This is a genomic window from Halorubrum halophilum (assembly GCF_000739595.1).
GTDB lineage: Archaea > Halobacteriota > Halobacteria > Halobacteriales > Haloferacaceae > Halorubrum > Halorubrum halophilum.
Map to the genome: position 1 here is coordinate 1 of NZ_BBJP01000034.1, position 47,747 is coordinate 47,747.

The 47,747-nt window shown below is 65.6% G+C and carries 57 protein-coding genes, 1 tRNA gene and 2 pseudogenes; 49 read left to right on the top strand and 11 right to left on the bottom strand.

Annotation, left to right across the window (positions count from 1 at the left end; genetic code table 11):
* Positions 1–343: 343 nt before the first annotated feature.
* From ACP96_RS11395 to ACP96_RS11405, 3 genes are all read right to left on the bottom strand, one after another.
* Positions 344–1,279 (bottom strand): CPBP family intramembrane glutamic endopeptidase, encoded by a 936-nt coding sequence (locus ACP96_RS11395; RefSeq protein ID WP_050033394.1) that lies wholly within the window; start codon positions 1,277–1,279, stop codon positions 344–346.
* 123 nt (positions 1,280–1,402) lie between these two features.
* Complete coding sequence (locus tag ACP96_RS11400) at positions 1,403–1,960, bottom strand: NUDIX hydrolase (protein WP_050033395.1); 558 nt, start codon at positions 1,958–1,960, stop codon at positions 1,403–1,405.
* Positions 1,961–2,053: 93 nt separating this feature from the next.
* Positions 2,054–3,484, bottom strand: a complete 1,431-nt coding sequence (locus ACP96_RS11405) for a Y-family DNA polymerase (RefSeq protein ID WP_050033396.1) — start codon at positions 3,482–3,484, stop codon at positions 2,054–2,056.
* A 148-nt stretch (positions 3,485–3,632) separates the two neighbouring features.
* Between ACP96_RS11405 and ACP96_RS11410 the strand changes: the two genes are divergently transcribed.
* The 4 genes from ACP96_RS11410 (at position 3,633) to ACP96_RS11425 (ending at position 8,283) form a co-directional block, all read left to right on the top strand.
* Positions 3,633–5,405, top strand: a complete 1,773-nt coding sequence (locus ACP96_RS11410; protein ID WP_050033397.1) for a PAS domain-containing protein — start codon at positions 3,633–3,635, stop codon at positions 5,403–5,405.
* A gap of 78 nt (positions 5,406–5,483) precedes the next feature.
* Entirely contained in the window at positions 5,484–6,800 is a 1,317-nt protein-coding gene (locus ACP96_RS11415) for an MFS transporter (RefSeq protein ID WP_050033398.1), read from the top strand.
* 436 nt (positions 6,801–7,236) lie between these two features.
* Entirely contained in the window at positions 7,237–7,515 is a 279-nt protein-coding gene (locus ACP96_RS11420; RefSeq protein ID WP_050026442.1) for a zinc ribbon domain-containing protein, read from the top strand.
* 84 nt (positions 7,516–7,599) lie between these two features.
* A complete protein-coding gene (locus ACP96_RS11425) occupies positions 7,600–8,283 on the top strand; it encodes a hypothetical protein (RefSeq protein WP_050033399.1) in 684 nt (227 codons plus the stop codon).
* A 62-nt stretch (positions 8,284–8,345) separates the two neighbouring features.
* Here ACP96_RS11425 and ACP96_RS11430 read toward each other — a convergent pair whose 3' ends face one another.
* Positions 8,346–9,203: a 3-hydroxyacyl-CoA dehydrogenase family protein gene (locus tag ACP96_RS11430; protein WP_050033400.1), complete on the bottom strand. Its 858-nt coding sequence runs from the start codon at positions 9,201–9,203 to the stop codon at positions 8,346–8,348.
* A 222-nt stretch (positions 9,204–9,425) separates the two neighbouring features.
* Between ACP96_RS11430 and ACP96_RS11435 the strand changes: the two genes are divergently transcribed.
* The 5 genes from ACP96_RS11435 (at position 9,426) to ACP96_RS11455 (ending at position 14,460) form a co-directional block, all read left to right on the top strand.
* On the top strand, positions 9,426–10,229 hold the full coding sequence (locus tag ACP96_RS11435; RefSeq protein WP_050033401.1) for a class I fructose-bisphosphate aldolase: 804 nt from the start codon (positions 9,426–9,428) through the stop codon (positions 10,227–10,229).
* A complete protein-coding gene (locus ACP96_RS11440) occupies positions 10,229–11,149 on the top strand; it encodes a class 1 fructose-bisphosphatase (protein ID WP_050033402.1) in 921 nt (306 codons plus the stop codon). The genes ACP96_RS11435 and ACP96_RS11440 overlap by 1 nt, the downstream gene beginning before the upstream one ends.
* 135 nt (positions 11,150–11,284) lie before the next feature.
* Positions 11,285–11,515, top strand: a complete 231-nt coding sequence (locus tag ACP96_RS11445; RefSeq protein WP_050033403.1) for a DUF2171 domain-containing protein — start codon at positions 11,285–11,287, stop codon at positions 11,513–11,515.
* Positions 11,516–11,815: 300 nt separating this feature from the next.
* Complete coding sequence (locus tag ACP96_RS11450) at positions 11,816–12,553, top strand: hypothetical protein (protein WP_050033404.1); 738 nt, start codon at positions 11,816–11,818, stop codon at positions 12,551–12,553.
* A 98-nt stretch (positions 12,554–12,651) separates the two neighbouring features.
* Entirely contained in the window at positions 12,652–14,460 is a 1,809-nt protein-coding gene (locus ACP96_RS11455) for an acyl-CoA carboxylase subunit beta (RefSeq protein ID WP_050033405.1), read from the top strand.
* Between the two features lie 9 nt (positions 14,461–14,469).
* Here the strand turns inward: ACP96_RS11455 and ACP96_RS11460 are convergent, their stop codons facing one another.
* Entirely contained in the window at positions 14,470–15,018 is a 549-nt protein-coding gene (locus ACP96_RS11460) for a DedA family protein (protein WP_050033406.1), read from the bottom strand.
* A gap of 162 nt (positions 15,019–15,180) precedes the next feature.
* Between ACP96_RS11460 and ACP96_RS11465 the strand changes: the two genes are divergently transcribed.
* Together ACP96_RS11465 and gfo6 are read left to right on the top strand one after the other, a co-directional pair.
* On the top strand, positions 15,181–15,708 hold the full coding sequence (locus ACP96_RS11465; protein ID WP_050033407.1) for a redoxin domain-containing protein: 528 nt from the start codon (positions 15,181–15,183) through the stop codon (positions 15,706–15,708).
* 81 nt (positions 15,709–15,789) lie between these two features.
* Entirely contained in the window at positions 15,790–16,890 is a 1,101-nt protein-coding gene (gene gfo6 / locus ACP96_RS11470; RefSeq protein WP_050033408.1) for a D-xylose 1-dehydrogenase Gfo6, read from the top strand.
* 10 nt (positions 16,891–16,900) lie between these two features.
* Here gfo6 and ACP96_RS11475 read toward each other — a convergent pair whose 3' ends face one another.
* Both ACP96_RS11475 and ACP96_RS11480 read right to left on the bottom strand, forming a co-directional pair.
* On the bottom strand, positions 16,901–17,740 hold the full coding sequence (locus tag ACP96_RS11475) for an aldo/keto reductase (RefSeq protein ID WP_050033409.1): 840 nt from the start codon (positions 17,738–17,740) through the stop codon (positions 16,901–16,903).
* A gap of 591 nt (positions 17,741–18,331) precedes the next feature.
* Positions 18,332–18,402, bottom strand: a tRNA-Gly gene (locus tag ACP96_RS11480).
* Between the two features lie 107 nt (positions 18,403–18,509).
* On the opposite strand from ACP96_RS11480, the gene ACP96_RS11485 reads away from it, so the two are divergent.
* The 30 genes from ACP96_RS11485 to secY all read left to right on the top strand — a co-directional run bounded on the left by ACP96_RS11485 (position 18,510) and on the right by secY (position 37,038).
* Positions 18,510–19,784: a PQQ-dependent sugar dehydrogenase gene (locus ACP96_RS11485; protein WP_050033410.1), complete on the top strand. Its 1,275-nt coding sequence runs from the start codon at positions 18,510–18,512 to the stop codon at positions 19,782–19,784.
* A gap of 185 nt (positions 19,785–19,969) precedes the next feature.
* Positions 19,970–20,359 (top strand): IS200/IS605 family transposase, encoded by a 390-nt coding sequence (gene tnpA / locus ACP96_RS11490; protein ID WP_050033411.1) that lies wholly within the window; start codon positions 19,970–19,972, stop codon positions 20,357–20,359.
* A 2-nt stretch (positions 20,360–20,361) separates the two neighbouring features.
* Complete coding sequence (locus ACP96_RS11495) at positions 20,362–21,525, top strand: RNA-guided endonuclease InsQ/TnpB family protein (protein ID WP_050033412.1); 1,164 nt, start codon at positions 20,362–20,364, stop codon at positions 21,523–21,525.
* 161 nt (positions 21,526–21,686) lie between these two features.
* The gene (locus ACP96_RS19020; protein WP_161785358.1) at positions 21,687–21,875 is read left to right on the top strand and encodes a hypothetical protein; all 189 of its coding nucleotides are present in this window, start codon (positions 21,687–21,689) and stop codon (positions 21,873–21,875) included.
* Between the two features lie 256 nt (positions 21,876–22,131).
* The gene (locus ACP96_RS11500; protein WP_050033413.1) at positions 22,132–22,410 is read left to right on the top strand and encodes a hypothetical protein; all 279 of its coding nucleotides are present in this window, start codon (positions 22,132–22,134) and stop codon (positions 22,408–22,410) included.
* A gap of 276 nt (positions 22,411–22,686) precedes the next feature.
* Entirely contained in the window at positions 22,687–23,553 is an 867-nt protein-coding gene (locus tag ACP96_RS11505; RefSeq protein ID WP_050033427.1) for a putative RNA uridine N3 methyltransferase, read from the top strand.
* A 4-nt stretch (positions 23,554–23,557) separates the two neighbouring features.
* Positions 23,558–24,574: a 50S ribosomal protein L3 gene (locus ACP96_RS11510; protein ID WP_050025330.1), complete on the top strand. Its 1,017-nt coding sequence runs from the start codon at positions 23,558–23,560 to the stop codon at positions 24,572–24,574.
* Between the two features lie 3 nt (positions 24,575–24,577).
* Positions 24,578–25,324, top strand: a complete 747-nt coding sequence (gene rpl4p, locus ACP96_RS11515) for a 50S ribosomal protein L4 (RefSeq protein ID WP_050033414.1) — start codon at positions 24,578–24,580, stop codon at positions 25,322–25,324.
* On the top strand, positions 25,321–25,575 hold the full coding sequence (locus tag ACP96_RS11520; RefSeq protein ID WP_050025333.1) for a 50S ribosomal protein L23: 255 nt from the start codon (positions 25,321–25,323) through the stop codon (positions 25,573–25,575). The genes rpl4p and ACP96_RS11520 overlap by 4 nt, the downstream gene beginning before the upstream one ends.
* Before the next feature lies 1 nt (position 25,576).
* Positions 25,577–26,299, top strand: a complete 723-nt coding sequence (locus ACP96_RS11525; protein ID WP_004047227.1) for a 50S ribosomal protein L2 — start codon at positions 25,577–25,579, stop codon at positions 26,297–26,299.
* Entirely contained in the window at positions 26,296–26,721 is a 426-nt protein-coding gene (locus ACP96_RS11530) for a 30S ribosomal protein S19 (protein ID WP_050025335.1), read from the top strand. The genes ACP96_RS11525 and ACP96_RS11530 overlap by 4 nt, the downstream gene beginning before the upstream one ends.
* A 3-nt stretch (positions 26,722–26,724) precedes the next feature.
* Entirely contained in the window at positions 26,725–27,189 is a 465-nt protein-coding gene (locus ACP96_RS11535) for a 50S ribosomal protein L22 (protein WP_050025337.1), read from the top strand.
* The gene (locus ACP96_RS11540) at positions 27,189–28,127 is read left to right on the top strand and encodes a 30S ribosomal protein S3 (protein WP_050033415.1); all 939 of its coding nucleotides are present in this window, start codon (positions 27,189–27,191) and stop codon (positions 28,125–28,127) included. Before ACP96_RS11535 ends, ACP96_RS11540 begins: the two co-directional genes overlap by 1 nt.
* The gene (gene rpmC, locus ACP96_RS11545; RefSeq protein ID WP_050025342.1) at positions 28,128–28,340 is read left to right on the top strand and encodes a 50S ribosomal protein L29; all 213 of its coding nucleotides are present in this window, start codon (positions 28,128–28,130) and stop codon (positions 28,338–28,340) included.
* Positions 28,341–28,342: 2 nt separating this feature from the next.
* On the top strand, positions 28,343–28,801 hold the full coding sequence (locus ACP96_RS11550) for a ribonuclease P protein component 1 (protein ID WP_050025344.1): 459 nt from the start codon (positions 28,343–28,345) through the stop codon (positions 28,799–28,801).
* Positions 28,792–29,136: a 30S ribosomal protein S17 gene (locus ACP96_RS11555; RefSeq protein ID WP_004047221.1), complete on the top strand. Its 345-nt coding sequence runs from the start codon at positions 28,792–28,794 to the stop codon at positions 29,134–29,136. The genes ACP96_RS11550 and ACP96_RS11555 overlap by 10 nt, the downstream gene beginning before the upstream one ends.
* Positions 29,136–29,534 (top strand): 50S ribosomal protein L14, encoded by a 399-nt coding sequence (locus ACP96_RS11560; RefSeq protein WP_050025348.1) that lies wholly within the window; start codon positions 29,136–29,138, stop codon positions 29,532–29,534. Before ACP96_RS11555 ends, ACP96_RS11560 begins: the two co-directional genes overlap by 1 nt.
* A 2-nt stretch (positions 29,535–29,536) precedes the next feature.
* Positions 29,537–29,893: a 50S ribosomal protein L24 gene (rplX, locus tag ACP96_RS11565; RefSeq protein WP_050025350.1), complete on the top strand. Its 357-nt coding sequence runs from the start codon at positions 29,537–29,539 to the stop codon at positions 29,891–29,893.
* Positions 29,890–30,615, top strand: coding sequence for a 30S ribosomal protein S4e (locus ACP96_RS11570; protein WP_050033416.1), 726 nt, complete (start codon positions 29,890–29,892; stop codon positions 30,613–30,615). The genes rplX and ACP96_RS11570 overlap by 4 nt, the downstream gene beginning before the upstream one ends.
* The gene (locus ACP96_RS11575; protein ID WP_050025355.1) at positions 30,608–31,132 is read left to right on the top strand and encodes a 50S ribosomal protein L5; all 525 of its coding nucleotides are present in this window, start codon (positions 30,608–30,610) and stop codon (positions 31,130–31,132) included. The genes ACP96_RS11570 and ACP96_RS11575 overlap by 8 nt, the downstream gene beginning before the upstream one ends.
* Positions 31,129–31,302, top strand: a complete 174-nt coding sequence (locus tag ACP96_RS11580; protein WP_004597423.1) for a 30S ribosomal protein S14 — start codon at positions 31,129–31,131, stop codon at positions 31,300–31,302. Before ACP96_RS11575 ends, ACP96_RS11580 begins: the two co-directional genes overlap by 4 nt.
* Positions 31,303–31,304: 2 nt before the next feature.
* Complete coding sequence (locus ACP96_RS11585) at positions 31,305–31,697, top strand: 30S ribosomal protein S8 (protein WP_004597419.1); 393 nt, start codon at positions 31,305–31,307, stop codon at positions 31,695–31,697.
* Positions 31,698–31,699: 2 nt separating this feature from the next.
* Positions 31,700–32,233: a 50S ribosomal protein L6 gene (locus ACP96_RS11590; RefSeq protein ID WP_050025364.1), complete on the top strand. Its 534-nt coding sequence runs from the start codon at positions 31,700–31,702 to the stop codon at positions 32,231–32,233.
* A 3-nt stretch (positions 32,234–32,236) separates the two neighbouring features.
* On the top strand, positions 32,237–32,947 hold the full coding sequence (locus tag ACP96_RS11595) for a 50S ribosomal protein L32e (protein WP_050025366.1): 711 nt from the start codon (positions 32,237–32,239) through the stop codon (positions 32,945–32,947).
* Positions 32,940–33,401, top strand: a complete 462-nt coding sequence (locus tag ACP96_RS11600) for a 50S ribosomal protein L19e (RefSeq protein WP_050033417.1) — start codon at positions 32,940–32,942, stop codon at positions 33,399–33,401. Before ACP96_RS11595 ends, ACP96_RS11600 begins: the two co-directional genes overlap by 8 nt.
* Positions 33,401–33,958 carry a 50S ribosomal protein L18 gene (locus tag ACP96_RS11605; RefSeq protein ID WP_050025370.1) on the top strand — a complete coding sequence of 186 codons (558 nt, stop codon included), beginning with the start codon at positions 33,401–33,403 and terminating at the stop codon, positions 33,956–33,958. The genes ACP96_RS11600 and ACP96_RS11605 overlap by 1 nt, the downstream gene beginning before the upstream one ends.
* Positions 33,951–34,598 carry a 30S ribosomal protein S5 gene (locus tag ACP96_RS11610; RefSeq protein ID WP_050025372.1) on the top strand — a complete coding sequence of 216 codons (648 nt, stop codon included), beginning with the start codon at positions 33,951–33,953 and terminating at the stop codon, positions 34,596–34,598. Before ACP96_RS11605 ends, ACP96_RS11610 begins: the two co-directional genes overlap by 8 nt.
* A complete protein-coding gene (locus ACP96_RS11615; protein ID WP_050025374.1) occupies positions 34,598–35,062 on the top strand; it encodes a 50S ribosomal protein L30 in 465 nt (154 codons plus the stop codon). Before ACP96_RS11610 ends, ACP96_RS11615 begins: the two co-directional genes overlap by 1 nt.
* Positions 35,059–35,556 carry an uL15m family ribosomal protein gene (locus ACP96_RS11620; RefSeq protein WP_050033418.1) on the top strand — a complete coding sequence of 166 codons (498 nt, stop codon included), beginning with the start codon at positions 35,059–35,061 and terminating at the stop codon, positions 35,554–35,556. The genes ACP96_RS11615 and ACP96_RS11620 overlap by 4 nt, the downstream gene beginning before the upstream one ends.
* 3 nt (positions 35,557–35,559) lie before the next feature.
* A complete protein-coding gene (gene secY, locus ACP96_RS11625) occupies positions 35,560–37,038 on the top strand; it encodes a preprotein translocase subunit SecY (RefSeq protein ID WP_050033419.1) in 1,479 nt (492 codons plus the stop codon).
* A gap of 84 nt (positions 37,039–37,122) precedes the next feature.
* Here the strand turns inward: secY and ACP96_RS11630 are convergent, their stop codons facing one another.
* Together ACP96_RS11630 and ACP96_RS11635 are read right to left on the bottom strand one after the other, a co-directional pair.
* Complete coding sequence (locus ACP96_RS11630) at positions 37,123–37,440, bottom strand: DUF5615 family PIN-like protein (protein ID WP_237561642.1); 318 nt, start codon at positions 37,438–37,440, stop codon at positions 37,123–37,125.
* On the bottom strand, positions 37,440–37,748 hold the full coding sequence (locus ACP96_RS11635) for a DUF433 domain-containing protein (RefSeq protein ID WP_050033420.1): 309 nt from the start codon (positions 37,746–37,748) through the stop codon (positions 37,440–37,442). Before ACP96_RS11635 ends, ACP96_RS11630 begins: the two co-directional genes overlap by 1 nt.
* 476 nt (positions 37,749–38,224) lie before the next feature.
* Between ACP96_RS11635 and ACP96_RS11645 the strand changes: the two genes are divergently transcribed.
* The 5 genes from ACP96_RS11645 to ACP96_RS11660 all read left to right on the top strand — a co-directional run bounded on the left by ACP96_RS11645 (position 38,225) and on the right by ACP96_RS11660 (position 41,306).
* Complete coding sequence (locus ACP96_RS11645; protein ID WP_050033422.1) at positions 38,225–39,628, top strand: sugar transferase; 1,404 nt, start codon at positions 38,225–38,227, stop codon at positions 39,626–39,628.
* A gap of 242 nt (positions 39,629–39,870) precedes the next feature.
* A complete protein-coding gene (locus tag ACP96_RS17750) occupies positions 39,871–40,122 on the top strand; it encodes a hypothetical protein (RefSeq protein ID WP_082222516.1) in 252 nt (83 codons plus the stop codon).
* A 15-nt stretch (positions 40,123–40,137) separates the two neighbouring features.
* On the top strand, positions 40,138–40,407 hold the full coding sequence (locus ACP96_RS17755; RefSeq protein ID WP_082222517.1) for a hypothetical protein: 270 nt from the start codon (positions 40,138–40,140) through the stop codon (positions 40,405–40,407).
* 27 nt (positions 40,408–40,434) lie between these two features.
* Positions 40,435–40,638 (top strand): hypothetical protein, encoded by a 204-nt coding sequence (locus ACP96_RS19240; RefSeq protein ID WP_050033424.1) that lies wholly within the window; start codon positions 40,435–40,437, stop codon positions 40,636–40,638.
* Between the two features lie 434 nt (positions 40,639–41,072).
* Positions 41,073–41,306, top strand: a complete 234-nt coding sequence (locus tag ACP96_RS11660; protein WP_154020456.1) for a hypothetical protein — start codon at positions 41,073–41,075, stop codon at positions 41,304–41,306.
* A gap of 42 nt (positions 41,307–41,348) precedes the next feature.
* On the opposite strand, the gene ACP96_RS19530 is transcribed toward ACP96_RS11660, so the two are convergent.
* Entirely contained in the window at positions 41,349–41,543 is a 195-nt protein-coding gene (locus ACP96_RS19530; RefSeq protein WP_237561641.1) for a hypothetical protein, read from the bottom strand.
* 3,509 nt (positions 41,544–45,052) lie between these two features.
* Positions 45,053–45,979, bottom strand: coding sequence for a hypothetical protein (locus ACP96_RS11670; protein WP_050033426.1), 927 nt, complete (start codon positions 45,977–45,979; stop codon positions 45,053–45,055).
* Positions 45,980–46,129: 150 nt separating this feature from the next.
* Here ACP96_RS11670 and ACP96_RS18690 point away from each other — a divergent pair, with 150 nt between their 5' ends.
* From ACP96_RS18690 to ACP96_RS17765, 3 genes and pseudogenes are all read left to right on the top strand, one after another.
* Positions 46,130–46,381: a hypothetical protein gene (locus tag ACP96_RS18690; protein WP_154020457.1), complete on the top strand. Its 252-nt coding sequence runs from the start codon at positions 46,130–46,132 to the stop codon at positions 46,379–46,381.
* Positions 46,382–46,636: 255 nt separating this feature from the next.
* Positions 46,637–47,188 (top strand): annotated as a pseudogene (locus ACP96_RS19905) (hypothetical protein); the annotation flags it as partial.
* 192 nt (positions 47,189–47,380) lie between these two features.
* Positions 47,381–47,747 (top strand): annotated as a pseudogene (locus ACP96_RS17765) (RNA-guided endonuclease TnpB family protein); the annotation flags it as partial.

Below are 47,747 nucleotides of genomic sequence, written 5' to 3' on the forward strand. Positions count from 1 at the left end.
CAAAGCCCCAGCCGCGAGGACTCGATGCGCTCGCTGCGGTCCTCAGTCGCTCGCGTTGCTCGCTCCTTGCGGTCCTTACGTCGCGCGTCTTCGTCCTCGCGACTGCCCCTTTGAGTCCCGCCCCGCCCGACCAGCACCGCACCGCCTCACGCCTCCCCAACCTCGCGGTTCGCGCTCTCCGAGCGCTCACCGCGTCCCTCGCGCGACGCTCCTCGCGGCCGCCGGGGGCGGCCGCTCGGGGGCGCGCGCCACCGCCCCGTTCACTTATAAACAACGTGAGACTGGTCGGATGAAACGCCGATCGCGGATCGGTCTTCCCGTTTGACGCCGACGCCACCGCCGCCTACAGCCCGAGAAGCGCCGCGCCCGCCTGTCCCGCGTTCTCCATCTCTGGGCCGTACGTGATGACGATGTAGCCGATCGTCAGGAGGATGCTGTTGTACAGCCCGTGCATCACGGCGACGACGACGAGGTTCTCCGTGTACTCGTACACCGCGCCGAAGATCAGGCTCGGGACGAAGAGGAGGCTGATCGTCGTCAGCATCGCGCTCACGCCCCCGGACAACGAGACGACGTGAGCGGGCGCGAACACGGAGGCCGCGAGGAGGATAGCCGGGACCGCGGAGAGCGTTTCCCGCGCGCGGCTCTGAATGACGCCGCGGAACAGGAGCTCTTCGCACGGCCCCACGACGAGCAGCATGGCGACGATCATGACCGGAATGATCGACGGGTTCTCTAGGGTCGTCTGGGCGCCCTGGTTCTGGGCCGGCTCCGGTCCGACCAGCAACGCGACCGAGCTAACGACGAGCACCGTGACGATCACGAGTATCGGGCCGATCAGGGCGATCACGGACTCGACGATGCTCGGCCGCCGGACCCCGAGGTACGCGGCGATCTCCTCGCGGTTCAGCCCCCGCCATCGGAGATAGCCGAGGCTGACGCCGACGAACGCGACGACTTGCCCGATGACGAACGGCACGACGAACGAGGTGATAAGCGACGGCTCCCGCCCGGTGAGCGTCGCGACGACGAGGACGACACCCCCGACGATCGTGGTGACAGCGAGGAGTCCGAGAATCCCCGCGATCCCCAGCCCGAAGGCGGCGCCGACCGCTCGCAGCGGGGAGCCCTTGTCCGTCTCGTCGGGAGGGTCGGCGGCGTCGACCGCCGCGCGGGCGTCGCCGGGCTCGCCCCCGTCGCGGGCGGCGGTGTCTGCCGGGTCGTCGCGCTCTCGCCCGCCGTCACCGGACTCGGCGTCGAACTCGGAGGGATCGCTCATTGTCCCCCGTACGAACCGATCGCTCAAAGGCCTGTCCGTCGTCGCGCCGATCACCCGATCCCGGCGACCGCCGCTCCTCTCGGTTCCGGGTTCCGGTCTCTGGTCCCGGATCCCGATCCCGCCTCACCGATGCAGGAGCTCGTACCACAACACGGCGGTCACGGTTCGCCCGTCTCGGAGCCCCTCGTCGACGACGGCTTCGAGCAGGTCGTCGTACGGTACCGTCTCGACCGCGATCGACTCGTTGTGGTCGAGGTCCCGCTCGGCGGTCGGCTCGCAGCCCGTCGCGAGGAAGTGGTGGTGGACTGAGTCCGCGATCCCGTTCGTCGGCTCCACCGTCGTCAGGCGCTCGAAGGAGTCGGCCTCGTACCCGGTTTCCTCGGCGAGCTCGCGGGCGGCGGCGCGCTCGAGGTCGTCGGCGTCCTCCGGTTCCACCGACCCCGCGGGGAGCCCGCGGTTGACCCGGCCGACCGCCTGCCGCCACTCGTCGATGACGACCGCGTCGCCGTCGGGGGTGAGGGGAAGCACCACGACCGCCGGCGACTCGTCGACGTAGTGGTACCCGTCGGTCTCGCCGTCCGGGAAGCGCACCTCGTCGCGGCGCACGTCGAAGCCGGGACAGCGGTAGTCGATGTCGGTGTCGAGCGTCTCCCACGCGAGTTCGTCGGCGGAGTCGTCCATGCCTCGGGGTCGGTGCTCGAGCACGTAAATCCCCGACCTAAATCCCCGTACTCAGCGGCGGCGTGCGAACGCGAAGTCGTCCCCGGTACCCCGCTACGACCAGTCGCCGAGCGACGCCTGTCCGTCGACGGTCTCTCCCGTTCGCCGGTCTCCAGTCTCGTCCGTCTCGCCGTCCGCGTCGGCCGCGTCCGGCTCGCCGCCCACCCAGTCGGTGAGCTTCCCGCCGTCGCCGTCGGTGGCGGCCGACTGGGTCTCGAAGTCGTGGTCGCCGTCGCGGTCACGGTTTCCGTCCCCGCCCGCGTCGAACCCGCCGAGCGTCGCCTGATCGCTCTCGGCGAAGTCGAGCTTCGAGACGCGCACCCCGAGCTTGCGGACCCGGTCGCCGGCGAACTCGTCGAGGAGGTCCAGCGCCACCGACTCCACGAGTTCGGGGTCGTCGACGGGACCCGGGAGGCTCCGAGCACGGGTGTTCACCTCGTAGGGGGGTTCGACAGCCTTGATCCCGATGGTGCGGTACAGGCACCCCCGCTCGCGGGCGCGGCGGGCCACGTCGGCGGCGAGCGCGCGCACCGTCTCCCGCTTCCGCTCCGCGTCGGCGGTCGCCGACAGCGACGACTCCCGTGAGAGGCTCTTCGGGAGCCCTGTCGGCGTGACCTCCCGGTCGTCCTCGCCCCGCGCCCGCCGGTACAGCTCCCGGCCGCGGTCGCCCAGCTCCTCGCCGAGTCGGTCGGGGTCGGCGGCGGCGAGGTCGCCCGCGGTCTCGACCCCCAGCTCCGCCAGCGTCCGCTCCGTCACCGGGCCGACGCCGTGGATCTCGGCGGTCGGCAGCGACGCGAGGTAGGGCTCGACCTCGCCCGGCGGCACGACGACGAGCCCGTCCGGCTTGTCGGCGTCGCTGGCGACCTTCGCGGTCGACATGTTCGGCGCGACGCCGACGCTCGCGGGCACGCCCGCCTCGCGCTCGATGCGCTCCTTGACATGCCGAGCATACCCCTCCGCCAGCGTCCGGCCCTCAGCGGGGCCGCTCGCGGCGCTCGGCGGGGGGTCCGCGGGGTCGCCGGCGGCGTCCCACGCGGTGCGGTCCGTCACGTCGAGGTACGCCTCGTCGACGCTCACCTCGCGGAGCACGTCGGCGCAGTCGCGGAGGACGGCCTTCACGTCGCCCGCGACCTCTTTGTAAAAGTCGAGGTCGACCGGGAGGTACCGGCCCGCCTCGTCGGGATCGGGTACGTCCGGATCGTCGGGGTCGGCGTTCGCCCGTCGGGGGAGCAGGTCGAGCGCCTCCGAGATGGGCATCGCGCTCTCGACGCCGAACGCCCGGGCCTCGTAGCTCGCGGTCGCGACCGCGCCGATCGTCTCGCCCGCCTCGTAGCCCATGCCGACGACGAGGGGCTCGCCCGCCAGCTCGGGCCGCCGCAGGCGCTCGCAGGAGGCGTAAAAGCAGTCCATGTCGACGTGGAACACGACGCGGTCGCTCCCCGCGTCGTCGTCCGCGTCGGTCCCGGGGAGCGTTCCGCCCGCCATCGCCAGAGGCTCCGCGCCGCGCGGCCTTAAGAATCAGCCACGCGGGGCGGTAGTGGAGCGGGCACGGTAGGGACACCGAAACACTCGCGTCCTCACGACTGATACGTGAGCCGACATTCGTTTATCGGGAGAGCCCCAAGACCGTGCCATGTCCGAACGGATCGACGTGTTACACGTCGACGACGACCCGTCCGTGCTGGACCTCACGGAGGCGTTCCTCGAACGCGAGCTGGAGTCCGTCGCGGTGACGAGCGTCACGGAGCCGTCGGCCGCGCTCGATCGGCTCGCCGAGGAGGCGTTCGACTGCGTCGTCAGCGACTACGACATGCACGGCACGAACGGGCTGGAGCTCTTCGAGGCGATCCACGCGGAGCACTCCAAGCTCCCGTTCGTCCTCTACACCGGGAAGGGGTCGGAGGAGATCGCCAGTCAGGCGCTCAACGCGGGCGTCACCGGCTACTTCCAGAAGGGCGGCCCCGAGCAGCTCCGCCGGCTCGCGAACCGGGTCAAGCAGGCGGTCGACGAGCACCGGACCCGCGAGATCGCCGACCGCTACTCGACGGTCATCGACGCGCTCGGCTACCCCGTGTACGTCGTCGACGAGACCGGCGTCTTCCGGTTCGTCAACGAGCCGTTCGCGGCGCTGACCGGGTACGACCGGGAGGAGATCGTCGGCAGCAAGCCGGGGCTCATCAAGGACGACGACGCGGTCGCGGAGGCGGAAGAACGGCTCGGACGCGTCCTGTCGAGTGCCGGCCCCGACGTGGAGCGCTTCTCGGTCGACATCGTTCCGAAGGAGGGCGACCCGATCCCCTGTCGGGACCACATGGCCGCGCTCCCGTACGAGGGCGAGTGCTTCGAGGGGAGCGTCGGCATCCTCCGAGACGTCTCCGACGAGCTCGCGCGTCGCGAGGAGCTGGAGACGAAGACGCGGGCGCTCGACGAGGCCCCCGTCGGCATCACGATCACCGACCCGGACCTGCCGGACAACCCGATGGTGTACGTCAACGACCGGTTCGTCGAGATGACCGGCTACGACCGCGACGACGCGGTCGGGATCAACTGCCGGTTCCTGCAGGGGGAAGACACCGACGAGGAGACCGTCGCTCGGCTCCGCGAGGCGATCGACGCCGAGGAGCCGGAGAGCGTCGAGCTGTTGAACTACCGGAAGGACGGCACCCCGTTCTGGAACCGCGTCAGCGTCGCGCCGCTCCGCGACGGCGATGGGTCGATCTCGGAGTGGGTCGGCTTCCAAGAGAACATCACGGCGTTCAAGGAGCGCGAGGCGGCGCTCCAGCGCCAGAACGAGCGGCTCGACGCCTTCGCGGCCATCGTCTCGCACGACCTCCGGAACCCGCTCAACGTCGCGCAGGGGCGCGTCGAACTGGCGCGGGAGCTGACGGACGACTCGGCGAATCTCGACGCCGCGACCGACGCGCTCGACCGGATCGAGTCGATCATCGAGCACACCCTCACGCTCGCCCGCGAGGGCGAGACCGTCGGCGACCCGGAGCCGGTCGCGATCGCCGAGGTTGCCGCCGACAGCTGGGAGACGGTCGACACCGGCTCGGCGTCGCTGTCGGTCGAGGCCGACGGCGAGGCGTTGGCCGACCCGGACCGGCTCCGAAACCTCTTCGAGAACCTCGTGCGCAATTCGGTCGAACACGCCGGCGACGGCGTGCGGATCCGCGTCGGCGACCTCACCGACGGGTTCTACGTCGAGGACGACGGCCCCGGGATCACCGAGTCGGTCCGCGACGCCCTCTTCGAGCCCGGACAGAGCGGGGTCGCCGGCAACACCGGCTTCGGGCTGGCGATCGTCCAAGAGATCGCCACCGCCCACGGGTGGACCGTCGAGGCGGTCGACGCGGCCGACGGCGGCGCGCGGTTCGAGATCCGCGGGGTCAAGCGGCCCTCTTAGCGCAGCCGTTCCGCATCGGAACCGGATCGATCCCCCCGTTCGCAAACGCCTTTGAACTCGCGGGCGAACCCGTAACCGATGGGAGTGCTCTCGGGCATCGCCGACACCGACCGCCGAGTGATCGTCCTCGCGCTCGCCCGGATGGTCGGCGCCGCCGGCAACTCCTTCCTCATCGTCGTCCTGCCGCTGTACATCGCGAGCGACCTGATCGACATCGAGTCGCTCCTCGGAACGGCGGTCGGCGTCGGCGCGGCGTCGGTGACCCTGACCGAGCCGCTGCTGATCGGGCTCGTGCTCTCGCTGTTCGGCTTCCTCAACAGCCTCTCGCAACCGCTCACTGGACGGCTCTCGGACCGGACGGGCGCGCGACGACCCTTCGTGTTGGCCGGGATCCTCCTTCTGGGGACCGCGAGCGGGCTCTACACGATCGCCGACGCCTACTGGCAGCTGATCGCGCTCCGGGCGGCGCAGGGGTTCGGCGCGGCGCTCATCATCCCGGCGACGGTCGCGCTGGTCAACGAGTACGCCGCGAGCGACGCCGACCGCGGCGGTAACTTCGGCGTGTACAACACCTTCCGGCTGATCGGGTTCGGCTTCGGGCCGGTCGTCGCGGGCGCCGTCGTCCAGCGCGGCCCGTACGACCTCTCCGCGATCGGGCTCCCGGTCGTCGACGGGTTCGACGCCGCGTTCGCGGCCGCCTGCGCCGGCGCGTACCTCAGCTTCGCCCTCGTCTTCCTCCTCGTGCGCGACGCCGCCGAGTCGAGCGAGGCGAGCGACGACCTCTCGATCCGGGTCCGCGGCGAGGGGCGCCTGCTCGACCCGGTGTTCGCGCTCGGGCTGGCGACGGTCGCGATGGGGATCTGCATCGCGCTGTTCGCGACGCTCCAGACCCAAGTGAACGCCCGGCTCGACCAGCCCCCGGTGTGGTTCGGGCTCCAGTTCGGGGCAGTGACGGTCGCGAACGTCCTGTTTCAGGTGCCGATCGGGCAGGCCAGCGACCGGATCGGGCGCCGGCCCTTCCTCTTGGCCGGGTTCGTCCTGCTCGGCCCCACGACGCTCCTGCAGGGGATCGTCACCGACCCGGTGGTAATGACGATCGTCCGATTGGGGCAGGGGATCGCCGTCGCGTGCGTGTTCGCGCCGTCGCTGGCGCTCGCGGGCGACCTCGCGCGGGAGGGCGAGTCCGGGACGACGCTGTCGGTGCTCACGATGGGGTTCGGCTTCGGGGTCGCGGTCGGGCCGCTGGCGTCCGGCTGGCTCTACGGTTTCGGCTTCGTCGTTCCCTTCGCGGTCGGCGCCGCGCTCGCCGTCGTCGCGCTCGCGATGGTCGCGACGCAGGTCGAGGAGACGCTGGGGACGAGCGAGGGCGCCGCGGACGCGACGACGGCGGACTGACGACGCGCAACCGTCGTCGCTCAGTCGCGATTTATAAGCGTTATAGTTCGCCTATAAAGAGATGTGCGGTGGCGCGCGCCTCCGAGCGGGCCATCGGCCCGCGAGGAGCGCCGCGCGAGGGAGTCCGTCGCCCGAGCGAAGCGACGGGCGACCGACGAGGCTGGGGAGGTGTGAGGCTGTGCGGTGCTGTGCGGGGTGGGACTCAAAGGGGCAGCCGCGAGGGCGACGCTTGACGACGCAAGGACCGCAGGGAGTGAGCGGAGCGAGCGACCGAGTACCGCAGCGAGTCACGCGAGCCGTCGCGGCTGGGGCTTTGGCGGTGTTCACCGCCGGTCCACCGCCAGCAACTGTTTATAAGTGACCAGTCAGGACTTCAAAAGCACTCACTCCCCAGTACTTGATCGCTTATAAGTCGGTGACTCGCTAATCCCCTCGCGTGTCCCGCGATCGCGTCCACTGCGTCGACTGTCGGGAGCCGATCCCGAGCGACGCGCGGATCTGCCCCCATTGCGAGGCCGTCCAGCCGTCGCCGCTCCTCGATGTCGGCGTCGTCGTCGCCGGCGTGTTCGCGTTCGTCTTCGGCGTGATCCTCGCGCTGATGACGCTCGGAGTGACCCGCATGCTCGGACTCGGGCTGATCGTGGTCGGATTCGGCCTCGCCGTCGGCGGTTACACCCGGCATATCGACCGACAGGCCGGACGTCGCGGGCGGTGAGGGGGCGCGCCGAGCCGGCTCCCCGGTCCTGTCGACGTTCTCGTCTCGCGACCTTTTAAGTCAGGTCGGGGTTCACGTGGAGACATGATCACGCCACTCTCCGCCGGACTCGTCGTCGCGGGGCTGCTCCTCGCGTTCGTCGGGGCCGCGGTGTCCGTCTACGCGGTCACGCTGACCGGGGTCCTCGTCGGCGCCGGTGCGGGCTACCTCGCCGCGCCGAACCTCGCCGGGCTGATCGCGGTCGACGGCCTGGTCCTCACGGCTGCGGCCGCCGCGCTCGGCGCCGCGGTCGGCGGATTCCTCGCGTATGCTGGGCTCTCCTTCGCGGTCGTCGCCATCGGTGGGCTCGTCGGCGGCTTCGCCGGGCGGTTCGCGGTCGGCCCGATGTACGCGGCCGACGCGGGCGGGATCGAGGGGACGCTCCTCCTCGTCGGCGCCACGCTGGCCGGCGTCGCGGTCGGCGCGCTGCTCGGGTTCGTGATGAGCCGGACGACGCTCGTCGTCTCGACGGCCTTCATCGGCGCGGCGTTCGCGTCGCGGTCGCTCACCCCGGCGACGCTGGACGCGGCCGCCGCGGAGGCGACCGTCGAGCCGCTGCTGTTCGACGTGACCGCGCCCGCGTTCCTCGCCGTGTTCGTCCTCGGCGCGCTCTCACAGCTCGGGCTGTTCAGGTTCGGCTACGTGACGAAGCTGGTCGCCCTGCTCCCCGGCGCTCGCCGGTGGACCGCGAGCGACGACAAAGACGGCAAAGGTGCCGAGGGCGCCTGACCGCGCCTGAGCGCGCTCGGCGACGCCTTCTCGCCGCCGCTCCTCTCCCCGCCGACCGCGCGCTATTCGTACTCGTAGAACCCCTTCCCGGTCTTCTTCCCGAGGTCGCCGGCCTCCACCTTGCGCTTGACGAGGTACGCGGGCTTGTAGCGGTCGCCGAGTTCGGCGTGGAGCGTTTCGCTGGCGTCGAGGACCACGTCGAGCCCGATGTGGTCGGCGAGTTCGAGGGGGCCCATCGGGACGTTCGTTCCGAGCGTCATCCCGCGGTCGATGTCCTCCCTGTCGGCGACGCCCTCGTCGTACGCGCGGACGCCCTCGTTGATCCACGGCATCAGGATACGGTTGGTGACGAAGCCGGGTTTGTCGTCGGCCTCCCACGTCTCCTTGCCGAGGTCCTCGGCGAAGGCGTGCGCGAACTCGACCACCGCGTCCGCCGTGCGCTCCCCGACCACGACCTCCACGCCGTCCATGATCGGCACCGGGTTCATGAAGTGGAGCCCGATCACGTCGCTCGCGCGGTCGGTGGCGCTCGCGATGCTCGTGATCGACAGCGTCGAGGTGTTGGTCGCGAGGACCACGTCGCCGTCGGTCACCCCGTCGAGGTCGCCGAAGATGTCTTTCTTCACCTCGAGGTCCTCGACCGCGGCCTCGACGACCACGTCCGCGCCCGCGAGCGCGTCGAGGTCGGTGGTGCCCTCGATCCGGTCGCGGATCGCCGCCGGGTCCTCGTCGAGGGCGTTCTTCGACGCCAGCCGGTCGAGGCTGTCGTCAACGGCGTCGAGCCCGCGCTCGACGTACTCGGTCTCGATGTCGCGCATCACGACCTCGTAGCCGGCGGTCGCCGCGACCTGCGCGATCCCGTTGCCCATCGTGCCGGCCCCCACCACGCCGACGACGTCGATGTCGGATAACTCCCGCATGCGGGACGCTGTCGCGGCGGCGGTGGTAAGTATTGCGGCTCCGGGGGCGGCAGTCCGTATCCCGTTCGGAATCGTACAGAATTAACTATTTGAGTAGTAATTACGGCGGGTGTTAATCGGCCGATAGCGGCGACGAGGAGTTCTGTATATACGGTTTCTAACCAGACGTAACGAATTGAACGACCATAGCGTTTTTTACCGATGTAACGGGAGTACGAACTGATGCTTCCCCACGCCGACGACGCCATCTCGCGGGACGGCAAGACACTCATCCTCGCGTACGACCACGGGCTCGAACACGGCCCGGTCGACTTCGAGCCGAATCCGGCGACCGCTGACCCGGAGCGGCTCTTCGAGCTCGCCACCCACGACGCGGTCACCGCGCTGGCCGTACAGAAGGGGGTCGCCGAGGCGTACTACCCCGACTACGAGGACGACGTGAACCTCCTGTTGAAGCTGAACGGGACCTCGAACCTCTGGATGGGCGAGCCCGACAGCCCCGTCAACTGCTCGGCCGAGTACGCCGCGGAACTCGGTGCCGACGCGATCGGCTTCACGCTCTACGGCGGCTCGAACTACGAGGTGGAGATGGCCGAGGAGTTCCGGAGGGCTCAGGAGGACGCCCGCGAACACGACATGGGCGTCGTCATGTGGTCGTACCCCCGCGGACAGGGCGTGAAAAACGACACGAGCCCCGACATCGTCTCGTACGCATCCCGGCTCGGACTGGAGCTCGGCGCCGACGTGGTGAAGGTGAAGTACCCCGGCTCCGCCGAGGCGATGGGCGAGGCCGTCCGGATGGCCGGTCCCACGAAGGTCGTGATGTCCGGCGGCACGATGCGCGACGACAAGGCGTTCCTCCAAAACGTCGCGGACGCCATCGACGCGGGCGCGACCGGGCTCGCGGTCGGGCGGAACGTCTTCCAGCGCGACGAGCCCGAGCGCATCCTCGACGCGCTCGAAGCCGTGGTCTTCGAGGAGGCCGACCCGGCGGAGGCGCTGGCGGTCGCCGAGAGCGCCGACTGATGGTCGATCCGGATCCCGCCGACGGGGGCGACCCGTCCGAGAGCGACCCGGTCGTCGCGGCGATCTTCGACGCGGTCGCGGCCACAGCCCCCGAGATCCGCGCCGCGCTCCCCGGCCGGCGCGTCGAGAGCGGGACCGACAACCCCTCTGGGGAGTCGGTGTTGGCCGGCGATCTGTACGCCGACGAGCTGCTCGCGGACGCGCTGACCGCGGTCGACGGCGTCGGCTCGTTCGTCAGCGAGGAGCGCGAGACCGCCGTCGACGCCGGCGGCGCGGTCGGCGAGGGCGCCTACGCGGTCGCGATCGACCCCCTCGACGGCTCCTCGAACCTCCGGTCGAACAACGCGATGGGGACCGTCGTCGGGGTGTACGACGCCCCGCTCCCCGCGACCGGACGCGACCTCGTCGCCGCCGGGTACGTGCTCTACGGGCCGATCACGACGATGATCGTCGCCGACGAGGAGGGCGTGCGCGAGGAAGTGGTGGAACGCGAATCCAACGGATCCGGTTCCCGCTCGGTCGTCGAAGACGACCTGACGCTTCCCGACGACCCGCTCGTCTACGGATTCGGCGGGCGGGTCCCCGACTGGCCCGCCGACTTCACCGCCTTCGCCCGAGAGATAGAAGACGAGCTGAAGCTCCGGTACGGCGGCGCCATGGTCGGCGACGTGAACCAGGTGCTCACCTACGGCGGACTCTTCGCGTACCCCGCCCTCGTCGACGCGCCCGAGGGGAAGCTCCGGCTCTCCTTCGAGGCGAACCCGATCGCCTACATCGTCGAGCGCGCGGGCGGGGCCGCGACCGACGGCGACACCGACATCCTCGACGTCGAGCCCGAGGGCGTCCACGACCGCGTACCCCTCTACGTCGGCAACGAGGGGCTGGTCAAGCGGCTGGAAGACGCGCTCGCCGACGGGTGAGCCCGACCACGAGAGCAAGCGGTTATCAGACACTTTCGGGCGCGGCTACGCCGATTTCACCGAGCTTACTCTCGACTATAAGACTAATTACAATCTCTGCTCCCGTCGAAGTATCGCATGCGGAGGTAACAACAAATGAAACTCTCAGACGAAGAAGAAGGCAAACACGTCGTCAACAAGGAAGGAACGAAGCTCGGAATGGTGTCCCAAGTCGAGGGCAACCGCGCACACGTCGACCCGGACCCGGGGGTCAGCGACGCGATCAAATCGAAGCTCGGCTGGTCCGACGCCGACGGGGACACGTATCCCATCGAGGAATCGGATATCGAGTCGATCGACGACGACAAAGTCCGGCTCAACCGATAGGGCCGCTCGATACGGCCGATAATCCGGCTTCGTTTCCGGTCTCGGCTCTGCGCCGATGGGAAACCCGAACCTGACACCGAACACCGCTTTTTTACCACGTTGCAGGCCCTACGCTTGCTGCGTAGGATGGCTGAGATGGGCTCGAAACGGTCGCCCTGGCGTACTCCTCCCAACATTCTACAACTTTAAATTTATTTACTAAGTATTTGAACTATTTGTAGCCTGTATATCAGGAATTCTTATCTTAAGCGCATCCTAACGGCGGATACACTCCGATAAGCGCGGAATATCGGCCGCCACATGGACACGCACTACGACGACCCGCGGATAACGGGCCAACACCTCCGTTCGATCGACACCCCTACGGGCACCGTTACGCTGGTCGGCGTCGTCCACGATCATCCCGCCAGCGCCTACCGAGTTCGAAGCGTGGTCTCGGACTGCGATCCCGAGATCCTCGCGCTCGAACTGCCGCCGCTCTCGCTCCCGATCTTCGAGCGATACGCCGAGGACACCCGTACCCCGCCGGTGTTCGGCGGGGAGGCGAGCGCCGCGATTCAGGCGGCGACCACCGACCGCGTCGTCGGGATCGACGGGCCGACCCTGCCGTTCGTCCGCCGGCTCGCCGCGACGCTGTATCGCGAGGGCGGGTCGCTCGAGACGGTTCGCGGCGTCCTCGACCGATTCACGTCGGTGACGAAGAACGCCCTCCGCTGCCGTCTCGCGGGTTCGATCGCCGCGGTAACGTCGATCCGGATGGAGGTCGACTCGCCGGTCACGTATGCGACCGATCGGACCGACGGCCCGGACCGGCAGGCCGAGAACGAACGCCGTCAAATCGAGCGCGCTCGCGCCGTGATGGACGCGTTCGAGCCCTCTCGCGCGGTCGCATTCGGCGACGACGTGCGCGAGGCGCACATGGCCGACCAACTCGCCGGGTTCCGGAACGACGGCGATGTCGTCGCCGTCGTCGGTCGCCACCACCTCGACCCGGTCACCGAGCAACTTGACGCCCGGCTTGACGGGACGGATAGTTAAAAGCGATTGCCGACCCGACCGGTCGATTCGTCCGGGAGGCGACCTCCGCCGGAACCCACATGGAAAACTGTTTAGGATCTACCGCAAATCTTGCGCCCATGAACGTTCACGTCGGCGCGGCGGCGACGCCGGAGGAGGCCGAGGCGATCGCGAAGTCGCTCGCCGAGCACCTCGGCGTCGACGTTGACGTCCACGTCGGAGACCACGAGGAGCCCGCCGCGAGCGCGTCGCCGCCAGAGATCGAGTACCCCCTTGACGACGACTTCGGGCCGACCGACCGGGAGCACGACCTCCGGGCCGAGATCGACGACATCCTGCAGGGCGGCCCGGAGAAGTACCGCGACCGCCTCCCCGAGCAGGGAAAGCTGTTCGTCCGCGACCGGCTCGATCTCTGGTTCGGCGGCGAGGGCGGGACCCGGGGTGCGGGCGACGCGAGCGCCGCCGAGGGCGACCCGGCGGGGGTCCACTTCGAGGACGGGAAGTTCGCCGCGTTCGACGACTGGCACCCGAAGGCGCCGGACCGCGACGGAGACGAGTCCGAGGAGACGAGCGACCGCCTCCCCGGCGACGGACTCCTCACCGGCGCCGCCGAGTTCGAGGGGCGCGACGTGCACTTCATGGCCAACGACTTCACCGTGAAGGCGGGGTCGATGGCGGCGAAGGGCGTCGAGAAGTTCCTCCGGATGCAGCAGCGCGCCCTGAAGACGGGCAACCCCGTGCTCTACCTGATGGACTCCTCCGGCGGCCGGATCGACCAGCAGTCCGGCTTCTTCGCCAACCGCGAGGGGATCGGGAAGTACTACTACAACCACTCGATGCTGTCGGGCGCGGTCCCGCAGATCTGCGTGCTGTACGGCCCCTGTATCGCCGGCGCCGCCTACACGCCCGTCTTCGCCGACTTCACCGTGATGGTCGAGGGGATGTCCGCGATGGCGATCGCCTCCCCGCGGATGGTGAAGATGGTCACCGGCGAGGAGATCGAGATGGCGGATCTGGGCGGCCCCCGCGTCCACGCCGAGGAGTCCGGCTCCGCGGACTTGGTCGCCCGCGACGAGGAACACGCCCGCGAGCTGGTCGCCGACCTCATCGGCTACCTCCCCGACAAAGCGGGCGAGAAACCCCCGCAGCGCGAGACGAAACCCCCGAAATACTCGCCCGAGGGGATCGACGAGCTGATCCCGGCGTCGCCGAACCGCCCCTACGACGTGCGCGACCTCCTCGACCGGATCGCTGACGCGGAGTCGGTGTTCGAGCTGAAGGAGGGGTACGGCGGGGAGATCCTCACGGCGTTCTGCCGGATCGACGGGCGCCCCGTCGGCGTCGTCGCCAACGACCCCGCGGTCCGATCCGGCGCCATCTTCCCGGACGCGGCCGAGAAGGCGGCCGAGTTCATCTGGACGTGCGACGCCTACGAGATTCCCCTGCTGTACCTCTGTGACACGCCGGGCTTCATGGCCGGATCGCAGGTCGAGAAGGACGCCATCCTGGAGAAGGGGAAGAAGATGATCTACGCCACCTCCTCCGCGACGGTCCCGAAACAGACCGTCGTCGTCCGGAAGGCGTACGGCGCGGGGATCTACGCGATGGGCGGGCCCGCCTACGACCCCGAGAGCGTGATCGGACTCCCCTCCGGCGAGATCGCGATCATGGGGCCGGAGGCCGCGATCAACGCCGTGTACGCCCGGAAGCTCGCCGAGATCGACGACCCCGAGGAGCGCGCTGAGACGGAGGCGCGCCTGCGAGAGGAGTACCGCGAGGAGATCGATATCCACCGGATGGCGAGCGAGGTCGTCATCGACGAGATAGTCCCGCCCTCGACGCTCCGGGAGGAGCTGGCCGCCCGCTTCGCGTTCTACGAGGACGTGGAAAAGGGCCTACCGGACAAGAAACACGGAACCGTTCTCTGACTGCCCGGACTACAGCGTCGCGATCCCCTCGGCGCCGAGGAGTCCGAGGGCGCCCCCGAACCCGAGCGCCACCGCGATCCCGACCGCCAGCAGCGCACCGACGTACGCGGCCGAGCCGACCAGCGACGCGGCGGCGAACCGCGGCGCGGAGACGGACGAGGCGTTCGCGGTCGGGACGGCGAGCCACCCGCGCGTGCCGGGGACCGCGTTCGAGGCCGCCACCGCCGGAAGCCCCCATCGGTCGAACCAGCGGGCCGCGCCGTCGAGGTGCCCCTCGCCGACCGGGACCACCGCGAGCGACGTGGGATCCACGTCGAACCGGCGCACGGCCGCGAAGACGGCCGACTGGCCGACGGTCGCGCCGACCACGGCCGCGGCGAACACCGGAAGCACCGCGACCGCCTCGACGCCGACGGCGACGACCGCGGCGACGAACAGCGTCCGCGCCGGGAGCACCTTCCCGACGAGCGCGCCCTCCAGCGCGAACACGACGAAGACCGCGACGGCGCCGTAGCCCTCGACGAGGGCGAGCACGGTCGCGGCGTGAGAGCCGAACACGACTCCCCTCGGTGGCCACCACCTAAAGCTCTTACACCGTGAACAGTGCTCTCAGACAACATAGCGGTAGCTAATCGGATGAATGCGGGTCCTCTCCGCCTCCGATCGGAGCCGAGCGACCGGGGGCGGGGTATTAACCGGTCGCCCGCGCACGTGTCGGCCATGATCGATGTCGGCGTCAAAGCTCCCGACTTCATCGCGCCCGCGGTCGTCGGCGGAACGGCGACCGAGCTGGAGCTGTTCCGGCTTGTCGACCGACACGAGGCCGTCGTCTGCTGTTTCGCGCCCGCGAACTTCGTCCCGACCTGCACCGCCGCGTTCGCCGCGGTCCGCGACGCGGGGTGGCACGACCGCGACGACCTCGCCGTCGTCGCGCTCACCGGCGACTCGCTGTACGCGGGGTTCGCGTACGCCGACCGGTTCGACCTCCCCTTCCCGATCGTCTCCGACTTCCACGGCGGCGTCGCGGAGTCGTACGACCTGCTCGCCGACTCGTGGGAGGGGCACTCGGACATTCCCCGGCGCGCCGTGGTCGCCATCGACGGCGACTGGACGGTGCGGTTCGCGGAGGCGACGACCGACGCGCTCGACCGCCCGGCGCCCTCGCCCGTCCAGAACGCGACCGCCGCGCTGCGCGATATCGGGGTCGACGTCGACCGCCCGCGGGTGAACTACGACGGGCCGTGGTGAGGGCGGCGGCGACCGACGCCAGCGACCGCGACGCGCCACCGTTGTCGAGGTTATTTGTCGGCCCCGCGCTGAGGGTCCGACATGGAAGCCGCCCTCGCGGAGTATCTCGATGAGTTCGCGCGCCGGGACTGGGAGACACTCGATCCGGACGCCGTCACCGACCCCGTTCGGGTCGCGGTCGTCGGCCTCGGCTGGTTCGCCCGCGACTGGGCGCTCCCGGGGATCGCCCGGTCGCCGTACACCGAGGCGACCGTCGTCACCGACGTCGACGCCGACGCGGTGGAGACGGTCGCCGGCGAGCGCGGCCTGACCGGCGTCACTCCCGACGAGCTCCGGTCGGGCGCCGCCGCTGACGCGTACGACGCGGTATATGTCGCGACACCGAACGCGACGCACTTGGAGTACGTCAAGGCCGCCGCGGAGCAGGGCAAGGCGGTCCTCTGCGAGAAACCCCTCGAAGCGACGCCGGACCGTGCCCGACGGCTCGTGGAGGCGTGTCAAAACGCCGACGCGCCCCTGATGGTCAGCTACCGGATGCAGACCGACCCCGCCGTCCGGCGGCTGCGCGAGCTTCTCGACGCCGGCGTCGCCGGCGACGTGGTCCACGTCCACGCGACGATGTCGCAGACGATGCTCGGCGAGCTGGGTGGCGACAACGACCAGTGGCGGCTCGACCCAGAGCTGTCGGGCGGCGGCGCGCTCATGGACCTCGGCGTCTACCCGCTCAACACGACGCGGTTCGCGCTCGGCGCCGACCCGGTTCGGGTGTCGGGCCGGACCCAGACGCGCCATGAGGCGTTCGCCGGCGTCGACGAGCACGCGACCTTCCGGCTGGAGTTCCCCGGCGGGATCGACGCGCTGTGTTCGGTGAGCCAGAACGCCCAGCACGCGAGTCGACTGGAGGTCACCGGGACGGACGCCAGACTGATCCTCGACCCCGCGTTCTACGAGCGGGAGGACCGCGGGTTCGCCGTCGTCCGCGACGGCACCCGCGTGGATGTGGACTTCGATCAGGTCCACCAGATCGAGGAGGAGTTCGCGTACTTCGGCCACCAGCTGCTGGCGGGCGAGCCGTTCCACCCGGACGGCGAGCACGCGCTTACGGACATGCGCGCGCTCGACGGGATCTACGAGTCGGCCGAGACCGGCAATCCGGTCGATCTCGGCGACGATGCGGCCTGAAGACGAGAGGTTACTGCTCGATCCCGTACACGTCGCTCGTCCAGTCGCGGGCGGGGGTGTCGTACACCGGCCGGTCGCGGTCCCGCTCGTCGAGCCGCCGGCGGTCGGCCTCGTCGAGCTCCCAGTCGAGGTCGGCGTTGGCCCGGACGTGGTCCGGGGTCGACGACCGCGGCAGCGCGACCACGTCGTTGTCGAGCGCCCACCGCAGGACGACCTGTGCGGGGTGTCTGTCGTACTTCTCCGCCAGCTCGGCGACGACCTCGTCGCCGAACACGTCCGTCCGCCCGAGCGGGGCCGCCGCCTCGATCACGGTGTCGGACTCGCGGCAGTAGTCGACGAGGTCGGGGCGCTGGAACCACGGGTGGAACTCGATCTGGTTGACCGCGATCGGCACGTCGGAAATGTGGTGGGCGCAGCTCAGTTGGTAGGCGCTGAAGTTCGAGACGCCCACGTCGCGGACGAGCCCGCGCTCGCGAAGCTCCGCCATCGCCTGGAGCGTCTCGCGCAGGGAGATCGCGGGGTTGGGCCAGTGGATGAGGTACAGATCGAGGTAGTCGGTGCCGAGCCGATCGAGCGACGCCTCGCACGACTCGATCACCGACTCGTAGTTGAGGTTCTTCGCGAGCACCTTCGAGGTGAGGAACACGTCGTCGCGGTCGACGTCGCTCTCGGCGAGCGCGTCGCCGATCGCCGCCTCGTTGTGGTACCCCTCGGCGGTGTCGATGTGTGTATAGCCGGCGTCGAGCGCCGCGCGGACGCTGTCGGCGGTCCGATCTCCGAGGTCGTACGTGCCCAGTCCGAGCGCCGGAAGCTCGGCGCCACTCGGGAGTGTCTTCGTAGGTACGTTCACACGACGCCGGTTCGGCGGAGTGCGGATTGAAGGTACCGGTCGGGGAACCGCCGGTGTCGCAGTTCTCGATGCCCGCACAGCCGTATTTAAACCGCAGGCGTCGTTTCCCGACCCCTTATAAATAAATCCGCGGTGGCGCGTGCCTGCGAGCGGCCGCCGAGGGCGGCCGCGAGGAGCACGCGCGAGGTCGCCGGCGCTACGCGCCACGGAAAGCCGGCGGCGAAGCCGCCGGCGACACCGCAGCGAGCAGCGCGAGCGAGGAGCGCAACGAGTGTGCGCCCGCCTCGCGGCTGGGGCTTTGGAGGTGTGCCCCGCCGATCTATCCCCGGTTTATAAATCACAAATAGCGTCTGAATCTCTCGGTGATTTTTCTCATTTCGTTCGCAAAATGTACCGGCCGAGACTCCCGTGAGCGGAGCGAACGGGAGTCAGGCCGGTGGATCTTCGAGCGCAGCGAGAAGATGCACCGGCCGAGATTTGAACTCAGAATCAGACGTGCTCGCTCAGGGCTCGCTTCGCTCGCCCGTTCGCTGCGCGCGACTGATAGCATTCAAATCTCTCTCGGTGATTTTGCTCACTTCGTTCGCAAAATGCACCGGCCGAGATTTGAACTCGGGTTGCAACCATGGCAAGGTTGCGTGATACCACTACACTACCGGTGCGTGCTTCGCATCTCCACATAGCCCGAGTCGGAGATATAAGGGTTCCGAACGACGGTCGGCGGAAGGGTCATCGGTGCCGCGTCCCCACACGGATCCGTACCCGAACGATGACCGACTCCCCCGATCGCATCGACAGACGCACCGCCCTCCGCGCGGCCGGCGGCCTCGCCGGCGCGACCGCCCTCCCAGCGCTCTCCGGTTGCCTCGGAGGCGGGAGCGACGGCGACTCCGACGGCTCCGGTGGAACGGACGGCGACGACGCCCCGCCCGACGACGGCGCAGACGTCGAGTACACGGTCGAGAACGTCGCCGAGGGGTTCGAGAACCCGTGGGGACTCGCGTTCCTGCCCGACGACGGCCGCCTGCTCGTCACCGAGCGTCCCGGACGGCTCTCGCTCGTCGACCCCGCGGACGGGACCGTCGAGGCGGTCGCGGGCGCGCCCGAAGTGTTCGCCGAGGGGCAGGGCGGGCTCCTCGACGTCGCGGTCCACCCCGCATACCCAGACGACGCGCGCGTGTACCTCACCTACGCCGCGACGAACGACGCCGGCGAGTCGGCGACCCACGTCGGGAGCGGGCGGCTCTTGCTCGACGGCGACGACGCGCCAGCGCTCGACGGATTCGAGCCGATCCGCGTCGCGGAGCCGTTCCGCGACTCCGCGAACCACTTCGGATCGCGGGCGACGTTTGGCCCTGGGGGCTCGCTGTTCGTCACGGTCGGCGACCGGCGCGACACCGAGTTCGGCCCGGACCACGTCTCGCAGGACCGCTCGAACGAACTGGGGGCGACGCTGCGAGTGACGCCCGACGGCGACGCGCACCCGGACAACCCCTTCGTCGACGACTCGGACGCGGCGGACGCGTTATACAGCTACGGCCACCGCAACCCGCAGGCGATGACGGTGCGCCCGGAGACGGGCGCAGTCTGGCAGTGCGAGCACGGCGAGGAGGACGGCGACGAGATCAACGTCGTCGAGCGCGGCGGCAACTACGGGTGGCCGATAGCGAGCGAGGCGTGTCGCTACGGGACCGACGACCCCGTCGCGCCGGGCCACGGCGAACGCGACGACGTGATCGCGCCGGTTCACTACTGGCCGTGCGGCTCCGGCGGCTTCCCGCCGAGCGGGGCGGTCTTCTACGACGGCGACGCGTTCCCCGAGTGGCGGGGGGACCTCTTCGCGGGCACGCTCGCCGGCGAGTACCTCGGGCGGTTCACCGTCGAGGGCGCGGGCGTCGACGACGCGACCGTGACCGAGCGCGACCCCTTGCTCGCCGACCGCGACTGGCGGGTCCGGGCGCTCGCGGTCGAGCCGGCCACGGGCCACCTCTACGTCGCGGTCGACGACGGCGACGCGCCGGTCGCGCGGATCGTCCCCGAATGAGGCCGAGAAGCCGGGGGAGGCTCGCCCCGGTCTACTCAAACGAATTACAGCGGTTACGAGGCGAAAGCCCACCCGTTTACGGGTGGGATGAAGCCGACAACTGGAAGCCTGTCTACGCTCGTTGGCACGGGTGGAATTAGATGCTTGCGTAACATCTTTAGGTGAATAGTATCTATATACTGACGATGCCTCGTGGGTTCGACAAGGAACGTACCAACGTCCACAAACTCCAGTACCACTTCATCTGGTGCCCGAAGTACCGTAAATCGGTGCTTGAGGGAGAGGTACGTGATCGCCTCGAAGAACTCATCGAGGACAAGGCCGACGAACTCAACCTCGAAATCTTGGAGTTGGCGGTTCGACCCGACCACGTACACTTGTTCATCACGGGCGACCCGACGCTCGCCCCAAACAAGATAATGCAACAGGTCAAGGGCTATTCCTCGCGCCAGCTCCGTGACGAGTTTGATTTCGGCCTGCCGTCGCTGTGGACACGCTCGTACTTCGTCTCAAGTGCGGGCGACGTATCCAGCGAAGTCATCGAGGAGTACATCGACGCCCAAGCAGGTGAGTAGTCATGCAACGGAGCGTCTCAACCACGGTGCGGGTCAAACTCCACTCGCTGACCAACAGGAAGGCTGACCTGCTCGCCCGTGAGTACGAGGCGTTCCAGACCGAGGTACACGGCGGAAACGCCGACCTGTACTCTGCGACCGACCAGCAGGCGTCGAAAGTTCAGCGACAAAAAGACCCGAACCCCGACACCGAACAACCCGTCGTCCTCCGCAACGACGTGTTCGACGTGACCTGCGACGAGGATACCGTTCTCTCGTCGTGGTGGGTGAAAGTCCCCGTCTACGACCCCGAGCGGGGACAGGGCAACTCCATCTGGTGTCCCACCCACATCCCGAAAAAAGACGAACAACTTGTCCGTGAGGGCGACATTCGGGACAGCGAGCTGGTGCGTCGTGACGGTGACTGGTACGTCCACCTCGTCGTCAAACGGTCTGTGACCGTCCAAGACGAGTACGACGACGTGCTGGCTATCGACATGGGCGCACGCTGGGTCGCTACCTGTGCGTTCCTTTCCGACCGCAAAACCACGTTCTACGGCGAGGAAGTTCGTCGCATCCGCGAACACTACAAGCAACTGCGGAAGTCCATCGGGAAGGCGAAACCTCGACAGGGACAGCAGGTGGTCGAGCGGATCGGTGACGCGGAAGCACGGAAGGTGGACGACCGCCTCCATAAGATTGCTCGTTCCGTCGTTGAAGATGCTGAAGAACGGAACGCGGTTATCGTCGTGGGCGATCTCGGTGGGATTCGCACGGACAACGACAAAGGGCGGTACGTCAACGACAAGACCCACAAGATGCCGTTTGCCCGCCTGCTGAACTACATCGAGTACAAGGCCCACGACGCGGGCATCGACGTACAGTTAGTTGAGGAATACGACACATCGAAGACGTGTAACCGCTGTGCCTGCGAAGGTGTCCGTGAGACGCAGGGACGCTTCGAGTGTCCCGAATGTGGACTTGACGACAACGCAGACAAGAACGGTGCGCTGAACATCGGCAAACGAGCCTTGGGCAAGTTCTCGAAACCGCTGTCCGAGGCGGGGGCTGTACTGGCACAGCCCGAAACGCAGGTCATCGTCCCCTGTGACGACGAACCTGCGAACCTCCCGCTACGTGTGGATTCAACCCCCAGTGGGGGAACCCCACGGCTCATTCGTCTTTAGTTAAGGAATCGCAAGACAGCAGCACGATTGCTTCGCTGTGCAAGTAGCAGCTGAGATCTATTATGACAATCTTTTGATCTAAATTGGAATGAGCCGATAAGCTTACCGTGCACCTAGTGCACGTATTTTTGAGAACGTCTAAGATTATGACTCGAACCAAAATGGGCGTCTCCGTCCGAACTGAACTCGTTGAAGAGCTCGATACACTCGTCGATGAGTGCTCAGATCTCGGAGCAAGCCGCTCCGAGATCGTTGAAGCGATCCTCGCAGTATATTTGCAGAATGATGAAGAGAGAATAGAAAAAACCCGAGAGCTGGTTATCCGCAATAGGAAACGATCTAACTCGTAGAGAAGTCCGTGCACCAAGTGCACGAACTTCTTAGAGCGTTATTCGAAATCACAAATTGACTGTGTTCATATCGACACCGTCTTAGACGAATAGAAGACTACTCTCTGCCATCTGATCCCGTCGCTGTACCGCGATTTCGCTCTTAACTAAAGACGAATGCCCCACGGCTTTAGCCGTGGGAGGATGTCAGCGTAAGGAACGTTACAAAAACATCATACAGATTATCATTAAGTCCGGTCCACCCCACGTCTCTCATATGCGACCTGACACGGAACGGCCGTCACGCGGCGCACCGAACCCCGTCCCCGGCGCCGACGCGATGTCTCTCGCGTTGGGGACGGCGCTGCTGCTCGCGGCGCCAGTCGGTCTCCTCGTCGCCGTCACGTATCCGACTGCGGGCGCCGTCGTCGGCGCGGCGGCGCTCGTCGCTCGCTACGGTGCGAAACCGATCGCCTGTCGCCTCCGGCGTGCGGCGCGTGAACGGGAGGTGACCCCGGTCTGCGTGCCCCGGACGAACCTCTGTCTCGAAGCGTGACCGCCGTCGAGCGCTCGCGGGGGCAGGCGCACACCCGCTGACGCGCGTGTCCCTCCTGCGAGCGACCCTAACGCTCATCGTCGACGGCGATATGCCCGGGAGCGGATGTCGCGGTCGCCGAGGAGATTCTCGACTCGGACCGGACCGTGCTATCGACTCCCTCGATTCACGGCCGAAAACCCCCGCCAGACCCCGTGTGAACGCGCCACAGCCCGAAATCAGGACCGCTATCCTTTTACGGTGCCGTCCGAAATCGAGGAGTACAGTCTCGCCACGATGCGTACCGAAGACGGACTCACGATCTGCGTTCCGTCTTCGGTCGTCCGGGAGGCCGAAGACGATCGCGAGGCGACTCGCAAACTCGGCTACGTCGCCCGCGCGGCGGCGGTGTTCCGGGCGGATCGACTGGTCGTCTTCCCCGACAGGGAAGGCGAGCGGCGACGGGGCAGCGAGTACGTTCGGACCGTGCTGGGATACGCCGCGACCCCTCCGGGGCTCCGCAAGGACCTCTGGGGGGAGCGCGACGAACTCCGGTACGCCGGCGTGCTCCCGCCGCTCCGCGTGCCGTGGCGGACCGGCTCGACCCCTAGCGGGGAAGAGTCGAAAACACAGGGACTCGTGACCGAGGTCGGACCTGAAGGCCGCGTCCGGGTCAATTCCCCGCTGCGGGAACACCCGATCTCCCTGCTCGTTCCCTCCGGAATGGAGGTCGAGCAGGGGGAGCGCGTCACCATCAGGGTCTCTTCGAGAGAACCGGTCCGCGCCCGCATCACCGGGAAGCCCGAGGAGGGGTTCCAAGTCGTGGGGGCGGACCTGTCGGAAGCGCTCGCCGGCGACGGCTTGGCCGTCGCGACGTCGCGACACGGAGAAGAGCTCTCCGTCTCGCGGCTCGGCACCATCGTCTCGGACGCGCGGAAGGCCGGCGGCTACACCGTCGCCTTCGGCTCGCCCGAGCGAGGGCTTCCGGAGATGCTCGGGCTTTCGCCCGACAGCATTCGGGCGGCCGCCGCCGACGGCCGCTCGGTCGAACCCGATCCGGGGTTCGACCTCTGGCTGAACACGATCCCGGCACAGGCGAGCGAGGTCGTCCGGACGGAGGAGGCTCTGTTCGTGACTCTCGGCTCGCTCACACTCACGGAGTAAACACATGCCACAACCAAGCCGACCACGAAAAGGCTCGCTGGGCTACGGCCCGCGTACCCGCGCAGACCGAGAGGTCCCGCGCATTCGATCGTGGCCCGACGACGACGGAGCCCCCGCACTGCAGGGGTTCGCCGGCTACAAGGCCGGAATGACGCACGTCGTTATGGTCAACGACGAGGCCAACTCGCCGCGTGAGGGGATGGAAACGTCCGTTCCCGTCACCGTCGTCGAGACGCCGCCGATGTACGCGGTGGCCCTGCGTGCCTACGAACAGACGCCGTACGGAAAGAAGCCGGTCGAAGAGGTCTGGGCGACCGAGTTCCACGAGGAGCTCGACCGCGCGCTCGACCTCCCGGCGGAAGACACCTTCGAGGAAGACGCCGACGAGCTGCGCGCGCTGCTCGACGAGGGCGCGGTCGACGACGTCCGCGTCATCACGCACACGGCTCCCTCGGAGCTCGCGAACGTACCCAAGAAGAAGCCCGACGTGATGGAGACCCGAGTCGGCGGCGGCTCCCTCGAGGAGCGCGTCGACTTCGGGCTCGACCTCGTCGCTGAGGGCGGCGCCCACGAGTTCGGCGACGTCTTCCGCGCGGGGCAGTACACCGACGTGTCGGGCATCACGAAGGGGAAGGGGACACAGGGTCCCGTCAAGCGCTGGGGCGTCCAGAAGCGGAAGGGCAAACACGCCCGCCAGGGATGGCGGCGCCGGATCGGTAACCTCGGTCCGTGGAACCCCTCCCGCGTTCGCTCCACCGTTCCCCAGCAGGGGCAGACCGGCTACCACCAGCGCACCGAGCTCAACAAGCGCCTCATCGACTTCGGCGAGGGCGACGACGCCTCCGTCGACGGCGGCTTCGTCAACTACGGCGAGGTCGACGGCGACTACGCGCTCATCAAGGGCTCGCTGCCCGGTCCGGACAAGCGCCTGCTTCGGTTCCGCCCGGCCATCCGGCCGAACGACCAGCCGCGCCTCGATCCCGAGGTCCGGTACGTATCCACCGCATCCAACCAGGGATAATCCATGAACGCAACAGTACACGACCTGGACGGCGGGGACGCTGGCAGCATCGAGCTGCCGGCGATCTTCGAGACCGCGTTCCGACCGGACCTCATCGGTCGGGCGGTCTCCGCCGCACAGGCTAACCGGAAACAGGCCTACGGTGCCGACGAGTTCGCCGGGCTGCGAACCCCCGCGGAGTCGTTCGGCTCCGGTCGCGGGCTCGCACACATCCCGCGCTCCGAGAACGTCGCCCGCCGCGTCCCGAACGCCGTGTCGGGCCGCCCAGCGCACCCGCCGAAGGCCGAGAAGGACCAGACGAAGAGCCTCAACGACAAGGAACGACAGTTCGCGATCCGGTCGGCCATCGCGGCCACCACCGACGCCGAACTCGTCGCCGAACGCGGACACGCGTTCGACGAGGACCTCGACCTCCCGCTCGTCGTGAGCGACGAGTTCGAGGACCTCGAGAAGACCCAGGAGGCCCTGGGCGTGCTCGAATCCGTCGGCGCCGACGCCGACATCGAGCGCGCCGAGGAGGGTCGCTCCGTCCGAGCCGGCCGCGGGAAGACCCGCGGTCGCAAGTACAGCCAGCCGAAGTCCGTGCTCGTCGTCACCAGCGAGGAGCCGTCCCGCGCCGCTCGAAACCTTTCGGGCGTCGACGTCGCGACCGCGCGAGAGGTCAACGCGGAAGACCTCGCGCCGGGCGCACACCCGGGTCGACTCACGCTGTGGACCGAGAGCGCCATCGAGGAGGTGGCCGACCGATGAACTCCATCATCGAGCATCCGATCGTCACCGAGCAGGCGATGAACGAGATGGACTTCAAGAACAAGCTGCTGTTCCTCGTCGACATCGACGCGACCAAGCCCGAGGTCCGCGAGGAAGTGCAGGAGCGATACGACGTCTCCGTCGTCGACGTGAACACGCAGGTGACCCCGCAGGGCGACAAGAAGGCCACCGTCACGCTCTCCGCGGACGACGACGCGACCGAGATCGCATCGCGCATCGGGGTGTTCTGAGATGGGACGACGAATCCAAGGACAGCGGCGTGGACGCGGCGGCCCGACGTTCCGGGCCCCCTCCCACCGCTACAAGGCGGAACTGTCGCACAAGAAGCTCGAAGACGTGGACACGATCACCGGCGAGATCGTCGGGATCGAACACGACCCCGCCCGCTCGGCTCCGCTCGCGGAGATCGAGTTCGAGGACGACGACCGTCGGCTCGTGCTCGCGCCGGAAGGCGTGCGCGTGGGCGAGACGATTCAGGTCGGCGTCTCCGCGGAGATCAAGCCCGGGAACACGCTCCCGCTGGCGGAGATCCCCGAGGGCGTCCCGGTCTGTAACGTCGAGAGCAACCGCGGGGACGGCGGGAAGTTCGCGCGCGCATCAGGCGTGTCGGCGACGCTTCTCACCCACGACCGCGACGTCGCGGTCGTCCAGCTTCCCAGCGGGGAAGTGAAGCGGCTCGACCCGCAGTGCCGCGCCACGATCGGCGTGGTCGCTGGCGGCGGTCGGACGGAGAAACCCTTCGTCAAGGCCGGCAACAAACACCACAAGATGAAAGCGCGCGGCACCAAGTACCCGCGCGTGCGCGGCGTCGCGATGAACGCCGTCGACCACCCCTTCGGCGGGGGCGGTCGCCAACACCCCGGCCAGCCGAAATCGGTCTCGCGGGACGCCCCGCCGGGACGGAAGGTCGGTGACATCGCATCCAAGCGCACCGGACGAGGTGGCAACAAATGAGTTCTGACTACCGAACCGGCCGCGAGGGCAAGGAGTTCGCCTACCGCGGTCACTCGCTCGACGAGCTGCAGGAGATGGACGTAGAGGAAGTCGCGGAACTGCTCCCCGCACGCCAGCGGCGAAGCATCGTTCGCGGCCTCGGCACCGAACAGCAGAAGCTGCTGGAGACGGTCCGGAGCCGCGACAAGGAGACGACGGCGGATGACCCGATCCGGACGCATCTGCGCGACATGCCGGTTCTTCCGGAGTTCGTCGGCGTCACCTTCTCCGTGTACAACGGACACAGCTTCGAACGCGTGCAGGTCGAACCCCAGATGATCGGACACTACCTGGGCGAGTTCCACCTCACCCGAAGCACCGTCGAACACGGTCAGGCCGGCATCGGCGCGACCCGGTCCTCGAAGTTCGTGCCCCTCAAGTAACCCATGGGAATCAACTACAGCGTCGAGGCCGACCCGGAGACCACCGCCAAGGGGATGCTCCGCGACCGGCCCATCAGCGTGAAGGACAGCAAGGAGATCTCCCGGGAGATCAAAGGCGAGACGGTCGCCGACGCCGAGGAGTTCCTGCAGGAAGTCATCGACGAGGAGACTTCGGTGCCGATGCGCCAGCACAACGCCGGCGCGGGCCACCGCTCCGACATCGACGGCTGGGACGCGGGACGGTACCCCGAGAAGGCCGCCAAGGACTTCCTGAAGCTCCTGGAGAACGTCAAGAACAACGCGGACGAACAGGGGTTCGACGGCGACGAGATGGTCATCAAACACGTCGCCCCCCACAAGGTCGGCGAACGACCCGGTCGGAACCCGCGAGCCGCGGGTGCGACCCAGTGGAACACCACACTCGCCGACGTCGAACTCATCATCGAGGAGCCGGAGGCTGACGAATAATGGCTGACGAACACCAATTCATCGAGGACGGCCTGCGCCGTTCACAGATCAACGAGTTCTTCGCGGACGAGCTCGGCCGCGCCGGCTACGGCGGCATGGACGTCGCCCAGACGCCGATGGGCACGCAGATCGTCCTGAAGGCCGAAAAGCCCGGGATGGTGATCGGGAAGGGCGGGAAGAACATCCGCAAGATCACTACCGAGCTCGAGGACCGCTTCGACATGGACGACCCGCAGATCGACGTTCAGGAGGTCGACGAGCCTGACCTGAACGCCCAGATCGTCGCGGACCGTCTCGCGAACGCCCTCGAACGCGGCTGGTACTTCCGGAAGGCCGGCCACACGACGATCGACCGGATCATGGACGCGGGCGCGCTGGGCGCCGAGATCGTCCTGTCCGGGAAGGTCACCGGCGCGCGTTCGCGTGTCGAGAAGTTCAACCGCGGCTACATCAAGCACAATGGCGAGCCGGCCCAGGAAGTGGTCGACCACGGACAGGGCGTCGCCGTCATGAAGCTCGGGACGATCGGCGTCAACGTGAAGATCATCCCGCCGGGCGCGAAGCTCCCGGACGACTTCGACATCCGCGAGGACGCCGAGGTCCCGGAGGTCGAGCAGGCGGCGGCCGACGTCGACGCCGACGAGGGTGTCGAGTCGCTGCTCGAAGAGGAGCCCGAAGAGGTGCCCGACGCGGGCGCCGACGACGAGGTTGAGGTCCCCGACGAGGACCCCGCCGAGGCCATCGACGAGGAGGTCGTCGAGGAGGTCGTCGAGGAGACGCAGGACACGGCCACGGAGGCGACCGACGTCTCCGCCGAGGAGCCCGTCGGCGACGCCGAGGCCGACGACGTCGAGGAGCTCGACGAGGAGATCGAGGAGGAGGCCGCGGACCTCGTCGCAGAGATGGAAGCCGCCGACGAAGACGAGGAGGACGAGTAAATGGCGATCCTCTACACCGACGAGATCCGCGACATGACCGCGGCCGAGCGCCAGGTCGAACTGGAAGAGATCGAGACCGAGCTGCTCAACTCGAAGGCGCAGCGGGCCGCCGGCGGCATGCCGGAGAGTCCCGGTCGCGTCAAGGAGATGAAGAAGACGATCGCCCGGATCAAGACGATCCAGGCAGAAGAAGGCGACTTCGACGACGAATAACGATGATCTCCCCCGACACGCTCGTACGGCACGAACTCGTCGGCCTCCCGGTTCGGGTGGCCGACGCCGACAGCGACGCCCACGCGGGCATCGCCGGTCGCGTGCTGTCCGAGACGTTCGGCACCCTCGTGGTGCGAACGGATTCGGGGGACAAACGCGTGCCCAAGTCGGGCGCGACGTTCGAGTTCGCGGTCGTCGATCGACCGACTGCTCGCACAGATGAAGCCGCCGACGACGACGAGTCGTCGGGGTCCGCGTCCCAACTCGGGTCGGATACTACGGGGGTCCGCCCCCGTCAGTCTGGCCCGTCCGGGTCCACAAGCGCCGTCACCGGTGACGGCGTGGGTCCGGCGAGCCACCGCGGCGAGTGCAAAGACGCGGTCTACGCGACGGTGGATGGCGAGCGGTTACGGCATCGACCCGCCGAACGCACCGAACAAGGTGTCACACAATGGCGATAGGAATCGACGTACCCACGCCTCCGGAGCCAGACAACCCGGAGGATTACGACTACGAGAAGTGCCCGTTTTACGGGCAGCTCTCCGTCCGCGGCCAGACCCGTGAGGGAACGGTCGTGTCGACGGACATGGCAAAGACCGTCATCGTCGAGCGAGAATACGACGTGTTCGTACCGAAATACGACCGGTACATGAAGCGTCGCTCGCGCATCCCGGCCCACGTGCCGGGCGTGCTCGACTCGCTCGAAGTCGGTGACGAAGTGAAAATCGCGGAGACGCGACCGCTCTCGAAGACGAAGTCCCACGTCGTCGTCGAGAACCTGTCGGGTGATCAGTGATGGAGGCGCTCAAGGCCGACGTCACGCAGGGGCTCTCGAAGGGCTCGCTCATCACGTGCGCCGACAACACCGGCGCCCGTGAGCTGAAGGTGATCTCGGTGGCCGGCTACTCCGGCACCAAGAACCGCCACCCGAAGGCAGGCATCGGCGACAAGGTGACCGTCTCGGTCACGAAAGGGACGCCGGAGATGCGGCGGCAGGTGCTGGAGGCGGTCGTCGTCCGCCAGCGCAAGCCGATCCGCCGTCCGGACGGCACGCGCGTGAAGTTCGAGGACAACGCGGCCGTCATCATCGACGACCTCGAGGAGCCGCGGGGCACGGAGATCAAGGGCCCCGTCGCCCGCGAGGTCGCCGAGCGATTCGGCAGCATCGCCTCGACCGCGACGATGATCGTCTAACTATGACGAAACAGCCACGCAAACAGCGAAAACGGTCGGAGACCGCGCCGCTCCACGAGCGGCAGAACCAGGTCCGGGCCACCCTCACGGACGATCTCCGCGAGGAGTACGGACAGCGCAACGTCCGCGTCAACGCCGGCGACACCGTCGAGGTGCTTCGCGGCGACGCGGCCGGGACGGAGGCGGAGGTCGTCGCCGTCGACCTGTCCGCGGAACGGATCACCGTCGAGGACGTCACCGTCGAGAAGGCGGACGGGGAGGAGGTTCCCCGTCCCATCCCGGCGAGCAACGTCCGGGTGACCGAACTGGACCTGGAAGACGAGCGCCGGGAGGCGCGGCTCCAGGAGGATAACGAATGACGCGACATCAGAAGCGACTGGCAGTACCGAACTCCTGGCCGGTCGAGCGAAAGACGAACACGTTCACCGTCAAGGCCGGCGCCGGCCCGCACGGTGAGGCGGGCGTTCCGCTCGTCGTCCTGCTGCGGGACGTGCTCGGCTATGTCGACTCGACGAAGGAGGCGCGCTACGCGCTGAACAACGACTCCGTCCTCGTCAACGGGGACGCCATCTCGGACGAGCAGCGTCCGATCGGGATGTTCGATATCCTGGCGTTCCCCGAGCGAGGAGAGTTCTTCCGCGTCTTCCCCGACGAGGGAGGTCGGCTCGCGCTGACCCCCGTCGACGAGGAGGCCGCCGGCAGCCGGCTCGGGAAGATCACGAACAAGTCCATCGTCCCCGGTGGCGACGCGCAGCTGACGCTCCACGACGGGACGAACGTCCTCGTGGACGCGGACACCGAGTACGACACGAAGGACTCGATCGTCGTCGACAACGAGTCGAAGGAGATCGTCGCCCACTTCGAGTACGAGGAGGGCGCGCTCGTCACCGCCGTCGCCGGCCAACACGCCGGCCGTATCGGCGAGGTGGCCGACATCGACGTGACGCTCGGCTCCGGCTCGAACACGGTCTTCGTCGGCAACGACGAGGACGGCTACGAGACGGTCGAGGAGTACCTCGTCGTCATCGACGAGAACTTCACCGGCGACGACGCCGACGAGACGGGTGATTCGGATGAGTGAATCCGAGAGCGCGTCTCACGAGATGCGCGAGCCGTACTTAGAGAAGGTCGTCGTCCACATGGGCGTCGGGCAGGGCGGTGAGCCGCTCGCGGACGCCGAGGAGATCATCGAGGAGATCACGGACCAGCAGTCGGTCCGGACCACCTCGAAGCGCACCATCGCCGAGTTCGGGATCCGCAAGGGCGACCCGATCGGCGTCAAGGTGACGCTGCGGGCCGAGGACGCACACGAGTTCCTCGCGACCGCGCTCGATATCGTCGACGTCTCGCAGAGCCAGTTCGACGACACGGGCAACCTGAGCTTCGGGGTCGAGGACCACACCGACTTCCCGAGCCAGGAGTACGACCCGAGCATCGGCATCTACGGCCTCGACGTGACGACGACGATCGTCCGTCCCGGCTACCGCGTGTCGAAGCGGGACAAGGCGACCGCGTCGATCCCCTCGAAACACCGGATGACCGCCGAGGACGCGGCCGCGTTCCTCGAAACGAACTTCGACGTTGAGGTAACGGAATGAGCGAAGCGAACAACGACACGGGCGAGCACGCGGCGAAACGCACCGACTCCCGGCACACGTGCCGGCGGTGCGACCGCGAGCAGGGGCTTGTTGGCAAGTACGACATCAACCTCTGCCGGCAGTGTTTCCGCGAGGTCGCCCGAGACATGGGATTCGAGAAGTACAGCTGATCATGACGGGAAACGATCCATTCACCAACGCGCTGGCCGGCATGGACAACGCCGAGAGCGTTGGCCACCTGTCGTACACGGTTGAGCCCGCCTCCAACATCATCGGCTCCGTCCTCGAGGTCCTCTACGACCGCGGGTACGTCGACGGCTTCGAGTACGTCGACGACGGGAAGGCCGGGAAGTTCGAGGTCGAACTGAAAGGAGCGATCAACGAGTGTGGCGCCGTCAAGCCCCGCTACTCCGCGGGTGCCGACGAGTTCGAGAAGTGGGAGAAGCGATACCTCCCCGCCCGCGACTACGGGACGCTCATCGTCACGACGAGCCACGGCGTCATGAGCCACTACGAGGCCCGAGAAGCGGGCATCGGCGGCCAAGTGATCGCATACGTCTACTAACAATGAACAGAGTCGAAATCGAGATTCCGGACGACGTCTCCGCCGAGACCGACCACCTCGAACTCACCGTCGAGGGTCCCAACGGGAGCGTTACGCGACGCCTCTGGTACCCCGACGTCGAGGTCACGGTCGAGGACGGTGTCGTCGCGATCGCTTCCGAGAACGAGGACGCGAAGACGAACGCCACGGTCGGCACCTTCGAGAGCCACGTCGCCAACATGATCCACGGCGTCACCGACGGATGGGAGTACACGATGGAAGTGTACTACGCCCACTTCCCGATGCAGGTGACCGTGGAGGGCGACGAGGTCGTCATCGAGAACTTCCTCGGCGAGCGAGCACAGCGACGCACCCCGATCCGCGGGGACACGGACGTACAGATCGACGGCGAGACGGTCACGCTCACGGGCTCCGACAAGGAGGCCGTCGGGCAGACCGCCGCCGACATCGAACAGCTGACGAAGGTGACCGACAAGGACACGCGCGTCTTCCAGGACGGCGTGTACATCGTCGAGAAGCCCACCGGAGGTGCCTAACCAATGGCCGAAGAACTGGAAGACATCAGCGGTGTCGGTCCCTCGAAGGCAGACGCCCTTCGCGAGGCCGGCTACGAGACGGTCGAGGACGTGAAGGCCGCCTCCCAGTCGGAGCTCTCCGAGGTCGACGGCGTCGGCAACGCGCTCGCAGCGCGTATCAAGGCCGACGTCGGCGGGCTGGAGGTCGACGAGGAGGCGGACGCGGAGATCGAAGACGAGACGGACGAGGAGGAGGAGGCCGACGAGGCCGACGCCGACGAGGACGTCGAGACGGAGCTTCGCCCCCGCGGTCACGCCGACAAGACGCCGGAACTGGACGACGAGACCGCTCGCGCGCTCGCACAGAAGCACCGCGAGGGGAAACCGCAGTTCAACCGGCAGGACTACCACAAGAAGAAGCGGATCCCGACGTCGTGGCGCAAGCCGCGCGGCGGGCTCTCCAAGCAGCGCCGCCGCATGAAGGCGAAGGGCCCCGTCGTCGAGGCGGGGTTCCGGTCGCCCACAGCGTCGCGCGACCTGCACCCGAGCGGCTTCGAGGAGGTCCGCGTGCACAACACGGACGACCTCGAGGGCGTCGACGGCGACACGCAGGCGGTGCGGATCGCCTCGAAGGTCGGCGGTCGCAAGCGCGAACTGATTGAAGACGAGGCGGAGGAGCGCGAGATCCGCGTGCTGAACCCGACCTACGTCGAAGTGGAGGTCGACGATGAGTGATCTGAAGGCGCAGAAACGGCTCGCAGCGGACGAGCTGGACGTCGGCAAGGGCCGCGTCTGGCTCGACCCCGAGGCACAGGAGGAGATCGAGGACGCCATCACGCGAGAGGACGTCCGCGAACTCATCGAACAGGGCACCATCCGCGCGAAAGACGCGAAGACGAACTCCCGCGGGCAGGCCCGTGAGCGCGCGGAGAAGCGCTCGTACGGACATCAGTCCGGCGCCGGGACCCGGAAGGGGAAGGCCGGCGCGCGACAGAACACGAAGGACGACTGGAAGGCGCGGATCCGCGCGATGCGGGCCCGCCTGAAGGAGCTTCGAGACGACGAGGACGTGCTCGACGCCAGCGAGTACCGCACGCTCTACAACAAGGCGAGCGGTGGCGAGTTCGAGGACGTCGCGCGACTGGAGGCGTACATCCAGACGCAGTACGGTTACGAGGTGACGGACTAATGGCGACAGGACCACGATACAAGGTGCCGATGCGGCGCCGCCGCGAGGTCCGGACGGATTACCATCAGAGGTTGCGCCTGCTGAAATCGGGCAAGCCTCGCCTGGTCGCTCGGGTGAGCAACGCTCACGTCAGGGCGCAGCTGGTGACTCCCGGATCCGACGGCGACGAGACCCACGCGGCCGCCTCCAGCGAGGAGCTCGGCGAGTACGGCTGGGACGCCCCCACGGGCAACCTCCCCAGCGCGTACCTCACCGGCTACCTCGCGGGCGCCCGCGCAGTCGACGCCGGCCTCGACGAGGCCGTCCTCGACATCGGGCTCAACACGGCGACGCCCGGCAACAAGACGTTCGCAGTACAGGAAGGAGCGATCGACGCCGGCCTCGAGATCCCGCACAACGACGACGTGCTGGCCGACTGGTCGCGCACGCGCGGCGAGCACATCGCCGCGTACGCCGAGCAGCTCGACGAGCCGCTCTACAGCGGTGATTTCGACGCCGCCGACGTACCCGAGCACTTCGACGACGTGCTCGCGACAATCCAGGAGGACCATGAGTAGACACAACGACGGCTGGGAACCGCGGACGCGACTCGGCCGCAAGGTACAGGACGGGGAGATCTCGTCGATGGAACAGGCGCTCGACTCCGGCCTCCCGCTGAAGGAGGCCGAGATCGTCGACCAGCTCCTTCCGGGGCTCGAAGACGAGGTACTGGACATCAACATGGTCCAGCGCATGACCGACTCCGGCCGCCGCGTAAAGTTCCGCTGCGTGGTCGCCGTGGGCAACCGCGACGGCTACCTCGGCTACGCGCAGGCCCGAGACGATCAGGTCGGTGGCGCCATCCAGAAGGCGATCGACGTGGCGAAGCTGAACATCATCGAGGTCGACCGCGGCTCCGGGTCCTGGGAGGACCAGCCCGGCGGCACGAACTCCCTCACCCGCAAGGCCGAGGGGAAGGCCGGCTCCGTCACCGTCGAGATCCAGCCCGCCCCGCAGGGGCTCGGGCTGGCCGCGGCGGAGACGGTCCGGAACATCCTGGAGCTCGCCGGCGTCGAGGACGCCTGGACGAACTCCGACGGCAACACCCGCACGACCGTCAACCTCGCGAAGGCGACGTTCAACGCCTTAGAGAACGCGGCGCAGTCCCGCACTCCGCAGCACGCGCGCGAAGTTCACTACGACGAGGTGAGCGAGTGATGCAAGCGATCGTGCAGCTCCGCGGCGACGTGAATCTCGAGTACGGCGTCGAGGACACCCTCGACATGCTGAACATCGGGCGCGTCAACCACGCGACGTTCGTCCCCGAGACGGACTCGTACCGCGGCATGATCACCAAGGTAAACGATGTCATCGCGTTCGGGGAACCGAGCGTCGACGCGGTCGCGCGGACCGTCGCGCGACGCGGCGATCCCCTGGAGGGATCCGCCGACATCGACGACGAGTGGATCGACGACAACACCGACTACGCCGACCTCGAGGCGCTGGCCGAGGCGCTCGTCGACGAGGAGACGACCCTGCGCGAGCAGGGCCTCTCGCCGACGCTCCGGCTCCACGCCCCCCGCGGCGGTCACGAGGGCATCAAACACCCCGTGATCGAGGGCGGCGAACTCGGAAAACACAGCACCGAGGAGATCGACAGTCTCCTGGAGGCGATGCGATGACGAGCAAGAAACGTCGACAGCGCGGGTCTCGGACGCACGGCGGCGGAACGCACAAGAACCGGCGCGGTGCCGGTCACCGCGGCGGCCGCGGCGCGGCCGGCCGCGCGAAACACGAGTTCCACAACTACGGTCCGCTCGGCAAGTACGGCTTCAAGCGGCCCGAGAGCGCACAGACCGAGGTCCTCGAGGTCAAGGTCCAGAAGCTCGACGAGGACGCGGCGGTGTACGCCGCGGATGACCTCGCCGAGGAGGACGGCGACGCGTACGTCATCGACGCGCGCGACGTCGTCGAGGACGGCCACGAGGCCGACGTCGTGAAGGTGCTCGGCGGCGGGCAGGTCCGCCGCGAGCTCCGCGTCACCGCCGACGCGTTCACGGCGGGCGCGGTCGAACTCATCGAGGAGGCCGGCGGCGAGGCGACGCTCTCCGAGCGCGCCGAGGAGGCCGCTGACGAACCGGAAAGCACTTCCGACGACGAGGACGACGAGGCGTAACCAATGAGTTGGAAGGAGGTCGCCGAACCGGTGCTCACGCGGATGCCCGTCGTGGAGCGGCCCGCGGGTCACGTTCCGTTCAAGCGGAAGCTCATGTGGACGGCCGGCATCCTGGTCGTCTACTTCTTCCTGACCAACATCAACCCGTTCGGGTTGGCGGTGGGTCAGGGGTCTGACTTCTTCGGGCAGTTCCGGTCGGTGCTCGCCGGTTCGTCCGGCTCGCTGTTACAGGTCGGTATCGGACCGATCGTCACGGCGTCCATCGTCCTTCAGCTGTTGGGCGGTGCGAACCTGCTGGGGCTTGACACCGACGATCCGCGGGACCAAGTCCTGTACCAGGGCCTCCAGAAGCTGCTGGTGGTCATCGTCACCGCCTTGACGGCGGCTCCGATGGTGTTCACCGGCGAGTTCCTCCCCGAGGATCCGGCCGTCGGACAGGCGCTCGGCATCGGTGCGTTCGGCGTCGAAGCGCTGATCTTCGTACAGATCTTCATCGGCGGCGTCCTCCTTCTGTTCATGGACGAGATCGTGAGCAAGTGGGGCGTCGGCTCCGGTGTCGGACTGTTCATCATCGCGGCCGTGAGTCAGCAGATCGTCGGCGGGTTCTTCAGCTTCTCGGCGCTCGGCGCGTCCGGGTTCTTCGCGAGCTGGTACGGCATCATCGTCGGTGACGTGCCGGTGTCGCTGTCGCCGTTCACGGCGGAGGGGCTCCAGAACCTGCTGTTCGATCCCGGGAACATCTTGGCGCTTTTCACCACGCTGTTCATCTTCGGGATCGTCGTGTACGCGGAGTCGGTTCGCGTCGAGATCCCGCTGTCGCACGCGCGGGTGAAGGGCGCTCGCGGACGCTTCCCGGTGAAGCTCATCTACGCGTCCGTCCTGCCGATGATTCTCGTTCGCGCGCTGCAGGCGAACATCCAGTTCCTCGGGCAGCTCCTCTCCTCGCAGTGGGCGGGGATGCCGAGCTGGCTCGGCGTCTACAGCAATCAGGGGCAGCCCATCTCCGGGCTGTTCTACTACCTGAACCCGATCCAGCGCCGAACCGACTGGATGTGGTTCCTCGGTGAGATTCCGGCGTCGGTCGAACCGTGGATGATCGCGGTCCGGCTGGCGATCGATCTCACGTTCATGGTCGTCGGCGGCGCGATCTTCGCCATCTTCTGGGTCGAGACCACCGGGATGGGCCCGGAGGCGACGGCGGAGCAGATCCAGAACTCGGGGATGCAGATCCCCGGCTTCCGCCGGAATCCGCAGGTCGTCGAGAAGGTCATGGAGCGGTACATCCCGCAGGTGACCGTCATCGGCGGCGCCCTCGTCGGGCTGCTCGCCGTCATGGCGAACCTGCTCGGCACCATCGGCCAGGTCTCCGGAACCGGGCTGCTGCTCGCGGTCTCCATCACGTACAAGCTGTACGAGGAGATCGCGGAAGAGCAGCTGATGGAGATGCACCCGATGATGCGCCAGATGTTCGGGAACGAGTGAGAACGACTCTAGAACGCAAACGAGCGTTCTAGGCGTTCTTACGCTGTTTATTCGCGATTCACACCCAGTCGGTAGTAATGTACGTCACTGTGTCCATCGCCTCTCGGTAGGGAACGCTTCGATAACTCGCTGGATGATACGGTAGAGTTCGTGCGAGGGGAGCGACTGGTCGGGGACGTAGAACACCCCACTGTGAGCGTCTGCCGGCATCTGGACAAAGTCGTCGTCGCTGGTGATAATGAGACGCCCCTCTTGGACGGCGTATCGACGAATCGTGGTGTCCTCGACGCCTTCTCCCAATTCGCTCACGTCGACGACACGCTCTACGTCGTGGCCCGCTTTGTCGAGTCTGTCAGCCAGTGGAGCCGCGATGTTCTCGTCAAGCAGAAACGACACCTGCATCACGACGATCCCGACAGATCCTCGGGGCCAGTGATGATGCTCGGGTCGTCTTTTGCGGCTTCGTGAATCTCTCGACGGCGTTCTTCCACCGCTCGCATCTCTTCGGGGTGGTCGTGATAGTACGCCAGTGCGTGGTAGATGTCCGACGGAGTGAGGTCAAAGCGGTCCGCAACCGTCCGTGCGTCGAGGTCGCGCTCTTCCACCAGCGCGTGGATGTGGTTCACAGTGATTCGCCGATCCCGAATGTGGGGCTCGTCGTGAATATCCGACTCGTCACCTGAGACGACGGTGTTCACCCGCTTCGACATAGTGTCGAATCTCATCGCAGTGACCTTCAGTCTTTGCCGGTTCAGCAGACCCACTCCTTTCGGTTCTCAGCCTCATGGAACCGCGGAGTGGTCCGAGCAAACCGCAACGCTTCGAGTGGGACCGAATCGACGCCGTCGAGAATCGGGTCGGCTCCCGGCCGACCGTGACGGCTCCCGACGCCGTCGACACGATGGCGGCGAACCGCCTCCGATCGGAGACGCTGTCGGACCCCACGGACGCGCTGCTCCGCTCGGCGGCCGCCGCCGCCGACGCGACCCTCGTCTCGTTCGATTCCGAACCGGTCGAGCGCGGTGCGGAACTCCCCCGACAACTGCTCGACGGGGGCGAGCGAATCGGATGCTCGATCACACTTGTCATTGTGTCCCAACAGCTCACCGGTGGGAGAATGCCAACAGAACGCTGCTGTCACCGACATCGCAGTCCATTTATATATAGTCCACCTTACGTACGGTTAATGCTCTCCGGGTGGCAGTATCGGCTGCGAAGCGTCGGTGGTGTCGCAGCCATTACTGCGTTTGCCGTTGCGATTGTCAATAGCTCTGTGTCACACACCCTTCTCACACAACTTCCGGTGGTTGGTCGACTCACCGCAGATGCACCGATGGGGGCCGAACTGGTGTTTGAGATGGCGACGACAGTCGTCATCGTTACGGGAGCGTTTCTCCCGTTGTACAAGCCACGGCCGCGACGCATTCTCGATACGGTGGCGCTCAGCCAAAAGCGGGTCATGGTCGCGATGCTGACGCTCGCCGCAATCGGATACTTTGATTACACGTACCGACTCCCGAGGACGACGCTTATCGCGATCACGCCGTTGTTGCTCGTTATGCTGCCCGCGTGGTTCGTGTGGATCCGGCGTCGACCGAACGGTGACGCCGAGCGGGCGCTCATCGTAGGGGATGATCCGGCTGCGATCGAGGGACTTGCCGCCGATATCGACATGCCGCTCATCGGATATCTCTGTCCGACGAGCGGCTTCATGACTGGTGTGTCGTCGCAGCCGGTGGCCGCTGTTGCAGACGGTGGCGTCCAACTGAACGGGCTTGAGCGGCTGGGCGGCCTCTCGCGTATCGAAGATGTCCTGGTCGAGTACGACATCGATACCGCCGTGTTAGCTTTTGAACACACGGATCGTGCCGAGTTCTTTGGCGCACTCGATGCGTGTTACGAACACGGCGTCGACGTGCTTGTCCACCGTGATCATGCCGATAGGGTGTTGACTGCCGACAGTGATGCTGGCACGCTCGTGACCGTTGATGTCGAGCCGTGGGACATCCAAGACCACATGCTCAAGCGCAGCTTTGACGTTGTGTTCTCGCTGGTTGGATTAGTGGTGTTGAGTCCCGTTATCTGTGCAATTGCGGTGGCGATCAAACTGGATGATGGAGGATCGATCTTGTACAGCCAAGAGCGCACCGCTGTGTTCGGCGAGACGTTTGAGGTGTTCAAGTTTCGGTCGATGGTTCCCGAGGGTGAGTCCATCGAGCCGGTTGATGACGAGGTAAATGACCGGATCACACGTGTCGGGCGTGTGTTGCGACAGACGCACCTCGACGAAATTCCACAGCTGTGGTCGATTCTCGTCGGCGACATGAGCGTCGTCGGCCCTCGAGCCGTGTGGACTGAAGAAGAGTCGTTGTTGGAAGCGCAAGAACAGTCGTGGCGCAAGCGATGGTTCGTCAAGCCGGGGCTCACCGGGCTTGCACAGGTAAATGATGCGAAAAGTACGGACCCCGAAGAGAAGTTACGCTACGATCTGCAGTACGTCAAACAGCAGTCGTTTACGTACGACCTGAAGCTTGTTGTTCGCCAAATTTGGAAGGTTGGACTTGACGTTGTAGTGACTATTTGTAGGTAACTATCGTTGAGCTATCGCCGACCCTATCGGCTTGCAACTTGTCTCTGTTCATACTGAAAGCACTGTTCGAATGTTTACGCCGGTGAATCCTGTGTACTCCACAGAAAGCATTTATTCTGCCTCTCGGTACATTCGGACATGAACCCCCGAGCATTGGTCGGAAAGACACACACTCGGTGAGACGGTCCGTGAGACCGCCCTTCCAGGACCGTAGCGGGCTGTACTCCGGTGTGTGCCAACTCATGAACGACGCCGAACTCCTCCGTCGAGAACTGCGCAGCGCTCGCGAAGAACTCGTCCGCAAACGCACACGACAGTCGGATGACCTGCCAGCATCGAATAGTCACCTTCCGTTGATGCCGGAGCGAGACGAGGCGTTCCTTCGTCTTGCTCTGATGAGCGTCGAAGGCCTCGAAACGCATATCGCTCGACTCGAACGCGATCTCGCCGACCTCGAAGACGGTATCGACCGCCCGGATGCGGAGTTCGAATGAGCGCGTCGAACACAGATGAACCTCACTGGAAACACAATCTACCGACACGACGAACTCGGAGAAGTTCTCGTGCTCGGCGTCCACCACATCTTCGAAACGTACGATCCGGACTCGGCGGACGGGCGTCTTCGATCGAGAGTCGTCCGCTACACTGCGGAGTGGGACGATTACGGTCCGCTGCCCTCGAGTGTCCGTACCACGCCGGTCGATGAGTTTCGGACGGTTGTCGGCGACGCCGTTCGAACGTGGGAGAGGCTTGAGTGGCCACCGAACGGTGATACCTGACCCTTCACACCATTCTCCCACTGACCGATGAAAGTCTACCCCAAGATCCCACGATACGATCACCCCGTCGTCCCGGAGTCGTTCTTCGACGCCGAGGATTTGGTGGTCTTGGAGAAGTTCGACGGAAGCGCGTTCCGCTTTACGCTCTATGACGAGCGTCACGCGTCATCGTATCCCGATCCAGTCGTGAACGCCGCCGACCCGACGACGATCTGGCGGCATCTCTCGTAGGAATTCGTTTTCGTGTGTGGGTCACGCTTGGCGGTCTCACTCGACGATGTCTCGGTCGCCGGGACCGTTCGACAGTATCGCAGAGAGGGGGTACCTGTACCGAGTCAAGCGAGTGACTGACTCGCCTCATCGGTGTGTTTCCGCCGCTCGGGCGGTTGACCCTCGACGAGTGTCTTGGGATCCTCGCGGATCGTTTCGGCTTCGTCGTCGAATCCGGCCGTGGCGACCCCGGCTGAATGGAGTCCGAAGGCGTCTGTGGGATGTCTGGACACGATCGTCCTCACCGTCGAGAGCCTTGAGAAGAAACGAGACGTATCGCTCCCGTTGGTCGGCAGTGTCCTCAAGCGTGCTCTCGTCGACCGTTGGTTCCCCTCGTGTGCGAGCCGGACCTCGAGGTGTGGATACGCCTCACGGAGGGTACGGACGACCGCTTGGTGGACGTAGCCGTCGTCATTCTCGAAGATCGGGCGATACGCGTCAAACTGGTTGTCATGGATCCGGTACTACTCCGTGGCATCGAAATCCCCGAGCTGGCCGATCCCGTCATTCACGCGCTCGGTCTTGCCGGAGACAATCTCAGTCACGAGGTTGTCGAGATCGGGGCTCAAACGTACGATCATATCGCTTCCAGCGTACAGAAGATTCGGATACGTCGATCAACGATGTGAGATCCGATCCGGAGGTGACTTCTCGACTCGGTGGTTCACGTATCACGATCGAAATCCGAACACCGTTATCCAGTCGGTGACTCCCCGCTGGCGATGGCGAAGCGTCTCACGCTGCTCGTCAAATTTCGCTTTGGTATCCCTATTGAACCGCTCGAAGGTCCCTTCATCGCCACAGAGGAGTTCGCCGTTCACCGCGTCGTGTGTGACATCCAGCGGGAGCGATTCGATATCGGACATGTTGATGAACAGGCAATTTCGTGTTAGAGATTGCCCGACTGGAAACACCGCTTCTCGAATCGTTCCCGCTCGGGAAGGTTCGTCGTGAATTTGACGGTGATATCGAGATCGGACGAGTGTCTCGACGTATCCGAGAACCGTGACCCGAACGCGACTGGGAAGATCATGTCCGGACCGGAGCAGATGGCCTCCTCGAGAGCGGAGCGTACCACCGGCCGATTAGTTCCCGGTTCCATTCGTGAGAACACGCCTTATCGTCACAAAAGAATTCTGCTGATATCAGCATTATCCGTCGGTCTTATCCAAGGGCTCATGTTTCCTTCCTAGGGTGCTCACCGTTCGCTGATATGTACCACCGTACACCTCGAAATGGAAGCGTAGCGCCTGAAGTTCGGCGTGTTCGGTCTGGAAACCTACTTTTTCCCAACGAGTACGTATACTTGCCAATCTGTTCTTCTCTTATGGTCAGTTTAATCACGGGCTGACAGACCAATTGAGTAGCTTAAATCAGGTTATATTCTCTCTTATTACTTCTCCATCTGTAAAATGGTCTAGACAGACTATGCGGCGTTCCGCTTTACTCTGTATTATTGTGTGTTGATTTCCTCAAAACAACGTCCAACAATTCCAGACAGATTGACACCATGCTTAGCCACAGAGATCCAATACCCAGTTGTAGACTACTTTCAATCGTGATATGATGATGTGACTGTCATCTTCCGGAGCCTGTCGAACGGCGGGCTATCTTCTTCAAGGAGTGAATTCTGTCATTTACGATGGGCGTGAATCCGACAACGGCGACACAATCACCGGTCAGCAACGAGACGGCTATTTGAGTAGAATCACTTCAAAGCATGGCGTACACCGAGGTGGCATGACCGCCCACCTAATCGGACAATATCGGGTATCCGAACGCCAGAACGTTCGAGACACTCTCTCGAACCACTGTGGTGTCTCGGCCAAGATAACTCCGAATCCCATGCCGGGAAAGGAGTAACGGCGGTGTGCCCCCGCCATTGGCCAGTCATGGCGACTGGTCGTCAACCAGCAAATATCCCACCTGTGGTACGGGAAGCCCCATTGTTTACGATGGGGAGGAGGTCACCAGTTGCCCGTTCGTTCAGACAGTAATGCGTGTGCGTTCAGACAGAGGTGAGGCAGTGATGCACTCACCAGCAAGTGGCGGAGACGCGGCACACGTCTCACGTGTGACGAGCCAGTTTCAGTCGCAACGACGCATGGAGACAGGGCTATCTCGGCTATCATCTGCCGGCCCGATGAGAGATGCTAGATGACCCATGGGGTCCGAAAACGAGTCGATACGAACACACGTCACTATCGCGATTGCTACTCCTCAAGAGAACGAGTGCCAACCACCCGATTGAATGTCGATCTACTGGCAAGTGTCTTTGAACGGAGCAACTCAGTGACGATGCCGAGAGAGCGCAACTCGTCCCGGCGCATGGGCGGTACTGGTCACGTTTCAGTCGATCAGAGCGGGTTGCGTGATCGGATGTGACCGCTCTCGAGACAATAGAAGGCAGTCGATGACCAGAGACGAATCCACACTCGTGTCTCACATAGAGCGTGTGCTATCGCTCGAGTTCACACCGCGGCGTGAGCGAATCTTGACAGTGTCGACGCGAACGCAACGACAGAACTCTCGTGACCCGAACCCTGACGGATGTCTCGCTTCGATACGCGCCACGACAGGTACACACATAGACAAGAGCCACCCGATCCAGTCTGCTCTGCTCTGTTGAATCCGACGACGGCGGCTGGATCGGGAGATTACCATCGAGCGTCTAAACGAAAGTCAGCGATAAATGGCTGGTCGAAGTCAGCTTTCGCTCTCTAAAGCCACCTCATCGTTCGAGGTCCGTGTATGAGAATCCGTCACCACTGGAGTTTGATCACCGTGATTTCAGCTCTGATCTCCGCGCTGCCTGCGGATTCAACAGAGCAGTCTGCTCTAGTGAAGCCGGTGACAGCAAGCGAAACGTCGATAGGGAGCACTGATTTGCTCCTGAATCTGTTGGGCATTCTCTCGGCGTTGCCGGCCAGTCTTTGCTACGGAACACGGCCCCGAAAACGACGGTCTTCCAGTTACATTATCGCTGATCGCGACGCCGTCGACGGAGTCTCCAGAATTACTCCAGTCTGTCAATCGGCAGGAGAGCGTGACTCGCCGGTGAGTCGGGTCTCGTCTCGTAGCAGGTGCCTGTAAAGCGGGGCAATGTGGTGTTTGTCTGGACCCAATGACGCGCTGAGAGAGTCGAAGAGAGATGCTATTGCGTTATAATTGATTAAGCTGGTTTGTCAGCGGTGGCGTCCATACACCCAAGATGGGGGATGGAATCGAGCACACTCACGATATGAGACTCCCACCACTCGCTGTGTGGCCGGTCGCGGGTGGAGGTGTCCCCACCGCGTCGAGGGACAGCGCACTGTCACTGGTGTCGGACCCGGAGAAACCGGTGAAATTCTCGGTGTCAGTGGGAATGTGACCGGCACACTTCCCGTCGATGCCCAGAACTACTGATCGGGCGCGACAAACCGTCTCCGGCCCACAAACCGGCTTGTCCGTGGACGAACGATAGCGATACTCCCGAACAACGACCGGAGACCGTGGCGTGATGACGGTTGTGTCAGGTGATGTCCACCAGAGCGTGACTGACCCGCACCACGGTGGAGACCGATTCCGTGAGACCGCCGTTGTGGGCCGTGAACCGATTTCGATCCCGACGAGACCACGTCCGTCGACGCTGGGTCGGGGCGGCTCTGGCGAGTGTCGTCGTGTCTGTGAGGACACCACGCTCTCCACCCCGTCTCTCTGTGGAGTGGGTGCGGAACGGATACGGGGCTGTCCCTGTCAGTTCCCTTGTGGCGTCGTGCGGAACGGATACGGGGCTGTCCCTGTCACCCTCCTTGCGGCGTCGTGCGGAACGGCTGTGGGACGGATCGCCGAGCGGACACGCAACTCACCCAAAGCATGTGAGTGTCGCGGAGCCGATCACTGTCAGCGGGCGTTCCGCAGAGCGTTTGAATCGGATTGGATCTGTGGACGCTGACACATCACAATTCGGATATTCTTGTCAATCGTCCCGTGAGCTGTCGTTATTGTGCTCGGGATCGCACCGCCGGGTGAACCCCACTCCAACGGGACACCCTAGTGAGATCGCCCCGGCTGAATGAGTCGACCATAGCGATGGGCAGCCAGCGTCGAGTGGTACAGACCCCCGTGATCGAGTCGCTGGTCGGTAGCGAGACGTGATTCCGGGCCGGGTGAGTGTGAGCACCCAACCAGCCCGGACAACCCGTGAAACCCCCACGAACCGGTTTGTCTGTGTCCCGAAGATGCCCGAATATTCAACCACGCGGTATGGATCCAGCCTGCTACAGGCGACACAGATCGACTGTGTGGTGCCACCCGGAACACGGTGTGGCTCCCTTCACCCGCGTGTCTCAATCCACTCGTGAGATCCGGTGACCCATTGACGCGCTGTCAGTCACTGTCCAGTCGATGACGGATCGTCACTCTGCTGACCGATGACAGCTGGTCGAGCTGTCACTGTTTCAAACCACTCAATAGCCGTTGTGGTGTGGTTCACAGTGACGGTCTCAGACAGGTGGAGTCGTGCCAGTGCGGCTGCAAGCTTTGGGACCGTCTCGGCCTGACTCGTTGACCCCATGTTTGTCCATGCGGACCACGCGTCAGATGCGTGGTCTGTTTTGTAGTGTTTCCATGTCGCCCGTGCCGCGCTGGTGACTGTCGGTTCCATCGACCAGACGGCCTCGAGATACGGGCCGAGCATCGCTGAGGAAATCGGCGCAACGTCCGGTGTCGACGCTTCGTGCTCACCTGTGAGTTGGAGTGGAACAATACAATCGAGACACGCCGCGATCCGGGCATCGAACGGGTCCTGATCAGCAGCCGCAAGCGTCTGGCCGACAGCCACCACGCTGGCCAGCGACTGGGTGGTATATTCTGGGGCAGTTTCGAATGCCACCTCATTACTCATGACCGCCCGCACGATCGTCGCCCGGAGGTCGGCGTCGGCGGTGGCGATCGCATCACAGATCGTGAGTCGAATCTCTTCTCTTATAAGTGGCCCCTGCTGGGGTGGGTCACGTGTGCCGACGAGATGGGCTCTGGTTGCGGCTTCACAACCGAGCGCGGCAACCGCATCGCCACACTGATCGCGGACGTACCGGAAGAGCGACGCGGTTGTCAGCGGGGCCACGGCGGTGTACCCGACATGGATCCCGGACACCTGCGCATTGCCTTCGGGGGCCGGTCCAGTGCTTGCGAGTTGGAGGGCAATCGCTTCGCTCGCGGTGCGTGTCACATGCCGTGGCGTCAGTGTCGCTGCCAGTCGGCTGTGGATCTGTGGATCGTCGCCGAGGGCGGCTATCGTCTCGTCATCCGGTGGCATATGCGAATCATCGTCGCTGCGACTACTATGTGTAACGACTACAATGACACTCAATACCATACTGTCTGGAGTGGTCGATGGATTGTGCTGCAGTTCGCGGCTGTTTTTGTGCCGGGATGTGTGCGGTCGTGTTCACACGACTGTGATTTCATGACTGACCGATCTTCAGTTGACGAGCCATCGACGACCGACGAATCGACACAGACCACGTCCGGGACGCGACAGGATCATCCGACGACGTTCACCCCCGAACGTGCCCCTCGACGGCGCGTCCACTACGAGCGGCGCGTCGATGCTGACGGCTGGATCGATCCTGCCGCTGAACCGACGAGGAGAGAGTCACCAGCCACGGCCGGTGACTCGAGGCTGGCTGACTGCCGGGACGGTGAGCGAGACGACTGACTTGGAGCTCTGTTGACGCGGGTTGTGTGCTGGTGACGGTCCCTCTCGTTGGGCCGTGTTGCTGTTGGTTGTAATCGCACCCGATCATGGGACCTGCGTTCGGGCCGTTGCTGAACGCATCCGCACCATCGAAACCGGCGTGTCACCACGGGGTATGGCCTCTCAATCCGTGACGACATTCGCGATCACGCTCGAACGGCTCTGATGAAATTCACAACAACTGAGATATTCTGTCCCGGCTGTGGTCAGTAGGGTATCCAAACGATCTCATGCCTCATCCGCGTCGGTACACACGCAGTCTCCGAGGGGAGCGGCATCTCGCTGTGGAATCGTCTACGAACCCACAGGGGCGCTCTCAGCGGCACGTATGACGCAGGCGGCAATCACCGAGGTCCGTTTTCCGGAAGCGTGTCGGGGAGGCAATGGTCGAGCGTCACGACCTTCACGACCATTACCCAGCAGTGGGGCGAGGGCAGCAGTGCCGGGCGGGACCTTCGCCTGGAAGAACTCGAGATGGAGTGACGAGTGAGTGACTACCTCCGTGAACTCCCTTTCCTCTGGGTGGACGTCGACGACGAGCCAGGGCCCGAGAGTGACCGGGCGTACATCGAACGGAACGCTATCGCGCTCGTGAGCAACTACGGTAAATCCTCAATCGATCCCCGTTCGAGTGGGTGGCTCGGCAACGATTCCCCGAGCCAGAAGATTCGGGAGTCCGGACTCTGGAACGTCACCCACGTCGACGAGTCCTCCGACCCGACCTTTCTCGACCGGTTGACCGAGGCTGTCGAGTCACCACATCCCCTCTTATCATCTCTTTATCCTCTCCCCGCGGAGAGTGAATTTAGGTGTTACGGAGAATCGAGGAGAAAGCCTCGCGCTTTAGCGCGGGGATGAATCCGACACTGCTCTTCACAGTCCACCGTTCGATGTCCCGGCTGGATATTCCACGCTGAGCCAATACACAGCTTCAAGTAATTTCAACTACATAGATTACGTATGGCGAAACAGGTCGTCACGCGCACCTATTCTGCTTCCATTCGGAATCAGTCGCGGGTGTCAGACGACCTTGATTCGCTCGGGTTTGCAGCCTCAAAACTCTGGAACGTCGGACGGTGGACATGCAGCCGAATCTGGGATGAAATCGGTCACATCCCGAACCACAACGAACTCACCACGTACCTCAAAAATCACGAACGCTATGATGACCTCCATTCTCAGTCAAGTCAGCGAGTCCTTCAAGAACTCGCTGAAGCGTTCAACGGCTGGTACGGCAAACGACAAAACGGAGAGACGAAAGCGAACCCGCCCGGCTACCGCAAACACGGCGACAAACACCCGCGCTCAACAGAAAAAGAAGAGAGTA

What these genes read in the sequence shown, in the direction of transcription:
- ACP96_RS17750 (WP_082222516.1), top strand. Translation starts at nt 39,871, where the DNA reads ATGAACGACGCCGAACTCCTCCGTCGAGAACTGCGCAGCGCTCGCGAA.
- ACP96_RS11600 (WP_050033417.1), top strand. Translation starts at nt 32,940, where the DNA reads ATGAGTGATCTGAAGGCGCAGAAACGGCTCGCAGCGGACGAGCTGGAC.
- ACP96_RS11505 (WP_050033427.1), top strand. Translation starts at nt 22,687, where the DNA reads ATGCGTACCGAAGACGGACTCACGATCTGCGTTCCGTCTTCGGTCGTC.
- ACP96_RS11670 (WP_050033426.1), bottom strand. Translation starts at nt 45,979, where the DNA reads ATGCCACCGGATGACGAGACGATAGCCGCCCTCGGCGACGATCCACAG.
- ACP96_RS11525 (WP_004047227.1), top strand. Translation starts at nt 25,577, where the DNA reads ATGGGACGACGAATCCAAGGACAGCGGCGTGGACGCGGCGGCCCGACG.
- ACP96_RS11495 (WP_050033412.1), top strand. Translation starts at nt 20,362, where the DNA reads ATGCAACGGAGCGTCTCAACCACGGTGCGGGTCAAACTCCACTCGCTG.
- ACP96_RS11555 (WP_004047221.1), top strand. Translation starts at nt 28,792, where the DNA reads ATGGCGATAGGAATCGACGTACCCACGCCTCCGGAGCCAGACAACCCG.
- ACP96_RS11405 (WP_050033396.1), bottom strand. Translation starts at nt 3,484, where the DNA reads ATGGCGGGCGGAACGCTCCCCGGGACCGACGCGGACGACGACGCGGGG.
- ACP96_RS11610 (WP_050025372.1), top strand. Translation starts at nt 33,951, where the DNA reads ATGAGTAGACACAACGACGGCTGGGAACCGCGGACGCGACTCGGCCGC.
- ACP96_RS11575 (WP_050025355.1), top strand. Translation starts at nt 30,608, where the DNA reads ATGAGTGAATCCGAGAGCGCGTCTCACGAGATGCGCGAGCCGTACTTA.
- rplX (WP_050025350.1), top strand. Translation starts at nt 29,537, where the DNA reads ATGACGAAACAGCCACGCAAACAGCGAAAACGGTCGGAGACCGCGCCG.
- ACP96_RS11500 (WP_050033413.1), top strand. Translation starts at nt 22,132, where the DNA reads ATGCGACCTGACACGGAACGGCCGTCACGCGGCGCACCGAACCCCGTC.
- ACP96_RS11560 (WP_050025348.1), top strand. Translation starts at nt 29,136, where the DNA reads ATGGAGGCGCTCAAGGCCGACGTCACGCAGGGGCTCTCGAAGGGCTCG.
- ACP96_RS11590 (WP_050025364.1), top strand. Translation starts at nt 31,700, where the DNA reads ATGAACAGAGTCGAAATCGAGATTCCGGACGACGTCTCCGCCGAGACC.
- ACP96_RS17755 (WP_082222517.1), top strand. Translation starts at nt 40,138, where the DNA reads ATGAACCTCACTGGAAACACAATCTACCGACACGACGAACTCGGAGAA.
- ACP96_RS11425 (WP_050033399.1), top strand. Translation starts at nt 7,600, where the DNA reads ATGATCACGCCACTCTCCGCCGGACTCGTCGTCGCGGGGCTGCTCCTC.
- ACP96_RS19020 (WP_161785358.1), top strand. Translation starts at nt 21,687, where the DNA reads ATGGGCGTCTCCGTCCGAACTGAACTCGTTGAAGAGCTCGATACACTC.
- tnpA (WP_050033411.1), top strand. Translation starts at nt 19,970, where the DNA reads ATGCCTCGTGGGTTCGACAAGGAACGTACCAACGTCCACAAACTCCAG.
- rpl4p (WP_050033414.1), top strand. Translation starts at nt 24,578, where the DNA reads ATGAACGCAACAGTACACGACCTGGACGGCGGGGACGCTGGCAGCATC.
- gfo6 (WP_050033408.1), top strand. Translation starts at nt 15,790, where the DNA reads ATGGAAGCCGCCCTCGCGGAGTATCTCGATGAGTTCGCGCGCCGGGAC.
- ACP96_RS11540 (WP_050033415.1), top strand. Translation starts at nt 27,189, where the DNA reads ATGGCTGACGAACACCAATTCATCGAGGACGGCCTGCGCCGTTCACAG.
- ACP96_RS11620 (WP_050033418.1), top strand. Translation starts at nt 35,059, where the DNA reads ATGACGAGCAAGAAACGTCGACAGCGCGGGTCTCGGACGCACGGCGGC.
- ACP96_RS11400 (WP_050033395.1), bottom strand. Translation starts at nt 1,960, where the DNA reads ATGGACGACTCCGCCGACGAACTCGCGTGGGAGACGCTCGACACCGAC.
- ACP96_RS11510 (WP_050025330.1), top strand. Translation starts at nt 23,558, where the DNA reads ATGCCACAACCAAGCCGACCACGAAAAGGCTCGCTGGGCTACGGCCCG.
- ACP96_RS11430 (WP_050033400.1), bottom strand. Translation starts at nt 9,203, where the DNA reads ATGCGGGAGTTATCCGACATCGACGTCGTCGGCGTGGTGGGGGCCGGC.
- ACP96_RS11605 (WP_050025370.1), top strand. Translation starts at nt 33,401, where the DNA reads ATGGCGACAGGACCACGATACAAGGTGCCGATGCGGCGCCGCCGCGAG.
- ACP96_RS11580 (WP_004597423.1), top strand. Translation starts at nt 31,129, where the DNA reads ATGAGCGAAGCGAACAACGACACGGGCGAGCACGCGGCGAAACGCACC.
- ACP96_RS11550 (WP_050025344.1), top strand. Translation starts at nt 28,343, where the DNA reads ATGATCTCCCCCGACACGCTCGTACGGCACGAACTCGTCGGCCTCCCG.
- ACP96_RS18690 (WP_154020457.1), top strand. Translation starts at nt 46,130, where the DNA reads ATGACTGACCGATCTTCAGTTGACGAGCCATCGACGACCGACGAATCG.
- secY (WP_050033419.1), top strand. Translation starts at nt 35,560, where the DNA reads ATGAGTTGGAAGGAGGTCGCCGAACCGGTGCTCACGCGGATGCCCGTC.
- ACP96_RS11485 (WP_050033410.1), top strand. Translation starts at nt 18,510, where the DNA reads ATGACCGACTCCCCCGATCGCATCGACAGACGCACCGCCCTCCGCGCG.
- rpmC (WP_050025342.1), top strand. Translation starts at nt 28,128, where the DNA reads ATGGCGATCCTCTACACCGACGAGATCCGCGACATGACCGCGGCCGAG.
- ACP96_RS11570 (WP_050033416.1), top strand. Translation starts at nt 29,890, where the DNA reads ATGACGCGACATCAGAAGCGACTGGCAGTACCGAACTCCTGGCCGGTC.
- ACP96_RS11635 (WP_050033420.1), bottom strand. Translation starts at nt 37,748, where the DNA reads ATGTCGAAGCGGGTGAACACCGTCGTCTCAGGTGACGAGTCGGATATT.
- ACP96_RS11395 (WP_050033394.1), bottom strand. Translation starts at nt 1,279, where the DNA reads ATGAGCGATCCCTCCGAGTTCGACGCCGAGTCCGGTGACGGCGGGCGA.
- ACP96_RS11585 (WP_004597419.1), top strand. Translation starts at nt 31,305, where the DNA reads ATGACGGGAAACGATCCATTCACCAACGCGCTGGCCGGCATGGACAAC.
- ACP96_RS19240 (WP_050033424.1), top strand. Translation starts at nt 40,435, where the DNA reads ATGAAAGTCTACCCCAAGATCCCACGATACGATCACCCCGTCGTCCCG.
- ACP96_RS11455 (WP_050033405.1), top strand. Translation starts at nt 12,652, where the DNA reads ATGAACGTTCACGTCGGCGCGGCGGCGACGCCGGAGGAGGCCGAGGCG.
- ACP96_RS11450 (WP_050033404.1), top strand. Translation starts at nt 11,816, where the DNA reads ATGGACACGCACTACGACGACCCGCGGATAACGGGCCAACACCTCCGT.
- ACP96_RS11435 (WP_050033401.1), top strand. Translation starts at nt 9,426, where the DNA reads ATGCTTCCCCACGCCGACGACGCCATCTCGCGGGACGGCAAGACACTC.
- ACP96_RS11630 (WP_237561642.1), bottom strand. Translation starts at nt 37,440, where the DNA reads ATGCAGGTGTCGTTTCTGCTTGACGAGAACATCGCGGCTCCACTGGCT.
- ACP96_RS11465 (WP_050033407.1), top strand. Translation starts at nt 15,181, where the DNA reads ATGATCGATGTCGGCGTCAAAGCTCCCGACTTCATCGCGCCCGCGGTC.
- ACP96_RS11530 (WP_050025335.1), top strand. Translation starts at nt 26,296, where the DNA reads ATGAGTTCTGACTACCGAACCGGCCGCGAGGGCAAGGAGTTCGCCTAC.
- ACP96_RS11440 (WP_050033402.1), top strand. Translation starts at nt 10,229, where the DNA reads ATGGTCGATCCGGATCCCGCCGACGGGGGCGACCCGTCCGAGAGCGAC.
- ACP96_RS11410 (WP_050033397.1), top strand. Translation starts at nt 3,633, where the DNA reads ATGTCCGAACGGATCGACGTGTTACACGTCGACGACGACCCGTCCGTG.
- ACP96_RS11645 (WP_050033422.1), top strand. Translation starts at nt 38,225, where the DNA reads ATGCTCTCCGGGTGGCAGTATCGGCTGCGAAGCGTCGGTGGTGTCGCA.
- ACP96_RS11595 (WP_050025366.1), top strand. Translation starts at nt 32,237, where the DNA reads ATGGCCGAAGAACTGGAAGACATCAGCGGTGTCGGTCCCTCGAAGGCA.
- ACP96_RS11615 (WP_050025374.1), top strand. Translation starts at nt 34,598, where the DNA reads ATGCAAGCGATCGTGCAGCTCCGCGGCGACGTGAATCTCGAGTACGGC.
- ACP96_RS11520 (WP_050025333.1), top strand. Translation starts at nt 25,321, where the DNA reads ATGAACTCCATCATCGAGCATCCGATCGTCACCGAGCAGGCGATGAAC.
- ACP96_RS11415 (WP_050033398.1), top strand. Translation starts at nt 5,484, where the DNA reads ATGGGAGTGCTCTCGGGCATCGCCGACACCGACCGCCGAGTGATCGTC.
- ACP96_RS19530 (WP_237561641.1), bottom strand. Translation starts at nt 41,543, where the DNA reads ATGTCCGATATCGAATCGCTCCCGCTGGATGTCACACACGACGCGGTG.
- ACP96_RS11445 (WP_050033403.1), top strand. Translation starts at nt 11,285, where the DNA reads ATGAAACTCTCAGACGAAGAAGAAGGCAAACACGTCGTCAACAAGGAA.
- ACP96_RS11535 (WP_050025337.1), top strand. Translation starts at nt 26,725, where the DNA reads ATGGGAATCAACTACAGCGTCGAGGCCGACCCGGAGACCACCGCCAAG.